This window comes from Burkholderia sp. Ax-1724 (assembly GCF_011752995.1).
Lineage (GTDB): Bacteria > Pseudomonadota > Gammaproteobacteria > Burkholderiales > Burkholderiaceae > Paraburkholderia.
The window spans coordinates 1-53,362 of the sequence record NZ_VWWL01000036.1 but is presented as its reverse complement, the minus strand read 5'-3'; the positions used below and the strand labels follow the sequence as shown (position 1 = coordinate 53,362).

The window sequence follows — 53,362 nt, the reverse complement described above, 5'->3', positions numbered from 1 at the left end:
TGGGGACGCGCCGCTCATGATTGGAAGTCGGCCATGAACCAGTTCGCGATTCTTTATGAGGATCGATTCGTTCGACCATCCGTGTGAATTTCAACCCGCCTTGAACACGGAAATTCTGACACTCCCCCGGCGGCGCTGCGCGCGCCGAACCCCAGCTCAAAAACCATCGGTTGTTTCGGCGTGTCGCCGAGGCGTAGTCGATGGCCCTCGCTTGCGAACGAACCCGCTGGTTCTCCTGGCAGCCCCGTCCGCGACGCACGCAGTGCGGAGTGGGAACGGATGATGGCTTTGTCACCTGCATTGAATGTGCGAGGACACCGATTCCAGATGCACCACTGCCCCCTCCAAGCCAGGGGACCCGCTTAAGAACTGGCGGTGTGAAGCTGCTTTCTTTGCCTACTTTCTTTGCAGCCGCAAAGAAAGTAGGTGCCGCCCCGCACAGGGGCAACGCCAATAGACCGACATGAACACAAGGAAAGGCCAACAAAGTCAGAACAACGACAAAAAACCGCCGCAGGCAAAACCCTTTACCAGGAGCACACTCCATGATTGACCGAATAACCGCCATGCGCACATTCATCCGAATCGTGGACACCAACAGCTTCACCCGCGCAGCGGAGTCATTAAACATCCCCAGAGCAACAGCAACAACGATCGTCCAGAACCTGGAAGCCCTGCTGGGCACCGCGCTATTGATCCGCACGACACGGCGTCTAAGCGTCACGCCGGAAGGCGCTGCCTACTACGAACGCTGCGCGCAAATCCTCGCCGATATCGACGAGATGGAAGCCAGCATCCGTAATTCGACCGACAATCTGACCGGCCGTCTGCGTATCGAAATGCCGAACTCCGTTGCAACCGCAATCGTGTTGCCCGCTCTCGACGAGTTTCACGCGCTCTACCCGAATCTCGATCTCGCGATCGGCGTGAGCATCCGCACCGTCGATCTGGTATCCGAAGCAATCGATTGCAGCATCCAGCTCGGCGAATTGCCCGATTCGAGCCTCGTCGCGCGGCAACTCGGCACGCTCGAACACGTGACCTGCGCGAGTCCGGCTTATCTCGCCCGCCACGGCACGCCCGTCGATCTCGACGATCTGCATGCGCACGTCGCCGTCAATTGCGTGTCGCCGCATAACGGCCGCGAGTGTGATTTCGATTTCGAAGTGGACGGCGAAGCGCTCACGGTCAAGCTCGATGGCTTCGTCAGAGTCACCGACGAGCAGGCTTACCTGACCTGCGGCCTGCAGGGGCTCGGTCTCATTCAGCCCGCGCGCGTCGCCGCGCAGCCCTACCTCGATGCGGGATTGCTGCGCGAAGTGCTGCCGCAATGGAAACCGGTGCCGATGCCGGTTTCGATCGCGTATGTGAAAAACCGTCGCGTGTCGCCGCGCGTGCGCGCGTTCGTCGATTGGCTCGCCGAGCTGTTCGAGAAGAACGGCCACGTCGAGCAGGATCTGTCGCGCGTACGCCAGTTGCTGCGCGGGCTGCATCCCGCATGAAGCGCGAACCTGCTACGCGGCAATGCGCACGCACGCGGGGATGCGGCTCGTCACGAACTCGCTGTCCGTCAAGTCGAGCGGAATCACTTCTGTCTGATCGGCAAACGCAGCGCCGTTTGCGCCGCTTCAGGATCGAACCACCCGTTGAATCCGGCGGTTGCGGTGATAGGGCCGGGCACGTCGATCGCGCCACCACACCACGGCGGCGCCCATCGGCAACGCTTACTGCGATTCTTCAGCCCACACCGCGTTCTCGCGCGCCATCAACGCAGTCGACGCGGCCGGCCCGAACGTGCCCGCCGTATACGAGCGCGGCCGCTCGCCCGACTTCGCCCAGCCGTCGAGAATCGGCTCGGCCCATGCCCAGGCCGCTTCGAGTTCGTCGCGGCGCATGAAGTGCGTGAGACGCCCGCGCACCACGTCGATCAGCAGTCGCTCGTACGCTTCGGCACGACGCTCGGTGAAAGCCTGCTGCAGGTCCAGATTCAGGCTCACCGGCAGCATATGCATGCCGCTGCCCGGTTCCTTCGCGAGCATCTGCAACTGGATCGACTCTTCCGGCTGCAACTGGATCACGAGCCGGTTGCCATAGTTGCGGCCACCGCTCGGAAAAATCGAGAACGGCAGATCGGAAAACTCGATGACGATTTCCGAGAGCTTCTTCTGCATGCGCTTGCCGGTACGCAGGAAAAACGGCACGTTGGCCCAGCGCCAGTTGTTGATATGCGCGCGCAACGCAACGAAGGTTTCGGCGCGGCTGCCGGCCGGCACGTTGTCTTCCTCGAGGTAGCCCTTGACCGCCTCGCCGTCGACCGCGCCGGCGGTGTACTGGCCGCGCACCGTGTCGCGCGCGATGTCCTCGGGCGTCATCGGGCGCAGCGAGCGCAATACCTTGAGCTTTTCGTCGCGCACCGCGTCGGGATCGAGCGACACGGGCGGCTCCATCGCGACGATGCACAGCAGTTGCAGCAGGTGGTTCTGCACCATGTCACGCAGCGCGCCGGTCTTGTCGTAGAACCCCGCGCGGCTGCCCACGCCGACCGTTTCGGCCACGGTGATCTGCACGCTCTTGATGTACGGCGCCTGCCACAGCGGCCCGAAGATCGGATTGCCGAAGCGCAGCACCATCAGGTTCTGCACGGTTTCCTTGCCGAGGTAGTGGTCGATCCGGTAGATCTGCGCTTCGCTAAAGTGCTTGCCGACCGCGATGTTGATCTCCTGCGCGGAAGCGAGATCGTGGCCGAGCGGCTTTTCGAGCACGACGCGCGAATTGCCGTCGACGAGCGCCGCCGCGGAAAGGTTGTCGCAGATGTGCATGAACAGGTCCGGCGAGGTCGCGAGATAGAACACGCGGCGCACGTCTTCGCGCGAGGCTTCCTTCAGGCGCAGGTAATCGCCGGGCGAATCGACGTCCATGCGCACGTATTCGAAGATCGCGAGAAATTTGTCCCACGCCGCTGCGTCGAACGCCTTCTTCTCGATGAAGGGCTTCGCCTTCTGCTCCATGAATTCGCCGATGTACTGCTCGCGCGACCACGGCTTGCGGCCGATCGTGAGGATGCGGGTATCGGATGGCAGATTGCCGTGCAGATGCGCCATGTAAAGTGCGGGCAGCAGCTTGCGGAACGACAGGTCGCCGGTCCCGCCGAAGATGATCATGTCGAGCGGCAGTTCGGGTGTGGCAGAGGCTTGTTGGGTCGTCATGGCACGGTCGCAGCGTCGTAAGAGAAAAGGCGTCGATCAGAAATCGGCAGCCCGCGGGTCCGGCAGCGGAAATCCGCGGGCGTTTTTTTCCGGCAAACGTCTATGGTGCAACGTTTTGCAATAGTTTGCACGGCAACATCTGCCCCAGGTTGGGGCAAGATGCCAAGCGGGCGCGAAAGCGTCCTGTTTTCAGGGTGTTTTCGACGACAACGCCGCGCGCGCGACCCGGCACGCGGCGAGGTCCCAGGCCGCGCAGCCCACGCTCTTGAACATCACGGGACCGCCCGGCCGCGGCCCGGCATCGCCGAGCACCGTGGCAAGGCCGGCGACGCGCGCCCAGTCCACGCGCGCCTGGATGAAATCGCCGGCTTCGTGCTTCGCGCCGGCGGGATCGTCAACGAACAGGGCGCTGCCCGCGAGCGTGTTCGCGCCGATCTCGACCATCTGCGGCGTAAACGCGCCCACGCCGATCACGAGCCGTCCGGCACGCGCCGCTTCGTCATAGACCGGCTGGCGGCTCGTGGTCAGCGCGATCACGACGTCGATCGAGGCGGGAATGGAAACCGGGGTGGAAGCGGGGATGGAAGCAGAGGCCGCGGCGGCGCCTCGCGCGGGTTGGGCCGGCTGCATCAGCATCCGCAGTTCGCGCGCCTTGCCGCGCTGCGCGGCGCAGAACGCCTCGGCACGCTCGGGCGCGCTGCCCTGCACCCATACGCGCGCCTCGGGGTAAAGCTCGCCGATCGCTTCGAGATGATGGAGCGCCTGCGTGCCGGTGCCGATCAGCAGGAACTCGCGCGGCGCGGCGGGCATGAACGTCGCGACGCCGAGCATCGACATCGCCGCGGTACGGCGGCCCGTCACGGTCGGGCCGTCGAGCACGAACAGCGTCTCGCCGGTATCGGCGTCGAAGGCCATGACCTGGCCATGGATCGTCGGCAGATCGCGCGCGCGGTTGCTCGCGCACACGTTGACGAGCTTGTGGACCGCGAGATCGGGCGCGGTCGCGGGCATCGACAGCATGATGCCGCCCGCGTTGAGCGGCACCACGAGCCGTTCGGGGCTCGCGATGCGCTGCTGCGCATAGTCGAGGCTCGCGTGTTCGAGCGCCTCGACGAGCGCGGCGTATGGCATCAGCCGCGCGGTCGCGGCGGCGTCGAAGATCGGCGTGGGCGGACGGATCATGGGCGGGGCGTTCCAATCCTGGTGAGGGGTGGTGTTCGGTGGGCAGGACCGCGCGGGCCGGATGCGCCGGTGAGGCCTGATGGTGGCTCCGTGGCTTGCGAGCGGGCGGGGCTACCGCACAGGCACAGACATGGGCATGGGCATGGGCATGGGCATGGGCATGGGCATGGGCATCACCGTAACCGAGCGCGGCGAAAATGACCAGCCGCGCGGATCATGCCCGCGTTCGTGCTTGCGCGCCCAGGTGCCGCCCCGCTTTACCGGTCACCTGGCGCGTCGCCAGCCTCGTATCGCCAGCCCCGCATTGCCAACCGCTTACTACCACGCGCCCTTGTCGCCGCCCTGCCACACTGCCGTCCTGCCGTTGCCGAACACCGCACGCCGCCGCTACCGTGCGCCGAACGTCAGCGTCATCCCGCGTCCGGCATAGAACCGCGCCATCGTCGCGAACGGCAGATACACGTCGGCCTGATGCGGCGCGACGCCCGATGGATTGTGAAACCACGCGCCCTCGCGATCGCGGCCGTGCAGCAGGATCAGATGACCGCCCTGCCGCTGGTTCGGCCGTTCGGGATAGCGGATTTCGGGGCTCACCGAAACGATCGCGAGCGTGTCGGCCGCGAGGCGCGCGGCGATCTCTTCGAGCGACACCTGCGGCAGCACGTCGACCTCGATGCCGAACGCAGCGCCCGCCCACTCGGCAAACGGCCGGTAGATCAGGCCGTCGACGCCGCCGTCGTCGCGCAGCCGGTACACGCCATGCCGCAGCGCTGCGTCGAGCAACGCCGCGCGCGGCGGATGGCCGATGCGCCAGTAGTCGAGTGCCGATTCGAGGCAGGTGAGTCCGCAGAGCCGTTTGGCCCAGAAGCGGTAGCGCTCGGGATCGGCGAAACCGCTGCGCCGCCAGTGCGGGTCGTCGCACGGATCGCATTGCCGCTCGACGATGTCGCGCACCCATGCGGGGCTGCCCCATTGCGTGTAGTACGGAACGCCGGTGTGGCGCAGTGCGGGTTCGATCATCGGTCGTAGCGGCGATTCGCGATTATTCACGGTCATGCACAATCGTATCGGCGGGTCTCGTGGAAAACGAAAAGCTTTACAGCATGCTGCGCGGCCGCTGCATCGTGCCGTCGAAGAAACGCCCCAGACGGAACGCGGACAGATCGAGCGACGGGCGGCCGCCATCGTTGAGTTCCGCGAGCAGCTTGCCGACGATCGGCCCCATCGCGAAACCGTGGCCGCAAAAGCCGGTGGCGATCGTAAGGCCCGGCACCTGCGACGGCGCGTCGATCACCGGAATGCCGTCGGGCAGCACGTCGATCAGACCGGCCCACGCTTCGACCACCTGCGCGTCCTTGAGCGCCGGAAACAGCGCGCGCAGTTTGGCAAGCGCGCGCGGCGCGTGGCCCGCGTTCGGCTGCGGCTGCGGATCGCGCGGATACAGCACGCGCGCTTCGTCGAGCGCGCCGCCCGCCAGACGCTCGCGCAAGTCGCGCAGACACGCGCCGTTCAGGTGGAAGCTGAACTTCTCGCGCTGCTTCCACAGCTCGGGCAGGAACCACTTGAGCGCGCGGAAATGGCCGAGCGTCATGTCGACATCGACCTGCATGTCGTCGGCGAGATTGATCGCGCCGTTCGCGCGCTGGCGGATGCCGAGGCCGTGCCCCCAGAACGTCGACGCGGTGATGGCCGGCAGCGGATTGGTGCGCATGCAGGTGCCGCGCACTGCCTGCTGCGGCAATTCGAGGCCGAGCGTGCCGAGCAGTTTCCAGCTGCTCGCGCCGGCCGCGCAGACGAAGCGCGAGGTGCGCAGCATCCCGCGCTCGGTGACGACGCCGGCGATCGCGCCGCCCGCGCGCTCGACGCCCAGCACGCCGCAGCCTTCGAAAAACAGCGCGCCGGCTTCGGCCGCGCGTGCCGCGAACGCCGCCGCAGCTCGGCGCGGTTCGGCCTGGCCGTCGCTCGGCGTGTAGAGGCCGCCGAGCGACGGACCTTGCATGCCGCTCACGACCGTATCGATCTGGCGGCGCTCGAGCGTGCGCGTGTCGAGCCCGTGCTGGCGCGCGACGTCCATCCATTGCTGGAACGCCACCCAGTCTTCTTCATCGGTCGCGACGTAGAGGCAGCCGCCCTGGCGCCATTCCAGATCGAAACTCAGCTCGCGCTCGAGTTCTTTCCACAACGGGATGCTCGCCATCATCAGCGGCACCTCGGCGGCTTCGCGGCCCTGCTGGCGCACGAAACCCCATGCGCGCGACGACTGCTGCCCGGCAATGCGCGACTTGTCGAGCACCACGACCGAGAGGCCGCGGCGCGCGAGGTAGTAGGCGGCCGCGCAACCCATGATGCCGGCCCCGGCGATCACGACGTCGGCATGGGTGGGAAACGCTTGATCGGCGCGGGTGAAGTGCGAATGCAGCGGGTAAGTCGTGGTCATTGAATCGCGGTTATCGGGTCGGGGGCATAGCGTGATGTTCATCGAGCCGCAACCAGCGGGCGAACGGTCCTGAACGTGGACGTCATCTTCGCAGGCGCGCGAGTTGTCCGCAATGCGCGGACCGGCGATCCGGGCGGGAAGCCCGCCAGGACTGGCGCTCAGCGAATTTCCCGGGCATTCGCACATTATTCGCCACACGCATATTTGACAAATATTCGTTTGGCGAATATATTGCAAATATTCGTTTCGCAGATATTTTGCCATGCTTCATCTCATCGCTCAGGCAGACCAGATGGCCCAACTGCTCGCCGCCAGCCGGCGGCAGGCCGGCCTCACGCAAACCGAGGCGGCCGCGCGCATCGGCGTCAGCCAGAGCCGCGTTTCGTCGCTCGAAACCGACGCGAGCGCGCTTACGCTCGCCCAGTTGCTCGCGCTGTGCGGCGCCTACGGCCTGCAGTTGCAGATGCTCGACAAAAACCAGCCGGTTGCCGAACCGGCGCCGATCATCGAGTGGTGAGATGGGGCGCGCGACTCACGCACGGGCATTGTCGGTCTGGGCCAACGGTGAGCGCGTCGGCATCTGGCGCCTGCCCTCGCGCGGCCCGATGGAATTCTCCTACGATCTCCCGTGGATCGCCTCGGCCGCGGGCCGGCCGCTGTCGCTATCGCTGCCGTTCACGCCCGGCAACTGGCCGCACAAAGGGCCGCGCGTGCTCAACTACTTCGACAACCTGCTGCCCGATAGCGACGTCATCAGAAAACGCATCGCGCAACGCTACCAGACCGAAACGCTCGACGCATTCGATCTGCTGCGGGCGATCGGCCGCGACTGCGTCGGCGCGGTCCAACTGCTCGGCGAAGACGACAGGCCCGACGGCGTCGGCCGCATCGAGGGCACCCCGCTCACGGACGACGAGATCGAGGCGCTGCTCGCGCAAACGGTCGGCGGCCCGGCGCTCGGCGCACCCGACGAAACCGACGACTTCCGCATCTCGCTCGCGGGCGCCCAGGAGAAAACCGCATTGCTCTGGCACGACGGCAAATGGCAGCGGCCGCACGGCGCCACGCCCACCACGCATATTTTCAAGCTGCCGCTCGGGCTCGTCGGCAACCGGCTCGCCGATCTCAGCACGTCGGTCGAAAACGAATGGTTGTGTCTGCAGATTCTGCGCGAGTACGGCCTGCCGGCCGCGAACGCCGAGGTGCTGAGATTCGGCAAGCAGCGCGTGCTCGCCGTCGAGCGCTTCGACCGGCAGATGCATTCGAGCGGCCAATGGCTGCTGCGTCTGCCGCAGGAAGACTTCTGCCAGGTGTACGGCGTGCCGTCGCATCGCAAGTACGAAAACGAAGGCGGCCCGGGCCTGCGCGATCTTGCGCGGATTCTCCAGCAATCGGTCGACGCGCGGCAGGACCTCGAAACGCTGCTCGCCAGCCAGATCCTGTTCTGGATGCTCGCGGCGCCGGACGGCCACGCGAAGAATTTCAGCATCCGCCTGCTCGCGGGCGGCTACTTCCGGCTCACGCCGCTCTACGACGTGATGTCGATCTGGCCGGTGGAGGGCAACGGCCCGAACCAGTGGTCGTGGTACAAGGCACGGCTCGCGATGGGCCTGTGGTCGCGCAGCAAGCACGATGCGTTTCGCGACGTGCAGCGGCGCCACTTCAACGCGATGGCGCTGAAATGCTCCTACGGCGCCGACGCCGAGCCGCTGATCGCGCGCCTCATCGAACAGACGCCCGCGGTGATCGAGCGGGTCGCGGCACGGCTGCCCGAGCGGTTTCCGGGCAAGGTCGCGGAGCGGATTTTCAAAGGCCTGAAAAGCTCGGCGGCGAGGCTCGAAAAGATGCCGGCAAGCTAGGCTCGCGCGGAACTCATGCGCGGCATACCCTACAGATACGTCATCGTTTCATCGGTAAAATTCGTTTTGATGCGAAATACATCAAAAATGGCGGGCATGCCCGTTGCGTCCTTCGCAGGGCCGGCGTCGGCTGATGGCCCGACAAAATCATAAATTGTGAATTTTTTTACGGTACATTTGCTGTCCCCCGCGCCGGCGCGGTATGTGTATTGACTGCGCGCGGCTGCGCAGTGTCTCTCGCACCGCGCTTTTCCTGTACCTTTTCTGTACCTTTTAAGACGGCGGATTCTTACGCAGTATGGCCAACGAAACAAACTCACCCGACTCCATCGCGGTTGCCGAGCGCGTGCGCGAGTTGATGAGCCGGCATGGAATCGGCAAACGCCAGCAAACCACGGAACTATGCCGCATCCTCGATCTGAGTTTTTCCCAGGGACACCGCAAGCTGCGCGGCAATAGCCCCTGGACCCTCTCGCAGATCAAGAAAGTCGCCGAAGTGTTCGACGAACCGGCGGCGCAGCTGTTCGGCGCGCAATCGCTCGATCCGGGCGTGGTCGGCGCGGTCGCCCAGGAAGCGGTGTTCTGCATCGGCTCGACCGAGCTTGCCTGCACCGCCTGGGTCGGCGCCGCGCTCGAAGCGGGCAGCCGCCCCGAGTTCGTCGCGTATGCGCGGCTCGGCCAATGGCGCGTCGCGCGCCATGACGGCACGCTGTACCAGAGCGCCTACGAAGTCCACAAGATCGAGATCTATCCGCGCCGCGCCGAGACCGACAAGCCGACCATCGCCGTCGTCGACGACGATCAGGCAAGCGCCGACAACCTGCGCGACTACCTCGAACGCAGCGGTTTCGCGGCGGTGGCGATCTACGGACTCGCGGCCTTCACCGAGCAGTTGCAGAGCCAGGTGTTCGACGGCGTGATCATCGACTGGCTGTTCGGCGCGCAGACTTCGGCTGCCGCGATCGGCGCGGTGCGCGGCTCGGAGAATCCGGACGCGCCGATCTTCGTGCTGACGGGCGAGCTGCTCACCGGCAAGGCGAGCGAATCGGAGATCAGCCAGGTGATCCGCAACTACGACGTCGCGTGTTACGAGAAGCCCGCGCGCATGGCGATTCTCGTCGCGGATCTGTCGAAGCGCCTGAACCGGCCGTGACGCGGCGGCGCTGAAGCGCCGCGCGCCTCACAGCGCATGCCGCGCCGCTAACGCCCGCTGCAGCGCATTGCGCAAATCACCGTAATGTACCGGCTTTAATAACGCCTCGAAGAATTCCGGCGAGCCGCCTTCTCCTTCCCGCACGACCTCCGGCGCATAGGCGCTGACCACGATTACCGGCACGCCCGCCGACGGCCCGCCGCGCGTCGCGAACTCCGCGAGAAACGTATAGCCGTCGCGCTCCGGCATGTGCAGATCGAGCAGCACCACATCGCAGCGGTGCGTGTCGAGCCACGCAAGCGCGTCGTCGGCATTGCCGAGCGCATGCGCGTCATAGCCCATGTGCGCGACCATTTCGCTGAACGACTCGCGGATCAGCCGGTTGTCGTCGACGATCAGCACGCACGGCCGCGCGCCGCCCGGCTCGGCCTGCGCCGCGACACCGGTCGGCTCGACCGTCGAGACCGGCACGACCGGAATCGTCACCGTGAAGGTCGTGCCCTCGCCGAGCGTGCTCGCGACGTCGACCGTGCCGCCGAACAGCTTCACGAGCCCCTGCACGATCGTGAGTCCCATCCCCGCGCCTTCGTAGCGGCGCGTGCGCGAGGCGTCGAGTTGCGTGAACTCCTGGAAGATCAGCGGAATCTGCGCGTTCGGCACGCCCGGCCCCGTATCGCTGACGACGAAGCTCAGCAGCGCCGGCCGCTGCAGCAACCGTACGCGCACGGTGCCGGTTTCGGTATAGCGGATCGCATTCGTGACGAGGTTGCTGACGATCTGGCGGATGCGGTGCGGGTCCGACTCGACGAGCCCGCTCACGCCGCTCGCCTCGCTGTCGAGCTTGAGCCCGCGCGCTTCGGCCGACATCGTGTGTTCGTCGACGATCGACGCGAGCAGCTCGCGCGGCTCGAAATGCTCGTGCCGCAATTCGAGCTTGCCGGCACCGAGGCGTGCGTAGTCGGTCAGGTCCTTCATCTGCGCTTCGAGATGGCGCGCCGCGGTTTCGAGCCGCTGGATCACCTTGCGGTCGGCCTCCGAGTGATAGTTGAAGCCGAGCAGTTCGACCGACGACACGATCGCATGCAAGGGCGTGCGCAACTCATGGCTGATCATGCCGAGAAACGCGTCCTTCGCGAGACTCGCCTCGCGCGCCGCGCGGCTTGCCTGATGCTCGGCGTCGAGCGCCGCGCGCTGCTGATGCATGAGCCGCGCGCGGCGCCGGCCGTTCAGCACGAGCAGCAGCGTCGCCGCCGCCGACAGCAACAGCAGCAACAGCCCGCCCGCGAACAGCATGCGGCGCTTGTCGATGAAATCGCGGTTCATCGCCTCGCGGTCGGCGACGTCGGCGAAACGGCGCGAGAGCGCGAGATCGTTGACCTCGTTCCAGTGCTGGCGCAGTTTGGAGACGATCTGCGCGGCGCCGCCGCGGTCTCGCGGCAGCGCGTCGACCTCGGGCTGGATATCGTCGAGCACCTGTTCGAGCGCCCCGATCTCGTCGAGCTGACGCTGCAGCAGCGCGAGCTGCGCGGCGAGCCGGTGCGTCGAGCCGTCGATTACGCGCAGCTTCGATTGCAGCAGCTGGAAACGCAGTTGCAGCCGCTGATAGTCGTCGTCGACACCGGACTGATACAGCAGCAGCTGGCTCTCGAAGCGCCCGTACGCGATCTGCAACTGCGCGGCGTCCCAATAGAAACCGTCATAGGTGCCGGTCAACTGCTCGGTCACGCGCGGGTTCAGCAGATTCGCATAGAGCAGATAGCCGATCGCGCCGGCCGGTGCCGCCAGCGCGGTGAGCCAGATCAGCACGTGGAACACGCGGCGCCACGGACTGCGCACTATTTGACGATGAGAGCCTTGATCTGCCATACGAATTTCGAGTCGCCGAGCGCGCCCGTCAGTTCATCGGGAAACTCGTCGCGCGGGTAGATGAGGAACAGCGGCCCGAAGTCGCTGATTTTCAGGCGCTGGCCGTTCATGCTGTACGCGACGATCACGCCGTAGCGCTCGGCGTCCGAGACCGGCACGGAGTAGGTGTAGTCGTCGAAGGTGCGGAATTCGATCTCGCGGCCGGTTGCGCCGACCGTCTTCAGAACGTCGGCGAGCAGCGGACCCGTGAAGGTCGAGCGCGGCGTCCAGGTGGTCCCGGTCGTGATCGAATGAACGGGCAGCGCAAGCAGCTGGGCTTCGCTGAAATGATAGACGCGATGCGCCGCGTCGTTCGTGTTGCTGATCTTGCCCCACACGTCGAGCGTGAGCGGCGGCGCCTGCGCAGACTCCTGCGCTTGCGCGCAGCAGGCGGCCAGCGCGAAGGCGAACGCCATCATCCAGCGCACCGGTCCGAGCGCGCCGCTTGCGCTGATTGCGCCGCGCAGTGTTGCAATGACTTTGGCCATCGACTTTCTTATCCGTTTTTCGTTGATCCGCGGGATCGGCCCGCGGCGCGACTCCGCCGGGATGGCGCGCGACGCTTTCCCCACTCCCCTTGCTCCCTTGCCCCGCCCTCGTGGATCGCCGCCCCTGCGTCAACAGGGTGGAGACGGCGCTCGCGCTACCCGCCGCGACCGCCGCGATCTCATGCGATACGTCGTGCCGCGCCGCCGAACGCGTGTCACCCCCGACACGCTATCTTTGACCCGCATGCATAATATCGCCAAAATCCAGTGTCGCAAAAACGGGGACCGCCGCGCCACGCCGGCGAGCTTCCCGTGCCTGCCGAGACACTCGCCCGCCACGCGCCACGCGGCGCTTCGACAGCCATGAACAAGCCGGTCCTGCCCCTCACCTACGAACAGCTCGATCACTGGATCGAATCGCTGCAACCCGCCTTGCTCGCCGAGCGCTTCACGATGGCGCTCGGCATTCTACGCGGCGGCGCGCCGCTCGCGCTGATGGTGTCGCACGCGGTCGGCACGCCGGTCGCGTTCCTGCGCTACGACCGCGGCGCGCGCGAGGTCGCGTGGGATTCGACGCTGCCGGTTCCGCCTCGCGGCTCGAAGGTGCTGCTGTGCGAGGACATCGCCGGGCGCGGCTTCACGCTCGTCGATTGCATCGCGTTCCTGCAGGCGGAAGGGCTCGAAGTGAAAACGCTGACCGGCGCCGTCGACGATCTGAGCCGCACGCAGCCCGACTACGCGATCGACGCGCGCGGCTATTTCGCACTGTTTCCGTGGGAGCGCCAGGCGTACACCGAGCGTTATCGCGACGACTGGGCGCGCGTCGAGGCCGGCGCCGCGTCCGCCATGGCCGACGACCACGAGTACGCGGCCTACGCGATCGACCTCGACGGCATCCTGCTGCCCGACGTGCCGCTCGCGCGCTACGACGAAGACCTCGCCGCCGCGCTCGCCGAACGCGACGCGCTGCCGCCGTTCGAGGTGCTGCCCGGCATCGATCTGCGGCGCGTTCGCGCGATCATCACCGGCCGCCCGGAGATGGATCGCGCGCGCACCGAGGCATGGCTCGCGCGGCACGGCTTCGCGCATCTGCAACTGGTGATGCGCGCGCCCGGCCGGCACGACGAGAGCCCCGCCGGCGCGGCCGCACACAAGGCGGGCGCGGCGCTGCGCGCGGGCGTCACGCATTTTGTCGAAAGCGATCCGGTGCAGGCGCTGCTGATCGCGCAGCAGGCGCCGCTTTTGCGCGTGATCTGGTGGGATGCGCTGACGCGCACGGGGATGCTGGTCGGCGCGCGGGCGTGGAGCTGAGCGGGCTGCGCTGAATTTCGCGGGGTTTCTCTGAATCTCGCGAACCGTCGCGCTACATCTCCTTCCCCTCGCGCGGCTGCAAATGCCGCGTGGCCCGCTGCGACGCTACGACGATCAGCTTCATGGTCGCACGCGTCGCGCCGACGAACAGCTTGCGCGCGCTGCGCTCGTCGAATGCGTCGAAGTCGATCTCGGTGAAAATCACACACGGCGCGGCCTGGCCCTTGAAGCGATAAATCGACTCGAACAGCACATCCCCTTCGCGATACTCGGGGTTGCCGAACAGATCGTATTTGCCGGTGAAACTGCGCAGCCGATGCGGCCCGAGCTGATCGAGAGCGCTCATCGCCGAACCCTCGCGGCCGCGAAACGACAGCACGGCGATGTCCTGCTTGCGAAAACCGAGCGACAACGCCTGCGTGATCGCGCGCTTGGTCGCGTCAATGACGCCGTCGGCGCCCTGCGCCTCGTCGTAGACCGACAGCGAAACCTCGGAGCCGTCGAACGGACTGCCCGAGGCGAGCGTCGCGGCGAGCGGCACCGACGCGCCGAGCACCTCGCGCAGATAGTCCAGAATGTCGCGCGGGCTCCGGTAGTTGGTGGTTTCCTTCAACGTGGTCCAGCCCGGCAGCGTGACCGGCTCGCGCATATAGAGGTTCTGCAGCGGGTCTTCGAGCCACCACCACGCGCCGCCCGGGCGCAGCAGCCGCTCGAGGGCGGCCACCCACGGCTGCTGGAAGTCCTGCCCTTCGTCGACGATCAACACGTCGAATTGCCAGCGCGGTTCGATCGGCGTATCGGCGAACACCGCTTCCAGCCGATCGAACACCTGAGCCGACTGGAAATCAGGCGTGCGGCCCGCATCGCGCGCGACCCAGTCGCACAACTGGTGATAGTTCGCGACCTTCGCCTCGGGCGGCGCGACCCGTACGATGTGATCGGCGAGCGGCCGATTGAAGCACACATAGAGCGGACGCTGGCCGCGCGCGACCGCATCCTTCATCACCTGCACGGCGAGCTGGGTCTTGCCCGAGCCCGCCGTGCCGATCACGCGCAGCCGGAACGGCGCGAATTCGAGCCGCCGCGCCCACGTCGCGAGCCCGCCCGCGAGACGCGTGACGAGCGTGCCTGCCTGCCCGACGAGCGCGCTCGTATCGGGCGTGAGCGCGAGTTCGTCGGCGAGAAAGTGGTGGATTTTCGAGGCGCAGGCAAGGCGCGGCTCGTCGGCCGGCAGCGCTTCGCGAATCACGGCCGCGAGCCGGTCGCGCCGGTTCGCGTCGACGATGCGCGCCGGGTTCACGCCGGCAATCGCCGCATCCTTGACGATGTGATCGGGACAGTACAGCAGCTCCTCGATGAAATACGTGCCGGCGCCGAACGCCGCGGTGAAGCGCCGATGCAGCCCCTCGATCGTATGCGCGAGCGCGATCGCGACATTGCGCTCGGTCTGCAGATAGACCTTGACGAGCCCTTTCGGCGTTTCGCGCAGAAAACCCGTTTTCTGTTCGACGATCATCACGCGCCCCGCCGGGCTCACGATCACGAAATCGGCCTCGCCGAACACCGAGAAGTTCTGGTTCAGGCGCGTCCAGTGCACGCCGTGGTAGACCGTGTAGTCGGCCGGCAGCGCCTTTTCGAGCAGCGCCAGCGTTTCGCGTTCGCGCGCGGCCGCGCCGGTCGCTTCGAGGCTCTTCCAGTCGTCGGGAACAATACGGGCCATGCAGTGCCTCAATGGGAGAAGCGTGTGGATGAAGTGCGTGGTTCAGATGCGCAGATGCATGCGCCAGGACGCGCGATCCGGTGTGCGGCCATTGTACGCAACGCCGTCGCACGCAGCAGAGCCACGCCCGCACTCGCGCGCGCATCGTGTATCGTTACCGGCGAACGCCGCGCGCGAGGCGCGGCTTACCCACCGTAAAAGAAAAGGATTCGCCGGATGATTACGATCTGGGGACGCACCAATTCGGTCAACGTCCAGAAAGTCTTGTGGTGCTGCGACGAACTCGTGCTGCCGTTCGAGCGCATCGACGCCGGTCTGCAATTCGGCCGCAACAACGAACCCGACTATCTCGCGATGAATCCGACCGGCAAGATTCCGACGCTGGTCGACGACGACTTCGTGCTGTGGGAATCCAACTCGATCCTGCGCTATCTCGCGATGCAATACGGCGAATCGAGCCTGCTGTATCCGGCCGAGCCGAAGCTGCGCGCGAGCGTCGACCGCTGGCTCGACTGGTCGCTGTCGACGCTGCAGCCCGCCGAGCGCCCAGTGTTCTGGACGCTCGTGCGCACGCCGGCAGAGCAGCGCGACATGGCCCGGCTCGCCACCGATGCCGCCGCCGTCGGCCAGTTGTGGCGCCTGCTCGACACGCATCTGCAAGGACGCTTCTTTCTCGAAGGCGAGAAGTTCACGCTGGCCGACATCGTGATCGGCGCATATGCGAAGCGCTGGTTCGGGCTCGACGGCATCGAGCGGCCGCCGCTGCCGAATCTCGAGCGTTGGTATTCGCGCATCGCCACGCGCTCGGGCTTCAGGAAATACGTCGACTTTCCGCTAACTTGAAGTGGCGTCCGGAGCTGGCGCTCGGTCACGGCCGGGCACGGCATCGCGTGGAGACCTCTATAATCGACGCATGAAGATCGCCAAGCCCGTCGCCAAGCCCGCCGCAACCGGCCCTCAGGCCACTCCCGCCCATTCCGCCGATGCTCACGGCCATCATGCGCATCATGAGGCCGCGCACACGCATGGCGCCTCGCAGGAAGCCGCCCTCGCGCTCGCCGAGGAATATTGCCGCGAGCGCGGCGAAAAGCTCACGCCGATCCGGCGTAAGGTGCTCGAACTGCTGCTGAATTCGGGGCGCGCGACCAAGGCGTATTCGCTGCTCGACGAAATGCGCCAGATCCATCCCGGCTCGGCGCCGCCGACCGTCTACCGCGCGCTCGACTTCCTGCTCTCGGCCGGCCTCGTGCATCGGATCGAATCGATCAACGCCTTCACCGTGTGCCACGACCTGACGCAGTGCCAGCACGGCATTCTCGTGGTCTGCCAGCAATGCGGTAGTGTCACCGAGTTGCACCAGCCGAAGCTGCGCCAGTCGCTCGTCGCGCAGATCGAAGACGCGGGCTACCGCCTCGCGAGCGATGAAATCGAGTTGAAGGGATTGTGTTCCGCCTGCCAGGCGCAACAGGCGGAAGGTGCCGCAACGCGGGTGGCCGCGGCGAAGTAATCATCGCGGCTCAAGCATGCGCCGGCGCCAGGTCAGGCGCGGCTGGCGCACCCGGTGCGCAGGTTGCGCCAATCGCGCGGCAGCGCCTTGCCGCGCACTCCAGCCGGGATTCGCCGCGACGCTCAACCGGCCGCGCGTGCGTCGATCGCGTCGTGCAGCAGCGTCACCAGATCGTCGGGCAAGGCGGGTTTGGTCATGAAATGCTGAAAGCCTTCGCCGATGCTGCGCAGACGGTAGGCGTCGTCGGTATGGCCGGTGAGGGCCACGGCCACCGCCGGCGAATGACCGCCGCAAATCTCGTGGTCGCGCAGCCGCTGGATCAGATAGAAGCCGTCCATCGTCGGCAGATCGAGATCGCAGACGACCGCATCGGGCAACAGGCGCATTGCCGCTTCCACGCCCTCTTCCGCATCCGCCACGGCGCAAACCTTCGCGCCCTCCGCCTCGAGTAACAAGGTCAGCGACTCCCGGCTGTCCGGGTCGTCCTCTACCAGCACGATCGTGGCGTGATCGAGCCTCATTGCTCCGTTCATCTTCTGTTGTTGCTCTGGAAAAGCGGTTAGGCCGTCCGAACCGGCCAATGTTTCACTCTGCTGCTTGCCGCCGATCTGCGCGGCTACGGTGTTGCTGTCCATGGTTCCGACTCGATTTCGCACGCCGAGTTGCAGACAGGTTCGCGATTGTAAAACATCGAGCTCATCACCTTCCCGAGTACAACGCGTGCGCACGGTAACGCGCCAAAATTGCACGCTGATGAAAAAACGGCCGCCGGTATTCACCGCGCTTCGCCTGCCCGTCTTCCCCAGTATTGCCACGGTTCGCCGATTGCCGGCAACCGATTTACCGGCGCGGCTCGTGCCCAACCCCGCTCGCATGGGCCGCGCCACTCGGCATTGTCTCGTTTCTTTTCTGCCCGTCGAATTGCTTGCGCGGCTGCGACGCCCTCGTTTGTTGCACGCGGGTTACGCGCGGCGGCCGCGTTTATCCCGCCTCGGTCTCCATGAATAGCACGTCACGTGCCTTGCCGCAGTGCTTCGCGGCGCGCGAAACGCGTTCGCACGAGAAGCCGTCGGTACGCAGCCGATAAGACCGGCAGCGGCGCTGTCATCATGGGCGCGCTAGTGTGCGCTTGCCGCGCCTGGCGCATTTTGCAGAAGCTTAGGCTTGAACGGCCGACCTTGCGCAAACCGCGGCCTGGCAGGGCCGGCTCGAAGCCTTGCTCATCGAATGGGTTTGCGGCGATGCGGCGCCGCCCGGGATTGATCCGCCGAACGAAGCGCCGAATGAAGGGACAAAGGAAGCGACAAAAGCGACGTTCGAGGACGGGAAAAAGAAACGCGGAATTGGACGGGCGTCTGAAGGGCGTTCGCGAGAGTCGTCTTGAGCGAGCCTCACTTGAACTTCACTTGCCCTTCTTCGCGCCGATGCCGTGCATCAGCAACGCGACCGCGTGGCGCGCGATCTCCTCGCCGCCGATGTTGCGCCGCATCGGATCGTTGCCCCACAGCTTCGAGGTCGCGAGCGGCAGGATCGTCATGCCCAGCAACGTGACGAACACGAGCGCGGGTTCGAGCGCCGCGTTCAGACGCCCCTCTTTCTGCCAGCGCGCGATGGCCGATAGCGAAGCCTTCTGATTCGCATTGCCGAAGCGCTCGTGCATGCGCTGGCGCAGCAGCCCGCCGTCGCTGATGACTTCGCGCACCCATAACGACGCAAACCACGGATAGTCGTCCGCGACCTGCACGAGCCGCCGTGCGAGCTGCGTGATCGCCGCGACCGGATCGTCGGGATTCTCCTGGAACGGCACGCCGAAGCTCGCGCGTAACGGTGCGAAACATTCATCGATCAGCACGTCGAGCAACTGATCGCGTGTCTTGAAGTAGTAATGCACCATCGCGGGCGTGAAGCCGGCTTCGCGCGCGATCTCGCCGAGCGAAGTCTCTACGATGCCCTGCTTCGCGAATAGCCGGAGCGCCGCATCGAGCAAACGGGCGCGTTGCTCGGGACCGCGTGCGGCGCCGGTCGGCCGGCCCGGACGGCGGGCAGCGGGCGATGCGGCGCTCGTGTCGGTTGCTGTATCAGTTGCCGCATCGGTTGCAGTATCCGCGTGTGCCGTAGCTTGTGCTGCCTTGACGGTGCCGCGCTTCGACGAACCGCGCTCGGCATTACGCTCCTGAGCGCTACCCCGCGCACGCGGCGACGATGCAACGTTCACCGTGGGGTTATCAACCGCGGAGCCATCTGACGAGATCCTTGCCATTGCATTCAATTTGACGTGAGAGACAATGTCGAATATATTAATCTCTCAATTAATTAATTTCAATGCGTCTCCGCCATGGAACAACCCGCCACGACCCAGCCGGTCGAATCCGCGCCGCCGGATTCGCGGTCTGCTTCGGCCGCCGACCATCCGCCGATCCGGTTGCTGTTTCCGGCGCTGCTGCTGGTCATGCTGCTCGCCGCGCTCGATCAAACGATCGTCTCGACCGCACTACCGACCATCGTCGGCGAACTCGGCGGGCTCAACAACCTGTCGTGGGTCGTGACCGCCTACCTGCTCACCTCGACGATCGTCGTACCGCTGTATGGCAAATTCGGCGACCTGTTCGGCCGCAAGATCGTGCTGCAAACCGCGATCGTCGTGTTCCTCGTCGGCTCCGCGCTGTGCGGCATCGCGCAGAACATGGGCCAGCTGATCGTGTTGCGCGCGCTGCAAGGGCTCGGCGGCGGCGGCCTGCTCGTCGTGACGATGGCCGCGATCGCCGACGTGATTCCGCCCGCCGAACGCGGCCGCTATCAAGGTGTGTTCGGCGGCGTGTTCGGTCTTGCCACGGTCATCGGCCCGCTGCTCGGCGGCTTTCTCGTCGAACACCTGACGTGGCGCTGGATTTTCTATATCAACCTGCCGCTCGGCATCGTTTCGCTCGTCGTGATCGGCGCGGTTTTCCGGCCGCACGTTCGTCACGTGAAGCATACGATCGACTATATGGGCGCCGCGTTTCTCGCCGGCGCGCTAACCTGCATCATCCTGTTCACGAGCCAGGGCGGCACGATCCTGCCGTGGTCGTCGCCGCAACTGTGGTTCACGCTCGGCATGGGGCTCGTGTCGATCTGGGGCTTCATCCACGAAGAACGCAGCGCGGTCGAACCGATCATGCCGCTCGAACTGTTCAGAGACCGCACGTTCGTGCTGAGCAGTCTCATCAGCTTCATCATCGGCGTGTCGCTGTTCGGCTCGGTAACGTTCATCCCGCTCTACCTGCAAGTGGTGAAAGGCTCCACGCCATCTGAGGCCGGCATGCAGATGCTACCGATGATGGGCGGGCTCTTCATCATGTCGATGGTGACCGGCCGTGTCATCAGCAAGATCGGCAAGTACCGCATGTTCCCGATCATGGGTACGTGTCTCGTATCGATCGCGATGCTGCTACTCGCGCGCCTACAGATCGACACGCCGATCCATGTGATGTATCTGTACATGGGCCTGCTCGGCTTCGGTCTCGGCATGGTGATGCAGGTGCTGGTTCTCGCCGTGCAGAACACCGTCGAGTTCCGGCATATGGGCGTCTCGACGTCGGGCGTGACGCTGTTCCGCTCGATCGGCGGCTCGATCGGCGTCGCCAGCTTCGGCGCGGTGTTTTCGAACGGCCTCGCCGCGCGCCTCGAAAAGCTGATTCCCGCCGATACCGAACTGCCGCACGCCCTGGGCCCTGCCGCGATTCAACAGTTGCCCGAAGCATTGCGCAACGATTATCTGCATGCGTTTTCCGGTGCGCTGCACACGGTGTATCTGTCGGCCGCGTGCGTCGTGGTGCTCGCTTTCGCACTCGCGTGGCTGCTGAAGGATCATCCGCTGCGCAAGCAATAATCCCGACGTGCCTGCATCCTGATGCAAGCACTTAACGATGACGCTCTCGCGAGGCCGTACGCAAAACGCGTCGGCCTCGCTTCATTTCATTGCCCGTTTCATTGCCCATCCCGCTCTTCTCTACTCGCGCGATGCGTTCACTCGCAAACGACGTGCAAAAAGCCATACGTCCATTCGTTCTCAACGCATGAGCACTGTTTCGTCCTGCTTCCGAATGTGTGCTAGCGCACACAGGTCGGGTATGAAAGCAGATTGACGTTCCCGGCGAAACGCCACATATTGGAAATAGCGGCAACGTAGGCGCGGCCTACGTCTGCGAGACTCTCCGGCGCATGTGGATCGTGATTCCGCGGACCAGCTTCCAGCCTCAACACGATCCGGAGCATGCCTTTACGGCATCGTTTTCCACAGGTGGGTCCACGGCATGTCCATACAGACCGCAACCGGCCATAGCTTTCCGATGCCCTGCAGACGCTGCGGCGGCGCGCTGTACCGGCAGGTTGCGCGCTGCCCGTATTGCGGCGCCGCGCATCCCTTCGATGCGGATGCGGCCCCCGCCCTGCATCCTCACACACGCACCGAAATACCGGGCAGTCGCGCGAGCACGATGCATAAGCCCTTACAGAGTTTCGAAACCGGGCTGAACGCATCGGACCCGCAGGACGAGAGAAGCCTCGTCGCCCATCCGGCGCGCCATGACGAAGTCTGGCCCCGCAAGCCGGCCATGCGCACGGCGCTCGTCTCGCCCGATACGCCGGATCCGCTGCTCGAAGAAGAACCTGTGTATGTGCCGCGTAATACAACGCGGACGATTCGACGCGTGCTGTATGTGCTCGGCGCGCTTGTCGCCATTGCCCTGGCGTATGTCGGCTATACCCTCTTTAGCGATGGCGCCGACAACGAGGATGAAAGTGCCGATTCAATTAATCAGGATACCAGAATGACGACCGGCACGATCGCGCCACTAGCGTCGGCGCCTTCCGTCACGCAATCGCTGACCGCGAATTCACCGGCCGCGGTCAGGCCCACGACGCCAGTCGTTCCGGTTACGCCTGTCGCACCTGTCGCGCCACCGGTTCTCGCCGCGCCCGCGAAACCGCCGATGCAGTTCCGCGACGCGACGCGGGCACTCGATGCTGCGCGTCTCGCGTTGCGCGGCAATGATCTGTCCAAGGCACAAGCCGCGCTTGCCGCCGCGCAAACGTTACAACCGGGCAACGCCGACGCGAAAGATCTGGCCGCGCAGCTACGTCCCCTCACCGAGCGCCGCGACAGCGCGTTGCAGGCCGCGCAGGCTTGCGTCGCGCAACAGTCGTGGCCGTGCGCGCGTCAGCACGCGAACGAGGCGCTGGCGATCGACAGTGGCAACGACATGGCGAAGAACATTCTCGAACGTGTGATTCGCGAGACCGGCTGGGCGCCGCTCAATCCGCACGCGTCGACCACCGGCGCGGCACAAGGCAAGCCGATCGCGCAAACGCAACTGCAAACGCCGACGCCTCGACGCGATTAGCAGGAGAACGACAGCAGATCGGCAACAACGCGCACACTCGCACGCACGCTCGAAAGGCAGGAAATCGTCTCGCCGCCTTCCGGCATGCAATTTTTTATCTGGATACCGAATAAATTGCCATGCTCCATACCAACGCACACCTTATCGTGCTTTCTCTGAGCGGAAACAGACGGACCCAGGCATCGCGGCACCTCGAACATGACATCACAGCCGGATTACTGGCGCTTCGCGCGCGCCGACGCGGGAAGCTCGATAAACCTGACCGATAGGTAGAGACCATGCTGAAGAGACTTCTCGCGGGATGGCTGGGGCTGGCGGCGCTGGTCGTGGGTTCGCTGGCAAGCGCGGAACCGGCTCACTACAAGATCGTCACGGGGCCCGAGCGCGGCACGTATATCCAGTTCGGCAACGATCTGGCGAAATGGGTGGCGCAACCGGTCGGCATCGATCTGGAAGTGGTCGCCTCGAAAGGCTCGGCCGAAAACGTGCAGCGCATGCGCTTCGAGCCCGGCGTAAAGCTCGCGCTCGTGCAGTCCGACGTGTACCAGGCATTCGTCGACATGGCGAACTCGGGCAACCCCGAAGCGGGCACGACGATCCGGCCATTGCGGCTCATCATGCCGCTCTACGACGAGGAGATCAACGTCGTCGTGCGCGCGGATTCGCCGCTGAAAACGCTGGCCGACATCAAGGACAAAACCATCAGCGTCGGCCTGCTCGGCAGCGGCACCGCGCAGTCGGCAACGACGCTTTATCGCCTGATGTTCGGCCAGCCGATTCCCGAGCAGAACATCCAGCACCTGAGCAACGAGGATGCGCTCGCCGCATTGATCGTGAAGAAGATCGACGTCGCGATCATCGTGGTCGGGCAGCCCGCCAAGCTCTTCAACGACATGAGTCCCGACCTGCTGCAACAGTTGCGCCTGCTGCGCGCCGACCCCAATGCGCCGGAAACGAACCGCGCGAAGCAGACCTACTTCCCGACCACGATCCGTCAGAGCAGCTATCCGGGCTGGCTCAAGGAAGACGTGCCCGGCCTGACCGTGAAGGCGTTTCTCGTGACCTACGACTACGGTCTGCGCGATACCGTCAGCAATCTGAATCATTTCGCCGACTCGCTGTGCGCGAACTTCGACAATCTGCAGGAGCACGGCCATCCGAAATGGAAGCAGGTGAAGCTCGAACTGCCGACGCTCGTGCGCGGATGGAAGTACTACGGTCCCGTCGAAAAACATCTGCGCGCCTGCATCGCGAACCGCGGCGCGGCGATAAACGCGGCGGCGGCTCAAACCACTCAGCCCACCCAGGCCGCGCAGAAACCGCGCACGCCCTGCACGGACCAGGAGCGCCTGCTTCTGCTGTGCAAATAGCGCTTGCCGGTAGGGCAAAAACGCGAGCGTTCAAACGCGCTCGCGCTGCGTCGCACCCGCCACGGCACTCGCTTCCATCGCCCGCTGCAATGCCTCGTAGACCTTCGGGCGATTGCATTGCGATACGTTAAAGCGCAGAAAGCCTGCGGCCGCCCGCGATGCGCTGAACACGTTGCCCGGCGCGAACACCACGCCGGCCGACAACGCATGACGCGCGATCTCGGCGCCATCGAGCCCATCGGGTAGACGCGCCCACACGAACAACCCCGCGCGCGGCCGCGTCCAGATATCGAGGCCCGCATAGCCGAGACGCCGGATCGTCTCGCCCATCGCATCGGCAAGCTTCGCGCGCATCGCTTCGAGATGGCGCCGATAGGTGCCGTCCACGAGCATGCGATGCACGACGCCCGCCGCGAGCTGGCCGTTGCCGAACGACGTCGCGAGCTTCAGATCGATCAGCGGCTCGATCCATTCGGCGCGCGCGGCGATATAGCCGCAGCGCACCGCCGCCGACAGCGTCTTCGACAGGCTGCCGATCGACACCACGCGCGCGAGCCCGTCGAACGCGGCAAGACGCGGCGCGGCTTCGTCCTCGAAGTCGGCGAAGATGTCGTCCTCGACGATCAGCAGATCGTGCTCGCCCGCGAGCTTGAGCAGCCGATGCGCGACGGCCGGCGCGAGCGTCGCGCCGGTCGGATTGTGAATCGCCGAGTTGGTCACGTAGAGGCGCGGACGATGCTCGATCAGCGCGCGCTCGAATGCCGCGAGATCCGGTCCTTGCGGCGTATACGGCACGCTCTCGATCCGCACGCGGTGCGCGCGCAGCAAGGCCTGGAAATTGAAGTAGCACGGATCGTCGATCAGCACCGTATCGCCCGGTTCGAGCAGGAAGCGGCACACGAGGTCGAGCGCATGCGTGGCGCCGTCGGTCAGCATGATCTGCTCGGGCGGCGCATCGACGCCATGCTGCGCGAGCCGCCATGCAAGCTGCTGACGCAGCGCCGGCCAGCCGGCCGGACTCGCGTAGTCGGCAAGCGATGCCTGCGGGTCGCGCGCGACCGCGCGCAGCGCGCGGCGCACGCCGTCTTCGGGCAGCCACGACGCCGGCATCCAGCCGCAGCCCGGTTTCAGCACTTTCGAGTCCGTTTCCAGCGACTGCCGCGTGAGCCACAGCGGATCGACCTCGCGATCGAGGCGCGGCCCGAGATCGGCGAGCGCGAACGGCGGCGCATGGCCTGACACGAAGAAACCGGAGCCGCGCCGCGCGACGATCACCCCTTCGGCGACCAGACGATCGTAGGCTTCCACCACCGTCGACTTCGACACGCCGAGCGTGCCGGTCATCGCGCGGATCGACGGCACGCGCGAGCCCGGCATCAGCGAACGGCTCGCGATGCGCTCGCGCAGGCTGTTCATCACGCGCTCGACCCGGGTGCCCGAAGGCGCCCCGCTGTTCCCGTTTTCCGTCATCTGTACTGCTCCATGTTCAATACAGTTTGTGCAAAGTGTACTGATCTGTAGCTTACCGTTTCCGGTACCGGAGCGCATCATGGTGCTTCCTCGATAGGTGGGATAACTTCAATGGACAAGACAACCAACGGCTGGCTCAGCGGTCTCGCCGGCGTGCTGATTTTCAGCGGTTCGCTGCCGGCCACGCGTCTTGCCGTGCAAGGGCTCGACCCAGTGTTTCTGACCGTCGCGCGCGCGACGATCGCGGGTCTCCTCGGCCTGCTACTATTGCTCGCGTTTCGCGAGACGCGGCCCGTGCGGCGCGACGTGCTGCCGCTCGTCGTGGTCGCGCTCGGCGTCGTAGTCGGTTTTCCGCTCCTGACGGCGCTCGCGCTGCGTCACGTGAGCGCCGCGCATGCGGTCGTGTTTATCGGCCTGCTGCCGCTCGCGACCGCGATCTTCGGCGTGCTGCGCGGCGGCGAGCGGCCGCAACCCGCGTTCTGGCTGTTTTCGGCGCTCGGCAGCGGCGCGGTCGTCGCGTTCGCGTTGCGGCACGGCGTCGACGCTTCGCCGCTCGGCGACGCGCTGATGCTCGCTGCCATCGTCGTCTGCGGGCTCGGCTATGCGGAAGGCGCGCGCCTCTCGCGCCATCTCGGCGGCTGGCAGGTGATCTCGTGGGCGCTCGTGCTGTCGCTGCCGCTGATGCTGCCGCTCGCGTGGTGGACGCGGCCCGCCTCGTTCGCGGGCATCGGCGCGGCGGCACTGTGGGGCCTCGCCTACGTGTCGCTCTTCAGCATGCTGATCGGCTTCGTGTTCTGGTATCGAGGGCTCGCGCTCGGCGGCATCGCAGCGGTCGGACAGTTGCAGCTGTTGCAGCCGTTCTTCGGCCTGCTGCTCGCGGGACTGCTGCTGCACGAACAGGTGCCGCCGTCGATGATTCTCGTCACCGTCGTCGTGGTCGCCTGCGTGGCCTTCGCGCGGCGTTTCTCGCGCGCGGCGCCGGCGCGGCGCGCCGCCTGACGCGCTGTCCGGCGCACCAGCGCAGCACGATCACGGCCTTTTTCGGGATCGAATCGCGCGGCCCGCGGGTCGATATGTCATCATGCCGACGATAGCTCAACCCCCGCGCCGCGACCGCCGATGCCGACCGCCTTTGCCCAAACCGTCGAAGCCCGTTTTGCCGAACTCACGCCGACTTCGAAACGCGTCGCCAGCTACATGCTCGCGAACCTCGACCGGCTCGGCCTCGAGACCGCTGACCAGATCGCGCAGCAAGCCGGCACGAGCGGCATCTCCGTCGGCCGCTTTCTGCGCAGCATCGGCTACCGCAATCTCGACGATCTCAAGCGCGAACTGCGCGGCACCACACAGCAACGTCCGTGGCTCATCACCGACCGGCTCGATGCGTTCCGCCGCGGCACGCACGAAGCCGCTCACGCGCAAGGCGGCACGCCCGCCGCCGGCGATGCCGGCGCTTCGTCTGCGCGCGACGCGACGCTCGCGCAATCGCTCGAACTCGAAATCGGCGCGATCCAGCATGTGTACGAACTCGCGCGCTCGCCGGTGTTCGCGCGCGTCGCCGAACGCATCGCGCATGCCGAGGCCATTTACATTCTCGGCATCCAGTCGACGCGCGGCATCGGCAATGCGTTCTACAGCTACCTCGAATACATCCGCCCGCGCGTGTTCTATTCCGACGGCATGTCGGGCTCCTACGTCGATTCGCTGAACTCGGAATTCAACGCACCGTATCTGATCGTCACCGATACGCGCGCGTACTCGGCCATCGCGCGCCGCTATTGCGAAGCCGCCTCGCGCCGCGGCCTGCCCTTCGCGCTCGTCACCGACATTTACTGCCCGTGGGCGCGCGATTTCGAGGGCGATCTTCTGCAGGTGAAGACCGACGTCGGCCAGTTCTGGGATTCGCTCGCACCGCTCACGTGCCTGTTCAATCTGCTGATCTCGGCCGTGGTGGAGCGGCTCGGGCCGGCCATCGACGAGCGCGTCGCGCGCAACCGCGAATTGCAGAGCGAATTCGATCAGTTCGATCTTTGAGGCCTCGGCTCTCGTACGCTCCCACGCATAGCGGGGATTTTTGACCCGCTTCAAATCCGCGCGCGCGGCAGGCATAGTCGAAATCTTTGCCGGCAACACGCCAGGAACGCTCATGAGCCCGACCCGATCCACGTCCCCGCCCACCCCTGCCAACCCGGGCTCACCCGGCACGCCACGGATTCGCGACGCCACCGAGGCCGATCTCCCCGCGATCCAGGCCATCTACGCGCACCACGTGCTGACCGGCGTCGCTTCGTTCGAGGAAACGCCGCCGTCGGTCGACGAACTGCGCATGCGGCTCGCGTCGGTGCGCGGTCACGGCCTGCCGTACATGGCCGCGGAACTCGACGGCGAGGTGGCCGGCTATTGCTACGCGACGCTGTATCGCCCGCGCGCCGCCTATCGCAACACGATCGAGGACTCGATCTACGTGAGCGACGCCTATCGCGGACGCGGCCTCGGACGCGTGCTGCTGCAGGCGCTGATCGAACGCTGCGAAAGCGGGCCGTGGCGCCAGATGATCGCGGTAATCGCCGATGGCGGCAGCGGCGGCTCCCGGTCTTTACACAGCCAGCTCGGCTTCGAGTTGACCGGCACGCTGAAGGCGGTCGGCTACAAACACGGCCGCTGGCTCGATACGACGCTGATGCAGCGCACGCTCGGCCGCGGCGCTTCGAGCGCCCCCGACGAGGCGATCAGCGGCTGATGCGAGCCTCCGGGGCGAACCCATGAGGCGAGCCGCGCTACCTGGCCCGCGCGCTGGTGGCGCGCGGCGCTGCCGCGTTAAAATCCGGGCATGCCGAACACGCCGCCTTCCGCCCCACCCGCGCCCGCCGGTTCCAGCCATCCGGCAAGCGCGTCGCCGCGCAACGAATACACCGTCGACGAACTCGCGCGCGTCAGCGACACGACCGTGCGCAACGTGCGCGCCTATCAGGATCGCGGTCTGCTCGCGCCGCCGGAAAAGCGCGGCCGCGTCGGCGTGTACGACGACACGCACGTCTCGCGTCTGAAGCTCATCAACCATCTGCTCGCGCGCGGCTACACGCTTGCGAACATCCAGGACCTCATCAAGGCCGTCGACGAGGGTCACGACCTGCGCTCGATCCTCGGGCTCGAAACCGCCATTGGCGGACGCTGGTCGCGCGAGCGGCCGAAAAAATATTCGCTGATCGAGCTGGTGCAGATGTTCGGCGACAAAGCCTCGCCGAGCGCGCTCGCGAAAGCGGTCGAGCTCGGGCTGCTCGAACGCAATGGCCTGTCTTTCGTCTCGGCCAATCCGACCGCGCTCGCCGCGGGCGCGACGATGGCGAAGGAAGGCATCCCGCTCACCGACCTGCTCGACGCGGTGAGCATCGCGCGGCCGCATTTCAACGCAGTCGCGAAAGCGCTGGTCGATCTGGTCGTGCGTCAGCTCGACCGCTATGAAGCCGATGCGCTGCCGCCGCCCGCCGACGTACCCGCGCTCGTCGACGCGATCTGGCGCTTGCGGCCGCTGGCGAGCGTGCTCGTCGAAAGCGAAATGAACCGCGCGCTCGAAGAAGCTTCCGGCGATTATCTCGGCGACCGCGTCGCCGCAATCATGGAAAAGAAGCTCGGCCACTCCGCGGACGGCGAAACGGCAAAACGCGCGGCGCAGAAAAAAAGTAAGACGAAGAAGTAAGCCGGGCACCCACACCGCTTTGCGAAACGGCCTCGCCGGCTTCCAGCATTGGCGAGGCGCAACTCAGTCCCGCCGCAACCGCAATCCAGGTCCGGCACCGGCCAACGCCACCCCACACCGTCACGCGCCTCGCCGCCTACGCCGGGCGCATCTCGCCCGCCCCCCCACCCTAGAGCCCGCCGTCTAACCGGCATCTTGCATCCTTCGTTCTCAGCCCTTATTGTTACATCAATCAATGTAACAGTTAATAGCGTAAAAAGGAGACGGATCGGATGAACGCCCGCACGATGTCCCACGACGACGCGCCGCCCGAACCACGCGCGCCTCTCGATACAGCGCTGGTCCACACGGACATCGCGATCATCGGCTCCGGCTTCGCGGGCCTCGGCATGGCGATCCGCCTGCGCCAGGCCGGCATCATCGATTTCGTCATCGCCGAGAAGGCCGGCTCGGTCGGCGGCACCTGGCGCGACAACCACTACCCCGGCTGCGCGTGCGACGTCCAATCGCACGTCTATTCGTTTTCGTTCGCGCCGAATCCGCGCTGGAGCCGCATGTTCGCGCGCCAGCCCGAAATTCGCGCGTACCTCGAAGACTGCACGCGGCGCTTCGGCGTCGAGCGTCATCTGCGCTTCGGCCATGAACTCGCGAGCGCGATCTACGACGAAACGCGCCACCGCTGGCAGCTGACTTTCGCAAACGGCCAGCAATGGTCGGCGCGCGTGCTGATCTCGGGCATGGGCGGCCTGTCGCGCGCGGCGCTGCCCGATATTCCCGGCATCGAAAACTTCAAGGGCAAGGCGTTTCATTCGCAGCACTGGGATCACGACTATGCGCTCGAAGGCAAACGCGTCGCCGTGATCGGCACCGGCGCGAGCGCGATCCAGTTCGTGCCGCAAATCCAGCCGCGCGTCGCGCATCTCGATCTGTTCCAGCGCACGCCGCCGTGGATCATGCCGAAGGCCGACCGGCCGGTGAAGCCGCTCGAACAGTGGCTGTTCAAACGTCTGCCGTTCACGCAGAAGATCATGCGCTCGGCGCTGTACTGCATACTCGAATCGCGCGCGGTCGGCTTCGCGATTCATCCTTCGCTGATGAAGACCGCGCAGAAAGTCGCGGAGCGTCATCTGCGCCGCCAGGTGCCCGATGCGCAACTGCGCGCGACGCTCACGCCGAACTACACGATGGGCTGCAAGCGCATCCTGATCTCGAACGACTATTTCCCGGCCGTAGCGCAAGCGAACGTCTCGGTGAAGACCACCGGCATCGCGCGCATCGAGGAAGACGCGGTCGTCACGACCGATGGCGTGCGTCATCCGGCCGACTGCCTGATCTTCGGCACCGGCTTCCAGGTCGCCGATCCGTTTCCACCCGGTGTCGTGCGCGGTCGCGGCGGCGTCGATATCGTCGAGACGTGGCGCGACGGCGCGCATGCGTACCTCGGTACGACCTTGCCTGGCTATCCGAATTTTTTCATGATCGTCGGCCCGAACACCGGTCTCGGCCACAACTCGATGGTGTTCATGATCGAGTCGCAGGTCGAATACGTCCTGCAGGCGCTGCGGACGATGAAGACCGAACGGGCCGCCGCGATCGAAGTGCGTCCGCAGGTCGAGCGCGACTACAACGAGCGCATCCAGCGCAAGCTCGATCACGCGATCTGGTCGACGGGCGGCTGCGAGAGCTGGTATCTCGATCCGAAGACCGGCAAGAACACCACGTTGTGGCCGGGCTTCGCATACAAGTTCCGCCAGGCCACCAGCACGTTCCGCATGAACGATTACTTCGCGCTTGCGCCCGCGCCGCAGGCGGGCGTACAGGCGGGCATGCAGGCGATCAGGCAGTCGACTCATCCCGCGAGCGCCACAGCGCAGATGCAGCAACCCGCGCCTGCGCACGGCAACGCCGCGGTGACGTCGGCGGAAGCGACCTGAACGGATAACGACGGCAGCGCAGCAATCAGGGAGGACAGGAGCCAATGAAGCACTTCACCGATAAAGTGGCCGCGATCACCGGCGCGGGCTCGGGCATGGGCCGCTCGCTCGCGATCCGGCTCGCGCGCGAGGGTTGTCATCTCGCGCTCGCCGACCGCAATCCGGCCAGCCTCGCCGACACCGCTCAGCTCGCGCAGGCCGCCGCGCCGCACGTGGTCGGCGCGCCGCTGCGGATCACGACGCGCGTGCTCGACGTCGCCGATCGCGCGGCGATGTTCGAGTGGGCCGCCGCCACCGCGCTCGAACACGAGCGCGTCAATCTCGTGTTCAACAACGCCGGCGTCGCGTTGTCGAGCACGATCGACGGCATGGAGTACGCCGATCTCGAATGGATCGTCGGCATCAACTTCTGGGGCGTCGTGCATGGCACGAAAGCGTTCCTGCCGTATCTGAAGAGTTCGGGCGAGGGGCATATCGTCAATACGTCGAGCGTGTTCGGGCTCTTTTCGCAGCCCGGCATGAGCGGCTACAACGCGACCAAGTTCGCGGTGCGCGGCTTCACCGAGTCGTTGCGTCAGGAGCTCGACCTCATGAAATGCGGCGTCTCGGCGACCTGCGTGCATCCGGGCGGCATTCGAACCAACATCGCGCAAGCGAGCCGGATTGCGCAGAACATGGTCGGCTTCATGGTCGAGAACGAACAGCAAGGTAAGGACGACTTCGAGAAATTTTTCATCACGAGCGCCGACGATGCCGCGCGCGTGATTCTCGACGGCGTGCGCAAAAACAGACGGCGCGTGCTGATCGGCCGCGACGCGCGCGCGGCCGACTGGCTCGCGCGCACGCTGCCCGCCGCCTATCAGGCGCTCGTCGTGATGCAGACGCGCCGGCTCAAGCGCGTCGCCGAAAAACGCGCGCGCCGCGCCGCGCAGCTCGACGGCAAGCGCGCGTGAGGTCCGCGATGTCATACGCTCAACGATACCGAGTTAGTCACGCCGCGCTCAATCGGCAAGACCGGGCACGTCATCGTGCCGGCGATCACAAGGGAGACAGGCCATGATGCCAGTTCGCCGCGACCTGCGTTTCAATCTGCCGCCGGAACGCGCGTGCGATTGGCACGCGCAAGGCTCGCACGTCACGCACTTTTTCAATGCGCTTTCGCTGCTGTTTCCGGCCGGCGAGCGCTTCTTCATGGATTCCGTGCGCAACTATCGCGACCGGATCGACGACCCCAAGCTGAAGAAGCAGGTGCTCGGCTTCATCGGCCAGGAAGCGATGCATACGCGCGAGCACATCGAGTACAACGACCTGCTGCAACAGGCGGGACTGCCCGCGCACAAGCTCGACAAGCGGCTGTGGTGGCTGCTCAATCTATTCCGCAAGGTACTGCCCGATTCGTATCAGCTCGCGATCACGGTCTGCCTCGAACACTACACGGCGATGCTGGCCGGTCTGCTGCTCGAAGACTCGACGCGCATCGCCGGCTCGGTCGAAGGCTATACGCAGATGTGGACCTGGCACGCGCTCGAGGAAACCGAGCACAAGTCCGTTTCGTACGACGTCTGGAATACGGTGCTCAAACCCGGCCTCGGGCGCTACCTGCTGCGCACCGGCACGATGCTCGCCACCACGCTGACGTTCTGGCTCATCGTGTTCGACTACAACGTGCGGCTCATCGTCGCCGATCGCAAGCGCGGCGGACACCTGCGCGGCATGTGGCGTCTCACGAAGTACCTGTACGGTCCGCGCCATGGCGTGTTTGCACGCATCGCCGGCGAATGGCTGAGCTTTTTCCGGCCCGGCTTCCATCCGTGGGATCACGACAACCGCTCGCAACTCGCGCGGATCGACGGGCTCGTCGCCGCCGTCGAAGCGACCAACGCGCACTCGCCGGTCAGGCGTAATGCGCCGCGCCGCGGCGTGCGGGCGGCCGCGTGATACGCGAGACGCTGTCGGTCGATGCCGGCGACGTGCAGCTCGCGGTCTACGTCAGCGGACCGCGCAACGCCACGCCGATCGTGCTCGTGCACGGCTATCCCGATTCGGCCGCGGTGTGGGAACCGGTGCGCGCGCAACTCGAGGCGCGCTATCGGGTGATCGCCTACGACGTGCGCGGCGCAGGCGCGTCCGGCACCCCCGCCACGCGCGCTGCGTACCGGCTCGAACGTCTTGCCGCCGATCTCGCCGCGGTTGCCGATGCAACCTGCGGTGCTCAGCCGTTTCACCTCGTCGGTCACGACTGGGGGTCGATTCAAAGCTGGGAAGCGGTCACCGATCCGGCGTTCAAGGGCCGTATTGCATCGTATACATCGATCTCGGGACCGTGCCTCGATCACGCCTCGCTCGATTTGCGCGGCGGTGGCGCGGAGCGTACGGCACGCGCAACGCACGCAACGCACGCAACGCACGCAACGCACGCAACGGCAGAGCGCAAAACGCGGCGCCCGTTCGGCAGCGGCGTGCGGCAAGCGCTGAAATCCTGGTACATCTTCTTCTTTCATCTGCCGTGGCTGCCGGAACTCGTGTGGCGCATGGGCGGCGCATACGCGTGGCCGCTATGGCTGCGTGCGACCGAGCACGTACGCACGGCTCGCGATCCCGCGCAGAAGCGCAACGCGATCAACGGCCTCAATCTTTATCGCGCGAATTTCATCGACACACTGCTGCGGCCGCGCGCACGTCACGCGCATGCGCCGGTACAGTTCATCGTGCCGCTGCGCGACCGCTATGTCGGACCGGCGTTATCGCTGGGACTCGAAGGATGGCTCGGCGCCTACGAACGCACCGAGATCGACGCGAGCCACTGGGTCGTGCTGCGCGATCCCGCATTGATCGCGGCGCATGTCGCGCGGTTTGTCGACGCACGGCCAATACAGGCGGCGGATGAAAACGCCGCAAGCATAATCGCAACGGCAGCCACAACTACAAGCACAACGACAGCCGGCACAACGCTCAACGCGCGCGCGGCAAGCGCGTAAACAACGTCGGATAGTCGATCACGAGGCCATCGCGATCGACCCGCATATCCGCGGTGAAGTCGCGGAATAGGCCTTCATAGCGATACTCGCGATCCGGCTCGATGCACGTATACGCCTGCTCGGCGCGCGTGACCTGCAACTCCGGCGTCGAGACATACGCGACCTCGATCGGCCGGCGCTCGCCTTTGGCCAGTTTGAGCCGGCGAATCGGCAGCGTGTTCGTCAACGGCGTCGCGGCAATATCGATGTCGATGCAGCCTTCGAGCGCGCCCAACGTCAGACCATGTCCGTCGTGCCAGCGCCCCGCGCCGTCGCCGTGCAATTCCAGTTCGCCGCCGCCGACGATCTTCAGCCACGCATGGCGCGTGCGCCACTGCGTATCGCAGCGCACCCTGTAATGCAGCCCATACGTCTTGCCGTAGCGCTGCCCGACGACGACACTCTCGACCGCGAAGCCGTCGTCGCGCGCATCGAACATCAGATGTTCGATGCCGTCGCCCTCTTCCGAGGCCCACCGTAGTTCACGCATCGCCTGTCTCCTCGCGAAACGGCGCGGCGCGCGCCGGTTGTTTATCGTAGCGCGAAAGCGGATCGGGCACGACGTGGAAAGCCTCGCGCACAAATAGCCACTATCAACGCACAGCGATGCCTCATGCGGGGTCGCCGGACTATACTCGCGGTTTGCCGTGATTCCTCAACCACGCCCGTCCCCGATGCATACCGTCGCGCCATCTCCTTCGTTCGGCGCCCCGCTGCGCACGCTGCTGCGCAGCTTCGGGCAGATCGTGCTGCAAGCGAATGCGTTCACCGGCGCCTGCCTGATCGCCGCGTGGCTGCTGGCGGACCCGCGCCTCGCATGCGCGGCGCTGCTAGGTGCAAGCGCGGCCAACGTGAGCGCCGTGCTCGCCGGCCATCCCGCACCCGACACGAGCGCCGGCCTGCATGGCTTCAATGGCGCACTCGCGGGGCTCGCCGCTTTCAGTTTCATCGCCGATCCGGCAACTGCGGCGGCGGTTGCGATTCTTGCCGCGACCGGCACCGCGTGGCTTTCGCAACCGTGGTCGCGATGGCTGCGCGCGCGGGGGCTCGGCTGCTTGTCGAGCCCGTGCCTGATCGTCACATGGCTATGGCTGCCGTTTATCGCGGACGGCACGCGGCACGCGAGCCCGCCGCCCGTTCATCCCCTCGATGCACTGCGTTTCTGCACCGGCGTGCTCGCCGGTTTCGCGCAAACCGGTTTTGCGTCGGGTGCATTGGCGGGTGTGTGCGTGCTGCTCGGCATCGCCGCCGCTTCACGCCGGCACGCGCTGTATGCGCTCGTCGGCGCGGGCTTCGCGAGCGCCGCACCTCTGCTGCCCGGCACCGACGCCGCTTCATTCGACGCCGGCCTGTCGGGCTTCAACGGCATACTCACCGCACTCGCGCTGTGCGATGCCGGCTTCGCGCCGATGCTCGGCGGCGTCGCGATGTCGGTGCTGCTGCAAGCGGCGGCCGCGCATGCCGGCTGGCCGGTCATGACGGCGCCGTTCGTGCTCGCGACGTGGAGCGTTCAGTGGCTCAAGCGCGGTCTCGCCCGCACATCGCCGTGAGAGCCGTTATCGGCGCAGGGGCGAGAACACGCGCCGCGCCCGCCCCGCGCATTGCCGCGCATCGCCACAAGCCGGCATTGTGCGGTAGCATCGCAAGCCGGTTCGCGCATGCCGCGGCCGCGCATTTCAGCCCCCTCCCGCGAGGGATCGGAGTCAGCCATGTCGTTCACCCACTCCCCCGCCGGCCGCATCGCCGAATCCGGCCCGCTCTCGCTGGCGGAACAGCAGACCCGCGTCGATCTTGCCGCCGCCTACCGGCTTGCCGCCCTCAACGGCTGGGACGATCTGATCTACACGCATATTTCCGCGAGCGTGCCCGGCGAGCCTGGCCACTTCCTGATCAATCCGTTCGGGCTCGCATTCGATGAGGTGTGCGCGTCGAATCTCGTGAAGATCGATATCGCGGGCAATATCGTCGGCGCAAGCGAGCATCCGGTGAATGCGACCGGCTTCGCGCTGCATGCTGCCGTACACGCGGCGCGCGCCGAGGCGTTCTGCGTCATGCATCTGCACAACACCGCGGGCGTCGCGGTATCGGCGCAACCGGCCGGCCTGCTGCCGGCGTCGCAACACGCGCTGCGTTTTTACGGGCAGCTCGCTTACCACGACTACGAAGGGCTCGCGTTCACGCCCGCCGAAGGCGAGCGTCTCGTCGCGCATCTCGCCGACAAACCCGCGATGCTGCTGCGCAATCACGGCACGCTGACGCTCGGCCGTACGGTCGCCGAAGCCTATGTGCTGATGGCGACGCTCATCAAGGCCTGCGAGATCCAGCTGCAGGCGCAAACAGGCGGCGCGCCGCTGGTGGTGCCGAACGAGGCGATCGCCGCGCGCACGGCGGAGCAGCTCTACGACGGCGGCGCGATCGAAGGCGCACTCGAATGGCCCGCGCTGCTGCGCAAGCTCGACCGGCTCGATCGCGGCTATCGCGACTAGCGGCGCGGCCGGATGCACGAGCGGATGCGCACCACCTGCTTCATTTCACTCTCGACCACCTTTCCCAACGGAGTCATGCCATGCCCACGTTTCATATCGAACTCTTCGAAGGCCGCACGCTGGAACAGAAACGCCAGTTCGTCGAAGCGATCACCCAGGCGACCTGCGAATCGCTCGGCGTCGAGCCGAACTCGGTCGACATCATCCTCACCGAAGTGAAGCGCGAAAACTGGGCAACGGGGGGACGTTTGTGGTCGGAGACCGAGGCCTGAGCAGCCTGGAAGCGATGGCGTCACGCCGAAGGCGCGACGTCGCCGAATTGAAGCGCGAAAGCGAAGCCAGCCAGGACCAGCTAGACCCGCGCGCGCACCAACAGGAAAAATCCGGGAAAAAAACCGGCCGCGCAAAAAAAACTGCGCGCCAAAGGCGCGCAGCAACATGGTCTGGTAAGGCGTTAAAAAACACGCTTACCGTGGCGGCAAAACAACATCGCCGCCACGTTTTCAGTAACTACTTAGAAACGGTGAACCATGCCGACGCCAACAGCAACCTGGCTGCGCGACGATGCCGGAGCACCGTTCTGAGCGTCGCCGATGCTTGCGGTTGCGTCGATGATCGTCTTGCCGTTGCCTGCCAGCGTCTGGCCGTTAGCACGCTGATAAGCTTCCAGCGCGTACAGACCCGTACGCTTCGACAGCGTGTAGTACTGCGACAGGTTGAACTGGTTGTAGCTGGCCGTGTTCGAGATGCCGTTCGACGACGTTGCACGGGTGTAGCTATAGCCAGCGCCCAGGTCCAGCACCGAGATCGGCTTCCAGTGCAGCACTGCGCCACCGGTGTTCCAGATCTGCGTGCCGTGGAACAGCGACGCCTGACCCGCAGCGTATTGAACGTTCGAGTAAGCGAACGACACGTCCCACTGCGAGTTGAATGCGTAGCCGCCCGTCACTGCAACGCGCTGCTGCTTCGCTGCCGACTGGAAGCCGTTGTTGATCGCCGACACGGCCGTTTGCGCGCCGTTGTTCGACATCGTGGAGTTCCACGCCGGGTTCGCGACGGTTGCCGCGTTGTCGATGCGCTGGATACCGGCTGCGATACCGAACGGGCCATGCAGGTACTGTGCCGCCACGCTCCAGGTCTGACCTGCGGCGAAGCTGCCCGGATTGCCGCCCAGCGAGTACGAACCGCTGACCGTCAGGCCCGAGAAGTTCGGCGACGTGTAGACGAGCGAGTTGTTCGCGCGGTACAGCGTATCCAGAGAGTCGATATCACCCGGGTGCGCGCCGTATGCGCCCGTCAGCCAGTTGGTCGGGCTGTACGTCGACAGCAGCGTGTAGTACGACGTGTACTGGCGACCAGCCGTCAGCGTACCGAACTGAGCGTTCGTCATACCGACCCATGCCTGGCGGCTGAACATCAGGCCCGACGTGCTTTCTGCGCCGGTTGCGCTGTTAAAGCCTTCTTCCAACTGGAAAATGGCCTTGGTGCCGCCGCCCAGATCTTCCGAACCCTTCAGGCCGAAACGGCTGCCGGCCCAGATGCCGTTGATCATCTTGACTTGCGAACGGCCACCCGGCGACGGCTTCGCGCCGGAACTCAGCGTCGTGGAACTGTTCTGCCAGCCCAACCCCGTATCGACGATACCGTACAACGTTACGCTGCTTTGAGCATGCGCACCCAGGGCGACCAACCCCAAGGCCGAAGTGACGAGTGCCTTCTTCATTTTTACTCCTCTGTTAGAAACTTTCTTGTGCGGCCTGGGCCAAGCGCCGCTGAGTGTGGAAAAGCGGATTGTTTTGATCAGAACACCGGGTGGCCATTGATCAGACTTGGCAACCAGGTCGAGAACCAGGGAACGTAGGTAACGATATTGATGGCCGAGAAGATAGCGAGGTAATACGGCCACGCCACCTTAGTAGTTTCACCAATCGACACATTGCCAATCGCGCATCCGATGAACTGCACCGAGCCGATCGGCGGATGCACGAGACCCAATGCGCAGTTCAACAGGATCATGATGCCGAACTGCACCGGACCCACGCCGTTGTGCATCGCCATCGGCAGGAACAGCGGCGTCGTGATCAGGATGTGCGCCGCCATGTCGACGAAGGTCCCGAGGAACACCTGGATCACGTTGATGTACAGCAGCATCAGCCACGGCAGCGAGGTCGCGCCGTCGAGCATGCGCTCGATCGCATCCGGAATCTCCAGATAGGCCATCTGGAAGCGCAGCATGTTCGACACGCCGATCAGCAGCAGCACCACGCCCGTCGTCTTCGCGGCCTTGCCGAGCGCGTGAGCGAGCTTGCTGAGCGTCATCGAGCGGTACACGACGATGGTCAGCACAAGCGAGTACCCGACGGCAATCGCGGCGGCTTCCGTCGCGGTGGCGATACCGCGCGCCACGCAGAACAGGATGATCGCGATCACCATCAGACCCGGCACCGCGCCGATGAAGGTGCGCAGCACCGCCATCCAGCCCGGGAAGCGCTGCAGTTCAGTCGAGCCGTCGGGGCGGCGCGGATAGCCGTACTTGACGGCCTGCCAGTACGCGGCGATCAGCACGAGGCCCATCACCCACAGCACCGGCAACAGACCCGAGAACAGCAGATCGCCGATCGACACGCCGCTCATGCGCTGCCCGTGCAGCACGCCGCTCACGCCTTGCGCCGCGAACGCGTAGATGATCATGTTGGTCGAGGTCGGCATCAACGCGCCGGCCAGCGACGAGTGCGTCGTCACGTTGACCGCGTAAGCCGCGCTATAACCTTCGCGCTTCATCATCGGAATGACCACGCCGCCCATCGCGGAGGTGTCCGCGGTCGGCGAACCCGACACGCCGCCGAACAGCGTGCAGGCGACCACGTTGGCCATGCCGAGACCGCCGCGGAAATGACCGACGGTGGCTTGCGCGAAGCGCAGGATGCGGTCGGCGATACCACCGTGCAGCATCAGCTCGCCCGAGAAGATGAAGAACGGCACGGCGAGGAACGAGAACGCGTTCATCCCCGAGATCATGCCCTGCATCGCGGTCGCCGCCGGCAGACCTTCATACAGGTACGTCAGCACGCACGACAGCCCCAGTGCAAACGAAACCGGAACCCCGAGAAAGAGGAAAACGAGAAAACTAACGGTAAGAAGGGTAAGTTCCATGATTGTTCTACTTTTGCTTCCTGGCGAAGAGCTCGAGCAGGTGCTCGGCCGAGAACATCGCGATGCAGACGCTCGCGACAACCGGAATGCAGTAACGCAGCCCTTCTGGCAAGCCGATAATCGGAATGCGGTCTTGCATCGTGGTTTCCGCCATTTCCAGACAACCGAAAAAAACAGCCACGGCGAAAGCGATCAGGCAAAGATGCTGGATGCCCGTCACGATCGCCTGGCCTTTCGGCGGCAAGCGCCGCACGAACGAGTCGAGTCCGATGTGGCCGCCGTCGCGCACCTTGAGCGCGGCGCCGAACATCGCAATCACGATGACGAGCAGCAGCGCGATCGGCTCGACGAAATCCGGCGCGTCGGCAAAGACGTAGCGCATTACCACGCCATAAATCACGAGCAGACACAGCGAGGCGAGCGCGAGCGACGCTACTGCCTGCAGCACGTGGAAAAGAAAATCATTTGGGCGTTTTAGAAAACTCATTGACCCTGTCCTTCTTACGACCAATCTGTCTTGAAAATGCAGCAGACGTCTGCGGCCGCAACCGCCGTGCACGGCACGCGCCAGACACAGCGCGGCGCAAAGCCCGCGGGCTCTCCCGCGGGACGCTTCACGCCGCCCTGCCATAAACGTTGCCGATACGGGTTGCGTCCGGGACGCGAGACTTACTTGATGGCCTGGATTTCGTCGACGATCTGCTTCATTTGCGGGGTCTTCTCGTACTTCGCCCACACCGGCTGCATCGCCTTCACGAAAGCCGCGCGGTCGATCTGCGAAGCGGGGATGATCGTCGCGCCGCCTTGCGTGACCGTCTTCTGTGCGTCGGCTTCACGCGCGGTCCACAGCTTCACGTAGTAAGGCACCGAGTCGACCGCCGCCTTCTTGATGATCTGCTGTTCCTGCGGGCTCAGCGTGTCCCACACCTTCTTCGAGAACACCACCACTTCCGGCGTCATCGAGTGCTCGGTCTCCGAGAAGACGTTCGCCACTTCGTAGTGCTTGGTTTCTTCGTACGACGGCAGGTTGTTTTCCGCGCCGTCGACGAGGCCGGTCTTCAGGCCCGTATAGACTTCGGCGAACGGCATCGGGGTCGGCGTGCCGCCCATTGCCTTGATTTCGTCGACCATCAGGTCCGACGGCTGCACGCGCACCTTCACGCCCTTCATGTCGGCCGGCGACTTGATCGGCTTCTTCGCGTACATCGAGCGTGCGCCGCTTTCATAGAACGTCAGCGCGATCATGCCCTTCGCCGCGAACGCGTCGAGAATCTTCTGGCCTTCCGGGCCGTACATCACCTTGCGGAAATGGTCGATGTCGCGGAACAGGAACGGCAGCGACGGAATCATCGATTCCGGCACGATTTCGTTGAACGCCGCGCCGTTGATACGCGCCATGTCGAGCGCGCCGATGCGGAGCTGGTCGACCGTGTCGTTTTCGGAACCGAGTGCGCTGTTGCCGAAGACCTTGATCGAGTCCTTGCCGTTGGTCGCCTTGCTGATCTCGTCGCCCATATACTTCACGGCCATGTTGGTCGGGAAGGTGTCGCCGTGCACGTCCGCCGAGCGGAACACGCGCGCTTCAGCCGACATCGTGCTGAACGCCAGCGCCGCGGCGGCGACGATCATCGGAACACGGGAAGAGGCAAACTTCTTGTTCATCGTGACATTCCTTAAAAATTGACCATCCCATCGAATGCGGATGTGACATGGTTTTAATGCGTCTCCGGCTATGCGCTCGCCCCTCGCAGATGCGGGCGCCTGCCGTACTGGCTGTGCAACGATCCCCGGCACAGGTGGCCCAGCACTCCATTGACAACTCGACTTCCTTGCTTCCATCGCGTCGGCACGCTTTCGAACTTGCGCGAACCAGGCTGCTGTTCACCCGAAAGCCGCCGTGTTGAGTACGACAGCCCGGCTTTCGTAGAAAGCCATTTGTTTGGGCTTATATGTTGTACGACGACATACGAAGTCTATAAAAGCGTTTTTGACTTGTACAGACGGTATTTACCCGCACAAATAAGCGATGCGGTAGCAATGACCGGTGCGGTATGGCACCGAGGTCCGTGCCAGATGGCACGGTGCGGAGGCAGGATCGGCGGGGGTCTCGCGAAGCGCTGGTTTTTTTATGGACGAAACACGGGGAGCTGCGTGGTCTCCACGCCACATGTTGTACGATGAGTGACAAATAAAAGGCAGGACAAACAACTCTTCAAATAAAAAGCGCCGGGAGAAGCACTTCGTCCCGGCGCTTTCTGCGTGCAAGCCTGATTACAGCCGGCCCGCGAATTCCGGCTCGGGCAGCCCGCTCACGCCGGGCCGCACCGCGAACACATGGCCGTCGTGCTCGGTCGCGCCGGTGCCGGGGCGAATCGACGTGACGAACAGCGTGTCGAGCTCGCGGCCGCCGAACGCGCACATGGCCGGCTTGACGGCCGGCACCGCGATCTGCCGGTCGAGCTTGCCTTGCGGCGTGAAACGCAGCAGCAGGCCGGCGTCGTTGGCGCAGATCCAGTAGCAGCCGTCGGCGTCCACCGCCGCGCCGTCGGGACGGCCCGTATGGTGGTTCAGATCGGCGAACACGCGCCGGTTGCGCGGCTCGCCCGTCTCGACGTCGTAGTCGAACGCCCAGATCAGCCGGCGCAGCGGATGCGAATCCGACAGATACATCGTCGTGCCGTCCGGCGACCATGCGAGGCCGTTCTGCGTAATCAGCGCGTCGACGACCGGCGCGGACAGCACGCCGTCCGCGTCGAAGCGGTACAGCGCGCCGTCCGGAATCGCCGCGGCCATGTCCATGACCATCGTGCCGGACCAGAAGCGCCCTTGCCGATCGCAGCGGCCGTCGTTGAAACGCATGCCGGCGCGCGGAAATACCGGCGCCGCGAGCTTGCGGAGCGTCGCCGTCAGCGGCTCGCCGCCCGGCGTGGCCGATACCGCCGGCGCATCGCCCAGCGTCACCGCGAACAGCCCCGTCTCGCAGCCGGCGAGCACCGTGCCGTCACGGTCGAACGCGATACAGGCGGCCTGCTCCGGCATCAGCCATTCGTTGCGCTCGCCGGTCTCGACGCGCGCCCGCACGATCTTCTTCGCCGGAATGTCGACCCAGTAGAGCGCCTGCTCCGCCGCGCGCCAGACCGGGCTTTCGCCCGTCGCCGCGGGCAGCGGCCCGGCGGCTTCGAGCCGCTCCACCTTCGGATTGGCCGTCGCGCTCATTATTGCGCCTCGCCCTTCGGCTCCATCGGTCCGGCCAGCACGAACGGACCGCCCTGGAACTGCTGGGTCGGATCGTCGAAGCGAGTGTCGGGCGCGCCGGCCGGGAACAGGTGCTCGAACTGCTGCGAGCTGTCCTGCGGACGGAAGCCGAGGAACGCGGCCTTGGTGTTGTCCACCCACGAGATGCGGTTGTTCGACACGCCATAGGCGATCGCATGGCCGACGCGGTTCGTGAACAGCGAGCAGCGCACGAGTTCGATGAAGTCGCGGTAGCTCAGGTAGGTGACGAGCATGCGCGCGTTCTTCGGCTGCTCGAACGACGAGCCGATGCGCAGGCAGACGGTTTCGAGGCCGAAGCGGTCGAAGTAGTAGCGCGACAGCGCTTCGCCGAAGCACTTGGTCACGCCGTACATGCCGTCCGGACGCAGCGGCGCGTCGAGGTCGACGACCGAGGTCACCGGATGGAAGCCCACCGCATGGTTCGAGCTGGCGTAGATGACGCGCTTCACGCCGTGCTTCTGCGCGGCCGAGTAGAGGTTGTACAGGCCGCGGATGTTCGCTTCGATCAGGTCCTCGAACGGCGCTTCGACGGAAATGCCGCCGAGATGCACGACCGCGTCCACGCCTTCGAGCAGCGCGTGAACCGCGGCTTTGTCGGCGAGGTCGACGACGGCGGCTTCCTCGTGGGCGGCGACTTCGCCGAGCGGCGCGATGTCGGACACGCGCACGATGTCGGCCCATTCGGCGAGCGCGGGACGCAGCTGCTTGCCGAGATTGCCCGCGGCGCCGGTGAGGAGCAGACGGCGGAAGGGTTTCTTTGCCGCGGAGCGGTCAACGTTCGAATCGGTCATGTCTTTTTGTTGGTGTGAGTGCGATCAGATCAGCCCGTGGGATGCGAGCGAATCGGTTGAACTGGAGACAGGGGAAGGCCGGCGCAACCGGCGCCCCCCCGACGAAGCCAGCGGGTAAGCGGATTATCAGGTCACCGGCGCCGGGTTGAACAGCGTCAACGCATTGTGCAGCCCGAGCTTCTCCGCGCAGGTCTCCTTGCGCCCGCTCGCGACTTCGAGCATCAGACGGAACAGTTCCCAGCCCACCTCTTCGATGGTCGAGGCGCCGGTGGCGATCGTGCCGGCGTTGATGTCCATCAGGTCATGCCAGCGGCGCGCGAGGTCCGAGCGCGTCGCGACCTTGATGACCGGCACTTCGGCGAGGCTGTACGGCGTGCCGCGGCCGGTCGTGAAGACGTGCAGCGTGATGCCCGAGGCGACCTGCAGCGTGCCGCAGATGAAGTCGCTGGCCGGCGTCGCCGCGTAGATCAGGCCCTTCTGGCGCACCTTCTCGCCCGGCGACAGCACGCCGGAGATGGCCGAATTGCCCGACTTGATGATCGAGCCCATCGCCTTTTCGACGATGTTCGACAGGCCGCCCTTCTTGTTGCCGGGCGTGGTGTTCGCGCTGCGGTCGGCGCCGCCGCGCTTCAGGTAATCGTCGTACCACTGCATTTCGCGGATGATCGCCGCGGCGACGTCCGCGTTGGCCGCGCGCGCGGTCAGCTGATCGACGCCGTCGCGCACCTCGGTGACTTCGGAGAACATCACGGTCGCGCCGGCGCGCACCAGCAGGTCGGTCGCGAAACCGACGGCCGGGTTCGCGGTCAGGCCCGAGAACGCGTCGCTGCCGCCGCACTGCACGCCGATCACGAGATCGGAGGCCGGGCAGGTTTCGCGGCGGCGGTTGTTCAGGCGCTTCAGGTGGCCCTCGGCCATGCGCATGATCGACTCGATCATCGACTGGAAGCCGACGTGCGACTCGTCCTGCAGCACCACGACGTCGCCGTTCTGGTCGAGCGCGACGTCGCCGACGTCGGCCACGTCATCCACCACCGCGGCCGCCGCGATCGGAATCGTGCCCGGCGGCATCAGGCGCTCGGGCTGCAGCTTTTCGCAGCCGAGGCTCACCATCATCACTTCGCCACCGAAGTTCGGGTTCAGCGCGATATTGCGCACGGTGCGGATCGGCACCATCGCGTCGGGCGCGTCGATCGCGACGCCGCAGCCGTAGGTGTGGCCGAGGCTCACCACGTCGTCGACGTTCGGGTATTTCGGCAGCAGCTCGGCCTTGATGCGCGTGACCGCGTGCTGTACCACGTCGGCCACGCACTGCACGGTGGTCGTGATCGCGAGGATGTTGCGCGTGCCGACCGAACCGTCCGCGTTGCGGTAGCCCTCGAACGTGTAGCCGTCGAGCGGCGGCATGTCCGGCGCTTTGGTCGTGGCGATCGGCAGGTCTTCGAGCCCCGGCGGGCTCGGCATGCGGATCACGTGCTCGTTGATCCAGCTGCCCTTCGGCAGCGGCTTCAGCGCATAGCCGATCACCACGTTGTAGCGGACCACCTCGGCGCCCTCGGCCAGATCGGCCAGCGCGACCTTGTGGCCCTGCGGCACGCGCTCGAGCAGCTTGAGGCCATCGGGGAATACCGCGCCCTCGCCCAGGCCGCCGTCGTTGACGACGATCGCGACGTTGTCGTTGGGGTGAACGCGTATGTAGAGCGGAGTTTGTTCCATTGCATCGATCCTTTAGGCGTTATTCAGGCGCCGTCCAGGCGCCGTCGGCCTGCTGCGCCAGCCATTCATACGTCATCCTACAACATGAAACTTTGCCTGAATGTTCCGTATTTACCCTATGGCGTGCATTATGCCGTGAAAACCCCGTTGAGTTACCGGATTTGTTGTTGTACGATGACGTATAAGAAATCGACGTTCCAATGAATTTCTACAAGCACGGGTCCGGGTCCGCTGACCGACCCGACTACCGATCGACTCATCCCGACGCCTGGATACTCAAATGACGACACCGCAGGAACTCAAGCAGATCGTTTCGGAAGGCCTTCTCTCCTTCCCGGTCACCGACTTCGACGAACAGGGCGAATTCCGCGCCGACACTTACGCCGAGCGCCTCGAATGGCTCGCGCCGTACGGCGCGTCGGCGCTGTTCGTGGCCGGCGGCACCGGTGAATTCTTCTCGCTGACGCACGACGACTACTCGAAGGTCGTGCGCACCGCCACCGAAGTCTGCAAGGGCAAGGTGCCGATCCTCGCCGGTGCGGGCGGCCCGACCCGCGTGGCGATCGCCTACGCGCAGGAAGCCGAGCGCCACGGCGCGCACGGCATCCTGCTGATGCCGCACTACCTGACCGAAGCGAGCCAGGAAGGCATCGCGGCGCACGCCGAGGAAGTCTGCAAGGCCGTGCCGAACATGGGCGTGATCATCTACAACCGCGCGAATTCGAAGCTCAACGCCGACATGCTCGAGCGCCTCGCCGACAGCTGCCCGAACCTGATCGGCTTCAAGGACGGCGTGGGCGAGATCGAAAACATGGTGACGATCCGCCGCCGCCTCGGCGAGCGCTTCTCGTACCTCGGCGGCCTGCCGACCGCTGAAGTCTACGCTGCCGCCTACAAGGCGCTCGGCGTGCCGGTCTACTCGTCGGCCGTGTTCAACTTCATCCCGAAGACGGCAATGGAGTTCTACCGCGCGATCGCCGCCGACGACCACGCCACGGTCGGCAAGCTGATCGACGAATTCTTCCTGCCGTACCTGAAGATCCGCAACCGCCGCGCCGGCTACGCAGTCAGCATCGTCAAGGCGGGCGCGAAGCTGGTCGGCCACAGCGCGGGTCCGGTGCGCGCACCGCTGACCGATCTGACGCCGGAAGAAATGGAACAGCTCGACGCGCTGATCAAGAAGCTCGGACCGCAGTAAGGCACCGGCCTCACGGCTTGCGCAACGTTCGCGGCCGTACGACAGGGAGCGCTCGCCGCGCTCCCGTCACGAGCGCCCGGCACGGCAACGTCGCCGGGCGCTTCTGTTTCTGGCTACCGGTAAGCCAGCGCACCCGAAGGCCGCCCGCAGGCCGGAAACAATTCAGGAGACGACCATGAACACGAGCCGCGCGGCCAGTCCCGCCAACCCCGCCAGCACCGCGGCGCGCACGAAAGTCCGCTACGCGATCCTGCTGCTGATCTTTCTGATCACCACGCTCAATTACGCCGACCGCGCGACGCTGTCCATCACCGGCTCCGCGATGCGCGCCGCGTTCAGCCTCGACGCGATCCGCATGGGCTACATCTTCTCCGCGTTCAGCTGGGCCTATGTGCTGTCGCAACTGCCGGCCGGCTGGCTGCTCGACCGCTTCGGCGCGCGCCGCGTGTACGCGGCGAGCATTTTTTCGTGGTCGCTGTTCACGCTGCTGCAAAGCTCGATCGGCCTGCTCGGCAGCGCCGGCGCGGCAGTTTCCGCGCTGTTCGTGCTGCGCTTCGTGATGGGTGCGGCGGAATCGCCGGCGTTTCCGGCCAACGCCAAGGTCGTCGCAAGCTGGTTTCCGACCAACGAGCGCGGCACCGCCTCGGCCATTTTTAACGCTGCGCAATACTTTGCCGCGGTCGTGTTCACGCCGCTGATGGCCTGGCTCACCCACGTGTTCGGCTGGCAGGCGGTCTACGTCGTGATGGGCGTGATCGGGCTGCTGCTCGCGCTGACGTGGCTGAAGTTCATGAAGAATCCCGCCGACCATCCGCGCGTGTCGCGTGCCGAGCTCGAATACATCGAGCAAGGCGGCGGCCTCGTCAACGGCGCACGCAAGGCAAGCCCCGCAGACGTCGCGCCGTCCGGCGGCCTCGCGCTCGTGCGCCAGCTGCTCGGCAACCGCATGCTGCTCGGCGTCTACCTCGCGCAGTACTGCATCAACGTGCTGACCTACTTCTTCCTGACCTGGTTTCCGATCTACCTCGTGCAGGCGCGCGGCATGACGATCCTGCACGCGGGGCTCGTCGCCTCGCTGCCGGCAATCTGCGGCTTTTCGGGCGGCGTGCTCGGCGGCGTCATCTCGGACGGGCTGATCCGGCGCGGCTGTTCGCTCACGGTCGCACGCAAGGTGCCGATCGTCGGCGGCATGCTGCTGTCGACCTGCATCATCGGCTGCAACTATGTCTCGACCGACTGGATCGTGGTCGCGCTGATGTCGCTCGCGTTCTTCGGCAAGGGCATCGGCGCGCTCGGCTGGGCCGTGGTCGCCGATACGTCGCCGAAGGAAGCGCTCGGCCTGTCGGGCGCGATCTTCAACATGTTCGGCAACGTCGCGGGCATCGTCACGCCGATCGTGATCGGCTACCTCGTCGCGCGCACTGGCTCGTTCAACGGCGCGCTGGTGTTCGTCGGCGCGAACGCGCTGCTGACGGTGTTCAGCTACCTCGTGATCGTGAAGGACATCCGGCGCGTCGAGCTGCACACGGCGGCCTGAACGGCACGCAAAAGCCGGCACCGCGCGCGGCGGTCGTCTTGCGGCTGGGGTTTTCGGGCCTCGGCGCAACGGCCTCCGCCGCGTTTACAGCAGTTATCGTACTTCCGCCCGCCCGGCGGGCGGCGCCCTGCCCCGTATCCGGGCGCGGCGTGCGCCGATCGATCGGCAGACGTCGCCGATATCGACGACAACTTCGCCGAAACCGATCCGGCGCTTATATAATCAGTCGTCAGACGACGGTATAATTAAATTGCAACTTTCCGATCAGGGGGCGTTTTCGATGGCTACACCACTGGCATCCGCGGCACCGCCACGACGCGCTCGCAATCTTGCCGAGTTCGTCGTCAATTATGTTACCGAGCAGATTGCGACCAACGCACTGAAGCCCGGCGACAAACTCCCGACCGAATCGCAGCTGATGAGCACGCTCAGCGTGAGCCGCACCGTGATTCGCGAGGCCATTTCACGCCTGCAGGCGGGCAAGATCATCGAGACGCGCCACGGCATCGGCAGCTTCGTGCTCGAGCCGCCGCGCGAAAAGCTCGGCATCGACATGGTGCCCGCCACGACGCTGCGCGACGTGCTCTCCATTCTCGAACTGCGCATCAGCCTCGAAACCGAATGCGCGGGTCTCGCGGCGCAACGCGCCAATCCGGACGACCTCGCGCGCATGCGCGCCGCGCTCGACGCGATCGAAGCGACGCGTCACAACGGGCTCGACAGCGTCGACGCCGATCTGCAATTCCATATCTCGGTGGCACGCGCGACGGGCAACCGCTATTTCGTCGACATCCTCTCGCAGATGGGCAGCGCGCTGATTCCGCGCAACCGGCTCGACTCGGCCGGCATTGCGCGCGCCGATCCGGATTCGTACCTGTCGCTCGTCAATCTCGAACACGAGAGCATTCTCGAAGCGATCTCGCGGCACGACGCGGAAGGGGCGCGCGCGGCGATGCGCATGCATCTGTCGAATAGCCGCGAGCGGCTGCGTCGCGCGAACGAAGTGAGCGACGCGAATAGCTGACGTTGCGGGTTCTGACGCCGTAGGCGAAAAAAATGGCCGGGATTTTCCCGGCCATTTTTTTCGTCCTGCTTTTGCGTTCCGCCTGCTTTTGCGTTCCGCCTGCTGCCGCGCTGTTTGCTGCCGCGACTCGCCCGGTTCTCGCCCGATTCTTTCCTCACTCTCGCCCCATTCGGCGCCCTGCCCAGGCGGAGTCCGCCCAGGCAGGCACATCAGAGGCCAGTCAGATCAGCAACTCGGGCCAACCTCACGCACTCAACCGCGCGTGAGCTCGCCATCGCGACGGCGCCACAGCTCCAGCGGATTGCCGTCGGCCAGCGTTTGCGGCAACAGTTCGGCCGGGAAGTCCTGGTAGCACACCGGGCGCAGGAAGCGGTCGATAGACGTCGTACCTACCGACGTCGCGCGGCTGTCCGAAGTTGCCGGGAACGGGCCGCCGTGCACCATCGCGTGACACACTTCGACACCGGTCGGGAAACCGTTGACCAGAATCCGGCCGGCCTTGCGTTCGAGGATCGGCACAAGCTTCTTTGCCGCCGCCACGTCGGCGCTGTCCATTTGCAGCGTCGCGGTCAGCTGACCCGCGAAGTGCTCAGCCACCTGCAGCAGTTCCTGCTCGTCCTTGCAGCGGATGATCGTCGACACCGGGCCGAACACTTCGTCTTCGAGCGCCGGGTTCGACAGGAACGTCTGCGCGTCGGTCACGAACAGCGCCGCACAAGCCTGGGTCGGGCCGGTTGCCGCGACGCCGCGCGCCACGACTTCGACACCCCGGGTTGCAGCCAGCTTGCTTTCGCCGTCTTCGTACGCGGCGTGGATGCCCGAGGTCAGCATGGTCTGCGCCGGCTTGGCGGCGAGCGCTTCCGACGCGGTGGCGACGAAGCTTTTCAGCGCGTCGCTGTCGATCGCGATTGCGAGGCCCGGGTTCGTGCAGAACTGGCCCGCGCCGAGCACGAGCGAGTCGACGAAACCGCGCGCGATGCTGTCGCCGCGTGCGGCCAGCGCGCTCGGCATCAGGAACACCGGGTTGATGCTGCTCATTTCGGCATAGACCGGGATCGGCTCGGGGCGCGCCGCCGCGACGCGCATCAGCGAGGTGCCGCCCGCGCGCGAACCGGTGAAGCCGACCGCCTTGATGGCCGGATGCGCGACCAGCGCCTCGCCGACCGAGTTACCCGCGCCGACGATCATCGAGAACACGCCTTCCGGCAGGTCCATTTCCTGCGCGACGCGCTGGATCACGCGGCCGACCAGCTCCGACGTGCCGAGGTGCGCGCGGTGCGCCTTGACGACGACCGGGCAGCCGGCGGCCAGTGCCGCGGCGGTGTCGCCGCCGGCCACCGAGAATGCGAGCGGGAAGTTGCTCGCGCCGAACACGGCGACCGGGCCGAGCGCGATCTTCTGCATGCGCAGATCCGAGCGCGGCAGCGGCTTGCGCTCCGGCAGCGGCGAGTCGAGCGTGGCGGTGAGCCACTGGCCCGCGCGCACGGTCTGCGCGAACAGCTTGAGCTGGCCCGTGGTGCGACCGCGTTCGCCTTCGAGACGCGCCTTCGGCAGGCCCGATTCAGCCATCGCGCGCTCGATCAGCTCGTCGCCGAGCGCGGTGATGCCATCGGCGATACGCTCGAGAAACTCGGCGCGCACCGTCAGCGGCAATTGACGGTAGGCGTCGAACGCCGCGCGCGCGAGTTCGCACGCGGCGTCGACGTTCGCCACGGTGCCGCTGCCGAACACCGGCTCGGCAATCTCGGAACCCGTGGCGGGATTGAATGCGCGCAGCGCTTTTTCGCTGCCGCGCACGGCTTGGCGACCGATCAGCATTTCACCGGTAATAGGCATTTGGGTTTTCCTTAAATGACGACTAAAGATATAGGTCATCCTACAACATTGCAGGGGCTACACGCAACCCGAATCGCCTGTTGGACGGGGTATTCGGGTTTACGTGGCCGTTACAAGAACAGATAGCGGTGCTAATCTTCCCAAAGATGTACGACGACTTATAACTTCGCGTTTCGCCGTCGTGGCCGTGTTTTCCGGTGCGCTTCCCGGCGCGCCGCCCGCATCGTCGCCGCTTTTTCCCGATCCATCGCAGTTCGAGGAGATACCGCATGTCCGCCGTCACGCCTTATCAGTCCCTGCCCAACCGCTTCCGACACGCGGTGCGCGGCGGAGAAACCCAGATCGGCTGCTGGGCGTCGCTCGCCAGCCCGATCGCCACCGAACTGCTGGGCACGGTCGGCTTCGACTGGATGCTGCTGGATGCCGAGCACGCCCCCAACGACGTGCTCACGCTGATTCCGCAGCTGATGGCGCTCAAGGACAGCGGCAGCGCGCCGGTCGTGCGGCCGCCGGCCAACGACAGCGTCATCATCAAGCGCTTTCTCGACAGCGGCTTCTCGAACTTCCTCGTGCCGTTCGTCGACAGCGCCGACGACGCCGCGCGCGCCGTCGCCTCGACGCGCTACCCGCCGCAGGGCATCCGCGGCGTGTCGGTCGGCCACCGCGGCAACCGCTACGGCACGGTCGCCGATTATTTCGCCATCGCCAACGAGAACGTCTGCGTGATCCCGCAGATCGAAAGCCGCAAGTCGGTCGAGGCGATCGACCGCATTCTCGCCGTGGACGGCATCGACGCGGTCTTCGTCGGCCCGTCCGATCTCGCGGCCTCGTACGGCCATCTCGGCAACGCGAACCACCCCGACGTGCAGCAGGCCATCGCGCACGTATTCGAGCGCGCGCAGGCGGCCGGCAAATCGAGCGGCATCCTCGCGCCCGTGCAGGTGGATGCGGAACGCTATCTGTCGATGGGCGCGCGCATCATCGCGGTCTGCGCGGACCTCGGGCTGCTCAAGAGCGCCGCGCAGTCGGTTCAGAAGCACTTCATGCAGAAACCGGCGGGGCAGGCTTGAGCGCCGCCGCCACGACATCTCCGGAGCATTCCATGAAAAAAGCAGGCTTTATCGGACTCGGCATCATGGGCAAGCCCATGGCCGCCAACCTTCTGAAGAACGGCGTGCCGCTCGCCGCGTTCACGCGCAGCGGCGTGCCCGGCGAGCTGACCCAGGCCGGCGCCGTCGCGTGCGACAGCCCGGCCGCGGTGGCCGCGCAGGCCGACGTGATCTTCGTGATGGTGCCGGACACGCCCGACGTCGAACGCGTGCTGTTCGGCGAACAGGGGCTCGCTAACGGGCTGCGTGCGGGCCAGATCGTGGTCGACATGAGCTCGATCTCGCCGATGGCGACGCGCGATTTCGCGGCACGCGTGCGCGAGCGCGGCGCCGACTACCTCGACGCGCCGGTCTCGGGCGGCGAAGTGGGCGCGAAGGCCGGTTCGCTGACGATCATGGTCGGCGGCGAGCAGAGCACGTTCGACACCGTCAAGCCGCTCTTCGACATGATGGGCAAGAACGTCACGCTGATCGGCGCGGTCGGCGCGGGCCAGGTGTGCAAGGTCGCGAACCAGGTGATCGTCGCGGCGACCATCGAGGCCGTGGGCGAGGCGCTGCTGCTCGCGTCGAAGGCCGGCGTCGATCCGGCGCGCGTGCGCGAGGCGCTGATGGGCGGCTTCGCGTCGTCGCGTATTCTCGAAGTGCATGGCGAGCGCATGACGAAGCGCACCTTCGATCCGGGCTTCCGCATCGAGCTGCACCAGAAGGACCTGAACCTCGCGCTATCGACCGCGCAGGCGCTCGGCGTGTCGCTGCCGAACACGGCGACCTGCCAGGCGCTCTTCAACGCATGCGTTGCGCACGGCGGCAAGGCGTGGGACCACTCGGCGATGGTGCGTGCGCTCGAAGTGCTCGCGAATCACGAGATCGGGCAGACGCCGGCGTAATTTCGGACGGTGTGGTTTCGTTTGGTGTGATTTCGTTTCATGCGCGGTTGGGTGCGCGGTTGGCTGTTATGCCGCTGCGTTCGCTCCTGGTTGCAGATGGGGGTGGCGCGGCGGCTTTTGTTCGTTTGCGGCAGCGCCGTTTTGGGCTGAATCAGGCCCGCTTTGCCCAGTAATGCCGCCAGAGCCTGATAATGATGATATACGCGAAAATCGTAACGATTAATTCAATAATCACCATAACCGGGACATAGAGGTCCTCAGGGTCACGAATACCAAACCGCTCAGAAACGGAGAACCAGAAATCCAACTGGCTCTCAGTCATCGGCAATGGGTAGGTGTGAACATAGCGAACAGAGAGAAGAAACAATCCGATAAACAACACCACCTTAAAAAATCTACGGACAAGTGGCACCATTCGCTATTACCTCGATGGTTCCATATGCGCGAATCCCTGAATTACGAGCAGGGATGGTGAACGTGTGCAGGAGTGCGCGCCTCAAAGGTTCGTTATAGATAATAAATTTTCCATGCAATGCCACTCCCTGCCCTCCTCGACCGGCAATTAATTGTTGAATTATTCATCTGAAATCTAGAGCGTGTTAGGCACTTTGTGCCAAACCTGGTAACCTGGCGCAATGCCAGAACGCAAACCGTACCCAACAGATGTATCGGACGAGGAGTGGAGCTTTGCCGCTCCGTACCTCGTCCTGAT

The 53,362-nt window shown here is 65.4% G+C and carries 46 protein-coding genes; 26 read left to right on the top strand and 20 right to left on the bottom strand.

Annotation, left to right across the window (positions count from 1 at the left end):
- Positions 1 to 545: 545 nt before the first annotated feature.
- Positions 546 to 1,502 carry a LysR family transcriptional regulator gene (locus tag F3J19_RS30350; protein ID WP_167049855.1) on the top strand — a complete coding sequence of 319 codons (957 nt, stop codon included), beginning with the start codon at positions 546 to 548 and terminating at the stop codon, positions 1,500 to 1,502.
- 222 nt (positions 1,503 to 1,724) lie between these two features.
- Here F3J19_RS30350 and zwf read toward each other — a convergent pair whose 3' ends face one another.
- The 4 genes from zwf to F3J19_RS30330 all read right to left on the bottom strand — a co-directional run bounded on the left by zwf (position 1,725) and on the right by F3J19_RS30330 (position 6,825).
- Positions 1,725 to 3,206: a glucose-6-phosphate dehydrogenase gene (gene zwf, locus F3J19_RS30345; RefSeq protein WP_167049853.1), complete on the bottom strand. Its 1,482-nt coding sequence runs from the start codon at positions 3,204 to 3,206 to the stop codon at positions 1,725 to 1,727.
- 189 nt (positions 3,207 to 3,395) lie between these two features.
- Positions 3,396 to 4,388, bottom strand: coding sequence for a bifunctional Delta(1)-pyrroline-2-carboxylate/Delta(1)-piperideine-2-carboxylate reductase (gene lhpI, locus F3J19_RS30340; RefSeq protein ID WP_167049851.1), 993 nt, complete (start codon positions 4,386 to 4,388; stop codon positions 3,396 to 3,398).
- A gap of 387 nt (positions 4,389 to 4,775) precedes the next feature.
- Entirely contained in the window at positions 4,776 to 5,408 is a 633-nt protein-coding gene (locus F3J19_RS30335) for a C39 family peptidase (protein ID WP_167049859.1), read from the bottom strand.
- A gap of 76 nt (positions 5,409 to 5,484) precedes the next feature.
- Positions 5,485 to 6,825, bottom strand: coding sequence for an FAD-binding oxidoreductase (locus tag F3J19_RS30330; RefSeq protein ID WP_167049849.1), 1,341 nt, complete (start codon positions 6,823 to 6,825; stop codon positions 5,485 to 5,487).
- Between the two features lie 262 nt (positions 6,826 to 7,087).
- Here F3J19_RS30330 and F3J19_RS30325 point away from each other — a divergent pair, with 262 nt between their 5' ends.
- From F3J19_RS30325 to F3J19_RS30315, 3 genes are all read left to right on the top strand, one after another.
- Positions 7,088 to 7,342 (top strand): helix-turn-helix transcriptional regulator, encoded by a 255-nt coding sequence (locus tag F3J19_RS30325; RefSeq protein ID WP_167049847.1) that lies wholly within the window; start codon positions 7,088 to 7,090, stop codon positions 7,340 to 7,342.
- Between the two features lies 1 nt (position 7,343).
- Positions 7,344 to 8,684, top strand: coding sequence for a type II toxin-antitoxin system HipA family toxin (locus tag F3J19_RS30320; protein WP_167049845.1), 1,341 nt, complete (start codon positions 7,344 to 7,346; stop codon positions 8,682 to 8,684).
- A gap of 298 nt (positions 8,685 to 8,982) precedes the next feature.
- Positions 8,983 to 9,837, top strand: a complete 855-nt coding sequence (locus F3J19_RS30315) for a helix-turn-helix domain-containing protein (RefSeq protein ID WP_167049843.1) — start codon at positions 8,983 to 8,985, stop codon at positions 9,835 to 9,837.
- Between the two features lie 27 nt (positions 9,838 to 9,864).
- Here the strand turns inward: F3J19_RS30315 and F3J19_RS30310 are convergent, their stop codons facing one another.
- Positions 9,865 to 11,703 (bottom strand): ATP-binding protein, encoded by a 1,839-nt coding sequence (locus F3J19_RS30310; RefSeq protein ID WP_167049841.1) that lies wholly within the window; start codon positions 11,701 to 11,703, stop codon positions 9,865 to 9,867.
- A complete protein-coding gene (locus tag F3J19_RS30305; RefSeq protein WP_167049839.1) occupies positions 11,673 to 12,230 on the bottom strand; it encodes a molybdopterin-dependent oxidoreductase in 558 nt (185 codons plus the stop codon). Before F3J19_RS30305 ends, F3J19_RS30310 begins: the two co-directional genes overlap by 31 nt.
- Before the next feature lie 363 nt (positions 12,231 to 12,593).
- Here F3J19_RS30305 and F3J19_RS30300 point away from each other — a divergent pair, with 363 nt between their 5' ends.
- Entirely contained in the window at positions 12,594 to 13,541 is a 948-nt protein-coding gene (locus tag F3J19_RS30300; protein WP_167049837.1) for a phosphoribosyltransferase, read from the top strand.
- Positions 13,542 to 13,593: 52 nt separating this feature from the next.
- Here the strand turns inward: F3J19_RS30300 and F3J19_RS30295 are convergent, their stop codons facing one another.
- On the bottom strand, positions 13,594 to 15,261 hold the full coding sequence (locus F3J19_RS30295; RefSeq protein ID WP_167049835.1) for an ATP-binding domain-containing protein: 1,668 nt from the start codon (positions 15,259 to 15,261) through the stop codon (positions 13,594 to 13,596).
- A 216-nt stretch (positions 15,262 to 15,477) separates the two neighbouring features.
- On the opposite strand from F3J19_RS30295, the gene F3J19_RS30290 reads away from it, so the two are divergent.
- The gene (locus tag F3J19_RS30290; protein ID WP_167049833.1) at positions 15,478 to 16,104 is read left to right on the top strand and encodes a glutathione S-transferase; all 627 of its coding nucleotides are present in this window, start codon (positions 15,478 to 15,480) and stop codon (positions 16,102 to 16,104) included.
- Between the two features lie 70 nt (positions 16,105 to 16,174).
- On the top strand, positions 16,175 to 16,768 hold the full coding sequence (locus F3J19_RS30285) for a Fur family transcriptional regulator (RefSeq protein WP_167049831.1): 594 nt from the start codon (positions 16,175 to 16,177) through the stop codon (positions 16,766 to 16,768).
- 122 nt (positions 16,769 to 16,890) lie between these two features.
- On the opposite strand, the gene F3J19_RS30280 is transcribed toward F3J19_RS30285, so the two are convergent.
- Positions 16,891 to 17,403, bottom strand: coding sequence for a response regulator (locus tag F3J19_RS30280; RefSeq protein WP_167049829.1), 513 nt, complete (start codon positions 17,401 to 17,403; stop codon positions 16,891 to 16,893).
- A 767-nt stretch (positions 17,404 to 18,170) separates the two neighbouring features.
- The gene (locus F3J19_RS30275; protein ID WP_205193380.1) at positions 18,171 to 19,028 is read right to left on the bottom strand and encodes a TetR/AcrR family transcriptional regulator; all 858 of its coding nucleotides are present in this window, start codon (positions 19,026 to 19,028) and stop codon (positions 18,171 to 18,173) included.
- A gap of 75 nt (positions 19,029 to 19,103) precedes the next feature.
- On the opposite strand from F3J19_RS30275, the gene F3J19_RS30270 reads away from it, so the two are divergent.
- From F3J19_RS30270 to F3J19_RS30260, 3 genes are all read left to right on the top strand, one after another.
- Positions 19,104 to 20,636 (top strand): MDR family MFS transporter, encoded by a 1,533-nt coding sequence (locus tag F3J19_RS30270; RefSeq protein ID WP_167049825.1) that lies wholly within the window; start codon positions 19,104 to 19,106, stop codon positions 20,634 to 20,636.
- A 607-nt stretch (positions 20,637 to 21,243) separates the two neighbouring features.
- Positions 21,244 to 22,149, top strand: coding sequence for a hypothetical protein (locus F3J19_RS30265; RefSeq protein WP_240159359.1), 906 nt, complete (start codon positions 21,244 to 21,246; stop codon positions 22,147 to 22,149).
- A 278-nt stretch (positions 22,150 to 22,427) separates the two neighbouring features.
- A complete protein-coding gene (locus F3J19_RS30260) occupies positions 22,428 to 23,519 on the top strand; it encodes a TAXI family TRAP transporter solute-binding subunit (RefSeq protein ID WP_167049821.1) in 1,092 nt (363 codons plus the stop codon).
- A gap of 30 nt (positions 23,520 to 23,549) precedes the next feature.
- Here the strand turns inward: F3J19_RS30260 and F3J19_RS30255 are convergent, their stop codons facing one another.
- Positions 23,550 to 24,989: a PLP-dependent aminotransferase family protein gene (locus tag F3J19_RS30255; RefSeq protein ID WP_167049819.1), complete on the bottom strand. Its 1,440-nt coding sequence runs from the start codon at positions 24,987 to 24,989 to the stop codon at positions 23,550 to 23,552.
- Positions 24,990 to 25,100: 111 nt separating this feature from the next.
- Here F3J19_RS30255 and F3J19_RS30250 point away from each other — a divergent pair, with 111 nt between their 5' ends.
- The 8 genes from F3J19_RS30250 to F3J19_RS30215 all read left to right on the top strand — a co-directional run bounded on the left by F3J19_RS30250 (position 25,101) and on the right by F3J19_RS30215 (position 33,598).
- Entirely contained in the window at positions 25,101 to 25,988 is an 888-nt protein-coding gene (locus F3J19_RS30250) for a DMT family transporter (RefSeq protein ID WP_167049817.1), read from the top strand.
- A 120-nt stretch (positions 25,989 to 26,108) separates the two neighbouring features.
- Positions 26,109 to 27,023, top strand: a complete 915-nt coding sequence (locus F3J19_RS30245) for a MurR/RpiR family transcriptional regulator (protein WP_167049815.1) — start codon at positions 26,109 to 26,111, stop codon at positions 27,021 to 27,023.
- A 112-nt stretch (positions 27,024 to 27,135) separates the two neighbouring features.
- Positions 27,136 to 27,729, top strand: a complete 594-nt coding sequence (locus F3J19_RS30240; RefSeq protein ID WP_167049813.1) for a GNAT family N-acetyltransferase — start codon at positions 27,136 to 27,138, stop codon at positions 27,727 to 27,729.
- Positions 27,730 to 27,819: 90 nt separating this feature from the next.
- Positions 27,820 to 28,686, top strand: a complete 867-nt coding sequence (locus tag F3J19_RS30235) for a MerR family transcriptional regulator (RefSeq protein WP_167049811.1) — start codon at positions 27,820 to 27,822, stop codon at positions 28,684 to 28,686.
- Positions 28,687 to 28,958: 272 nt separating this feature from the next.
- Positions 28,959 to 30,620: an NAD(P)/FAD-dependent oxidoreductase gene (locus F3J19_RS30230; protein ID WP_167049809.1), complete on the top strand. Its 1,662-nt coding sequence runs from the start codon at positions 28,959 to 28,961 to the stop codon at positions 30,618 to 30,620.
- 44 nt (positions 30,621 to 30,664) lie between these two features.
- Positions 30,665 to 31,573, top strand: coding sequence for an SDR family oxidoreductase (locus F3J19_RS30225; protein ID WP_167049807.1), 909 nt, complete (start codon positions 30,665 to 30,667; stop codon positions 31,571 to 31,573).
- Between the two features lie 103 nt (positions 31,574 to 31,676).
- Positions 31,677 to 32,558 carry a metal-dependent hydrolase gene (locus F3J19_RS30220; RefSeq protein WP_167049805.1) on the top strand — a complete coding sequence of 294 codons (882 nt, stop codon included), beginning with the start codon at positions 31,677 to 31,679 and terminating at the stop codon, positions 32,556 to 32,558.
- Entirely contained in the window at positions 32,555 to 33,598 is a 1,044-nt protein-coding gene (locus F3J19_RS30215) for an alpha/beta fold hydrolase (protein ID WP_167049803.1), read from the top strand. The genes F3J19_RS30220 and F3J19_RS30215 overlap by 4 nt, the downstream gene beginning before the upstream one ends.
- On the opposite strand, the gene F3J19_RS30210 is transcribed toward F3J19_RS30215, so the two are convergent.
- Entirely contained in the window at positions 33,573 to 34,127 is a 555-nt protein-coding gene (locus tag F3J19_RS30210; protein WP_167049801.1) for a putative glycolipid-binding domain-containing protein, read from the bottom strand. The two genes, F3J19_RS30215 and F3J19_RS30210, sit on opposite strands and share 26 nt — an antisense overlap.
- A gap of 184 nt (positions 34,128 to 34,311) precedes the next feature.
- Between F3J19_RS30210 and F3J19_RS30205 the strand changes: the two genes are divergently transcribed.
- From F3J19_RS30205 to F3J19_RS33035, 3 genes are all read left to right on the top strand, one after another.
- On the top strand, positions 34,312 to 35,187 hold the full coding sequence (locus tag F3J19_RS30205; RefSeq protein WP_167049799.1) for an urea transporter: 876 nt from the start codon (positions 34,312 to 34,314) through the stop codon (positions 35,185 to 35,187).
- Between the two features lie 159 nt (positions 35,188 to 35,346).
- Entirely contained in the window at positions 35,347 to 36,123 is a 777-nt protein-coding gene (locus F3J19_RS30200) for a class II aldolase/adducin family protein (RefSeq protein ID WP_167049797.1), read from the top strand.
- On the top strand, positions 36,069 to 36,395 hold the full coding sequence (locus F3J19_RS33035; RefSeq protein ID WP_275692086.1) for a 4-oxalocrotonate tautomerase: 327 nt from the start codon (positions 36,069 to 36,071) through the stop codon (positions 36,393 to 36,395). The genes F3J19_RS30200 and F3J19_RS33035 overlap by 55 nt, the downstream gene beginning before the upstream one ends.
- Before the next feature lie 242 nt (positions 36,396 to 36,637).
- Here F3J19_RS33035 and F3J19_RS30190 read toward each other — a convergent pair whose 3' ends face one another.
- From F3J19_RS30190 to garD, 7 genes are all read right to left on the bottom strand, one after another.
- Positions 36,638 to 37,846 (bottom strand): porin, encoded by a 1,209-nt coding sequence (locus tag F3J19_RS30190; RefSeq protein ID WP_167049793.1) that lies wholly within the window; start codon positions 37,844 to 37,846, stop codon positions 36,638 to 36,640.
- Between the two features lie 77 nt (positions 37,847 to 37,923).
- Positions 37,924 to 39,276, bottom strand: a complete 1,353-nt coding sequence (locus tag F3J19_RS30185; protein WP_167049791.1) for a TRAP transporter large permease — start codon at positions 39,274 to 39,276, stop codon at positions 37,924 to 37,926.
- 7 nt (positions 39,277 to 39,283) lie between these two features.
- On the bottom strand, positions 39,284 to 39,763 hold the full coding sequence (locus F3J19_RS30180) for a TRAP transporter small permease (protein ID WP_167049857.1): 480 nt from the start codon (positions 39,761 to 39,763) through the stop codon (positions 39,284 to 39,286).
- Between the two features lie 182 nt (positions 39,764 to 39,945).
- Positions 39,946 to 40,938: a TRAP transporter substrate-binding protein gene (locus F3J19_RS30175; protein WP_167049789.1), complete on the bottom strand. Its 993-nt coding sequence runs from the start codon at positions 40,936 to 40,938 to the stop codon at positions 39,946 to 39,948.
- Between the two features lie 609 nt (positions 40,939 to 41,547).
- On the bottom strand, positions 41,548 to 42,492 hold the full coding sequence (locus F3J19_RS30170) for an SMP-30/gluconolactonase/LRE family protein (protein ID WP_167049787.1): 945 nt from the start codon (positions 42,490 to 42,492) through the stop codon (positions 41,548 to 41,550).
- Entirely contained in the window at positions 42,492 to 43,343 is an 852-nt protein-coding gene (locus tag F3J19_RS30165) for an NAD(P)-dependent oxidoreductase (RefSeq protein WP_167049785.1), read from the bottom strand. The genes F3J19_RS30170 and F3J19_RS30165 overlap by 1 nt, the downstream gene beginning before the upstream one ends.
- 126 nt (positions 43,344 to 43,469) lie before the next feature.
- Positions 43,470 to 45,059, bottom strand: coding sequence for a galactarate dehydratase (garD, locus tag F3J19_RS30160; protein ID WP_167049783.1), 1,590 nt, complete (start codon positions 45,057 to 45,059; stop codon positions 43,470 to 43,472).
- Positions 45,060 to 45,339: 280 nt separating this feature from the next.
- Between garD and kdgD the strand changes: the two genes are divergently transcribed.
- From kdgD to F3J19_RS30145, 3 genes are all read left to right on the top strand, one after another.
- Positions 45,340 to 46,257 carry a 5-dehydro-4-deoxyglucarate dehydratase gene (kdgD, locus tag F3J19_RS30155; RefSeq protein WP_167049781.1) on the top strand — a complete coding sequence of 306 codons (918 nt, stop codon included), beginning with the start codon at positions 45,340 to 45,342 and terminating at the stop codon, positions 46,255 to 46,257.
- Positions 46,258 to 46,432: 175 nt separating this feature from the next.
- Positions 46,433 to 47,794 carry an MFS transporter gene (locus F3J19_RS30150; protein WP_167049779.1) on the top strand — a complete coding sequence of 454 codons (1,362 nt, stop codon included), beginning with the start codon at positions 46,433 to 46,435 and terminating at the stop codon, positions 47,792 to 47,794.
- A 280-nt stretch (positions 47,795 to 48,074) separates the two neighbouring features.
- Positions 48,075 to 48,818 (top strand): FadR/GntR family transcriptional regulator, encoded by a 744-nt coding sequence (locus F3J19_RS30145; RefSeq protein ID WP_167049777.1) that lies wholly within the window; start codon positions 48,075 to 48,077, stop codon positions 48,816 to 48,818.
- Between the two features lie 252 nt (positions 48,819 to 49,070).
- Here the strand turns inward: F3J19_RS30145 and F3J19_RS30140 are convergent, their stop codons facing one another.
- Positions 49,071 to 50,654: an aldehyde dehydrogenase (NADP(+)) gene (locus tag F3J19_RS30140; protein WP_167049775.1), complete on the bottom strand. Its 1,584-nt coding sequence runs from the start codon at positions 50,652 to 50,654 to the stop codon at positions 49,071 to 49,073.
- A gap of 269 nt (positions 50,655 to 50,923) precedes the next feature.
- On the opposite strand from F3J19_RS30140, the gene garL reads away from it, so the two are divergent.
- Positions 50,924 to 51,724 carry a 2-dehydro-3-deoxyglucarate aldolase gene (gene garL / locus F3J19_RS30135; protein ID WP_167049773.1) on the top strand — a complete coding sequence of 267 codons (801 nt, stop codon included), beginning with the start codon at positions 50,924 to 50,926 and terminating at the stop codon, positions 51,722 to 51,724.
- Positions 51,721 to 52,650, top strand: coding sequence for a 2-hydroxy-3-oxopropionate reductase (locus F3J19_RS30130; RefSeq protein ID WP_275692085.1), 930 nt, complete (start codon positions 51,721 to 51,723; stop codon positions 52,648 to 52,650). Before garL ends, F3J19_RS30130 begins: the two co-directional genes overlap by 4 nt.
- Before the next feature lie 151 nt (positions 52,651 to 52,801).
- On the opposite strand, the gene F3J19_RS30125 is transcribed toward F3J19_RS30130, so the two are convergent.
- The gene (locus F3J19_RS30125; RefSeq protein ID WP_167049769.1) at positions 52,802 to 53,065 is read right to left on the bottom strand and encodes a hypothetical protein; all 264 of its coding nucleotides are present in this window, start codon (positions 53,063 to 53,065) and stop codon (positions 52,802 to 52,804) included.
- Positions 53,066 to 53,362: the final 297 nt, after the last annotated feature.

Excerpts from the sequence above, each read along its gene's own strand:
- F3J19_RS30350 (WP_167049855.1), top strand. The coding sequence starts at position 546 with ATGATTGACCGAATAACCGCCATGCGCACATTCATCCGAATCGTGGAC.
- zwf (WP_167049853.1), bottom strand. The coding sequence starts at position 3,206 with ATGACGACCCAACAAGCCTCTGCCACACCCGAACTGCCGCTCGACATG.
- lhpI (WP_167049851.1), bottom strand. The coding sequence starts at position 4,388 with ATGATCCGTCCGCCCACGCCGATCTTCGACGCCGCCGCGACCGCGCGG.
- F3J19_RS30335 (WP_167049859.1), bottom strand. The coding sequence starts at position 5,408 with ATGATCGAACCCGCACTGCGCCACACCGGCGTTCCGTACTACACGCAA.
- F3J19_RS30330 (WP_167049849.1), bottom strand. The coding sequence starts at position 6,825 with ATGACCACGACTTACCCGCTGCATTCGCACTTCACCCGCGCCGATCAA.
- F3J19_RS30325 (WP_167049847.1), top strand. The coding sequence starts at position 7,088 with ATGCTTCATCTCATCGCTCAGGCAGACCAGATGGCCCAACTGCTCGCC.
- F3J19_RS30320 (WP_167049845.1), top strand. The coding sequence starts at position 7,344 with ATGGGGCGCGCGACTCACGCACGGGCATTGTCGGTCTGGGCCAACGGT.
- F3J19_RS30315 (WP_167049843.1), top strand. The coding sequence starts at position 8,983 with ATGGCCAACGAAACAAACTCACCCGACTCCATCGCGGTTGCCGAGCGC.
- F3J19_RS30310 (WP_167049841.1), bottom strand. The coding sequence starts at position 11,703 with ATGGCAGATCAAGGCTCTCATCGTCAAATAGTGCGCAGTCCGTGGCGC.
- F3J19_RS30305 (WP_167049839.1), bottom strand. The coding sequence starts at position 12,230 with ATGGCCAAAGTCATTGCAACACTGCGCGGCGCAATCAGCGCAAGCGGC.
- F3J19_RS30300 (WP_167049837.1), top strand. The coding sequence starts at position 12,594 with ATGAACAAGCCGGTCCTGCCCCTCACCTACGAACAGCTCGATCACTGG.
- F3J19_RS30295 (WP_167049835.1), bottom strand. The coding sequence starts at position 15,261 with ATGGCCCGTATTGTTCCCGACGACTGGAAGAGCCTCGAAGCGACCGGC.
- F3J19_RS30290 (WP_167049833.1), top strand. The coding sequence starts at position 15,478 with ATGATTACGATCTGGGGACGCACCAATTCGGTCAACGTCCAGAAAGTC.
- F3J19_RS30285 (WP_167049831.1), top strand. The coding sequence starts at position 16,175 with ATGAAGATCGCCAAGCCCGTCGCCAAGCCCGCCGCAACCGGCCCTCAG.
- F3J19_RS30280 (WP_167049829.1), bottom strand. The coding sequence starts at position 17,403 with ATGGACAGCAACACCGTAGCCGCGCAGATCGGCGGCAAGCAGCAGAGT.
- F3J19_RS30275 (WP_205193380.1), bottom strand. The coding sequence starts at position 19,028 with ATGGCAAGGATCTCGTCAGATGGCTCCGCGGTTGATAACCCCACGGTG.
- F3J19_RS30270 (WP_167049825.1), top strand. The coding sequence starts at position 19,104 with ATGGAACAACCCGCCACGACCCAGCCGGTCGAATCCGCGCCGCCGGAT.
- F3J19_RS30265 (WP_240159359.1), top strand. The coding sequence starts at position 21,244 with ATGCATAAGCCCTTACAGAGTTTCGAAACCGGGCTGAACGCATCGGAC.
- F3J19_RS30260 (WP_167049821.1), top strand. The coding sequence starts at position 22,428 with ATGCTGAAGAGACTTCTCGCGGGATGGCTGGGGCTGGCGGCGCTGGTC.
- F3J19_RS30255 (WP_167049819.1), bottom strand. The coding sequence starts at position 24,989 with ATGACGGAAAACGGGAACAGCGGGGCGCCTTCGGGCACCCGGGTCGAG.
- F3J19_RS30250 (WP_167049817.1), top strand. The coding sequence starts at position 25,101 with ATGGACAAGACAACCAACGGCTGGCTCAGCGGTCTCGCCGGCGTGCTG.
- F3J19_RS30245 (WP_167049815.1), top strand. The coding sequence starts at position 26,109 with ATGCCGACCGCCTTTGCCCAAACCGTCGAAGCCCGTTTTGCCGAACTC.
- F3J19_RS30240 (WP_167049813.1), top strand. The coding sequence starts at position 27,136 with ATGAGCCCGACCCGATCCACGTCCCCGCCCACCCCTGCCAACCCGGGC.
- F3J19_RS30235 (WP_167049811.1), top strand. The coding sequence starts at position 27,820 with ATGCCGAACACGCCGCCTTCCGCCCCACCCGCGCCCGCCGGTTCCAGC.
- F3J19_RS30230 (WP_167049809.1), top strand. The coding sequence starts at position 28,959 with ATGAACGCCCGCACGATGTCCCACGACGACGCGCCGCCCGAACCACGC.
- F3J19_RS30225 (WP_167049807.1), top strand. The coding sequence starts at position 30,665 with ATGAAGCACTTCACCGATAAAGTGGCCGCGATCACCGGCGCGGGCTCG.
- F3J19_RS30220 (WP_167049805.1), top strand. The coding sequence starts at position 31,677 with ATGATGCCAGTTCGCCGCGACCTGCGTTTCAATCTGCCGCCGGAACGC.
- F3J19_RS30210 (WP_167049801.1), bottom strand. The coding sequence starts at position 34,127 with ATGCGTGAACTACGGTGGGCCTCGGAAGAGGGCGACGGCATCGAACAT.
- F3J19_RS30205 (WP_167049799.1), top strand. The coding sequence starts at position 34,312 with ATGCATACCGTCGCGCCATCTCCTTCGTTCGGCGCCCCGCTGCGCACG.
- F3J19_RS30200 (WP_167049797.1), top strand. The coding sequence starts at position 35,347 with ATGTCGTTCACCCACTCCCCCGCCGGCCGCATCGCCGAATCCGGCCCG.
- F3J19_RS33035 (WP_275692086.1), top strand. The coding sequence starts at position 36,069 with ATGGCCCGCGCTGCTGCGCAAGCTCGACCGGCTCGATCGCGGCTATCG.
- F3J19_RS30190 (WP_167049793.1), bottom strand. The coding sequence starts at position 37,846 with ATGAAGAAGGCACTCGTCACTTCGGCCTTGGGGTTGGTCGCCCTGGGT.
- F3J19_RS30185 (WP_167049791.1), bottom strand. The coding sequence starts at position 39,276 with ATGGAACTTACCCTTCTTACCGTTAGTTTTCTCGTTTTCCTCTTTCTC.
- F3J19_RS30180 (WP_167049857.1), bottom strand. The coding sequence starts at position 39,763 with ATGAGTTTTCTAAAACGCCCAAATGATTTTCTTTTCCACGTGCTGCAG.
- F3J19_RS30175 (WP_167049789.1), bottom strand. The coding sequence starts at position 40,938 with ATGAACAAGAAGTTTGCCTCTTCCCGTGTTCCGATGATCGTCGCCGCC.
- F3J19_RS30170 (WP_167049787.1), bottom strand. The coding sequence starts at position 42,492 with ATGAGCGCGACGGCCAATCCGAAGGTGGAGCGGCTCGAAGCCGCCGGG.
- F3J19_RS30165 (WP_167049785.1), bottom strand. The coding sequence starts at position 43,343 with ATGACCGATTCGAACGTTGACCGCTCCGCGGCAAAGAAACCCTTCCGC.
- garD (WP_167049783.1), bottom strand. The coding sequence starts at position 45,059 with ATGGAACAAACTCCGCTCTACATACGCGTTCACCCCAACGACAACGTC.
- kdgD (WP_167049781.1), top strand. The coding sequence starts at position 45,340 with ATGACGACACCGCAGGAACTCAAGCAGATCGTTTCGGAAGGCCTTCTC.
- F3J19_RS30150 (WP_167049779.1), top strand. The coding sequence starts at position 46,433 with ATGAACACGAGCCGCGCGGCCAGTCCCGCCAACCCCGCCAGCACCGCG.
- F3J19_RS30145 (WP_167049777.1), top strand. The coding sequence starts at position 48,075 with ATGGCTACACCACTGGCATCCGCGGCACCGCCACGACGCGCTCGCAAT.
- F3J19_RS30140 (WP_167049775.1), bottom strand. The coding sequence starts at position 50,654 with ATGCCTATTACCGGTGAAATGCTGATCGGTCGCCAAGCCGTGCGCGGC.
- garL (WP_167049773.1), top strand. The coding sequence starts at position 50,924 with ATGTCCGCCGTCACGCCTTATCAGTCCCTGCCCAACCGCTTCCGACAC.
- F3J19_RS30125 (WP_167049769.1), bottom strand. The coding sequence starts at position 53,065 with ATGGTGCCACTTGTCCGTAGATTTTTTAAGGTGGTGTTGTTTATCGGA.